At 69.5% G+C, this 57,283-nt stretch carries 49 protein-coding genes (1 of these 49 cut by a window edge); 19 read left to right on the top strand and 30 right to left on the bottom strand.

Translation table 11 applies throughout. The features are described 5' to 3' along the window. The coding region (locus J7I98_RS36035) for a DUF4192 domain-containing protein (protein ID WP_214929279.1) at positions 1-1,168 on the bottom strand (1,168 nt) is incomplete at its 3' end. Between the two features lie 112 nt (positions 1,169-1,280). Between J7I98_RS36035 and J7I98_RS36040 the strand changes: the two genes are divergently transcribed. Further along, the gene (locus tag J7I98_RS36040) at positions 1,281-3,440 is read left to right on the top strand and encodes a RecQ family ATP-dependent DNA helicase (RefSeq protein ID WP_214929280.1); all 2,160 of its coding nucleotides are present in this window, start codon (positions 1,281-1,283) and stop codon (positions 3,438-3,440) included. A gap of 216 nt (positions 3,441-3,656) precedes the next feature. Then, positions 3,657-4,286 carry a hypothetical protein gene (locus J7I98_RS36045; RefSeq protein WP_214929281.1) on the top strand — a complete coding sequence of 210 codons (630 nt, stop codon included), beginning with the start codon at positions 3,657-3,659 and terminating at the stop codon, positions 4,284-4,286. 66 nt (positions 4,287-4,352) lie between these two features. On the opposite strand, the gene J7I98_RS36050 is transcribed toward J7I98_RS36045, so the two are convergent. From J7I98_RS36050 to J7I98_RS36060, 3 genes are all read right to left on the bottom strand, one after another. Further along, a complete protein-coding gene (locus tag J7I98_RS36050; protein WP_214929282.1) occupies positions 4,353-4,985 on the bottom strand; it encodes a hypothetical protein in 633 nt (210 codons plus the stop codon). A gap of 65 nt (positions 4,986-5,050) precedes the next feature. Beyond that, on the bottom strand, positions 5,051-5,761 hold the full coding sequence (locus tag J7I98_RS36055) for a ribonuclease HII (RefSeq protein ID WP_214929283.1): 711 nt from the start codon (positions 5,759-5,761) through the stop codon (positions 5,051-5,053). Between the two features lie 49 nt (positions 5,762-5,810). After that, positions 5,811-6,449, bottom strand: coding sequence for a TetR/AcrR family transcriptional regulator (locus tag J7I98_RS36060; protein WP_214929284.1), 639 nt, complete (start codon positions 6,447-6,449; stop codon positions 5,811-5,813). Positions 6,450-6,570: 121 nt separating this feature from the next. On the opposite strand from J7I98_RS36060, the gene J7I98_RS36065 reads away from it, so the two are divergent. After that, a complete protein-coding gene (locus tag J7I98_RS36065; protein WP_214929285.1) occupies positions 6,571-8,127 on the top strand; it encodes an MFS transporter in 1,557 nt (518 codons plus the stop codon). Between the two features lie 89 nt (positions 8,128-8,216). Here J7I98_RS36065 and J7I98_RS36070 read toward each other — a convergent pair whose 3' ends face one another. The 5 genes from J7I98_RS36070 to J7I98_RS36090 all read right to left on the bottom strand — a co-directional run bounded on the left by J7I98_RS36070 (position 8,217) and on the right by J7I98_RS36090 (position 13,329). Then, a complete protein-coding gene (locus J7I98_RS36070) occupies positions 8,217-9,980 on the bottom strand; it encodes a DUF4173 domain-containing protein (RefSeq protein WP_214929342.1) in 1,764 nt (587 codons plus the stop codon). 96 nt (positions 9,981-10,076) lie between these two features. Further along, positions 10,077-10,985: an ADP-ribosylglycohydrolase family protein gene (locus J7I98_RS36075; RefSeq protein WP_214929286.1), complete on the bottom strand. Its 909-nt coding sequence runs from the start codon at positions 10,983-10,985 to the stop codon at positions 10,077-10,079. 12 nt (positions 10,986-10,997) lie between these two features. Beyond that, a complete protein-coding gene (locus J7I98_RS36080; protein WP_214929287.1) occupies positions 10,998-11,657 on the bottom strand; it encodes a histidine phosphatase family protein in 660 nt (219 codons plus the stop codon). Between the two features lie 168 nt (positions 11,658-11,825). Then, the gene (locus tag J7I98_RS36085) at positions 11,826-12,431 is read right to left on the bottom strand and encodes a YdbC family protein (protein ID WP_214929288.1); all 606 of its coding nucleotides are present in this window, start codon (positions 12,429-12,431) and stop codon (positions 11,826-11,828) included. A gap of 67 nt (positions 12,432-12,498) precedes the next feature. Then, on the bottom strand, positions 12,499-13,329 hold the full coding sequence (locus tag J7I98_RS36090; protein WP_214929289.1) for an arylamine N-acetyltransferase: 831 nt from the start codon (positions 13,327-13,329) through the stop codon (positions 12,499-12,501). Between the two features lie 183 nt (positions 13,330-13,512). Here J7I98_RS36090 and J7I98_RS36095 point away from each other — a divergent pair, with 183 nt between their 5' ends. Next, positions 13,513-14,043 carry a TerD family protein gene (locus tag J7I98_RS36095; RefSeq protein WP_214929290.1) on the top strand — a complete coding sequence of 177 codons (531 nt, stop codon included), beginning with the start codon at positions 13,513-13,515 and terminating at the stop codon, positions 14,041-14,043. A 79-nt stretch (positions 14,044-14,122) separates the two neighbouring features. Here the strand turns inward: J7I98_RS36095 and J7I98_RS36100 are convergent, their stop codons facing one another. Further along, a complete protein-coding gene (locus J7I98_RS36100) occupies positions 14,123-17,014 on the bottom strand; it encodes a vitamin B12-dependent ribonucleotide reductase (protein WP_214929291.1) in 2,892 nt (963 codons plus the stop codon). A 125-nt stretch (positions 17,015-17,139) separates the two neighbouring features. After that, a complete protein-coding gene (gene nrdR, locus J7I98_RS36105) occupies positions 17,140-17,658 on the bottom strand; it encodes a transcriptional regulator NrdR (RefSeq protein ID WP_214929292.1) in 519 nt (172 codons plus the stop codon). Positions 17,659-18,081: 423 nt separating this feature from the next. Here nrdR and lexA point away from each other — a divergent pair, with 423 nt between their 5' ends. After that, the gene (gene lexA / locus J7I98_RS36110; protein WP_214929293.1) at positions 18,082-18,867 is read left to right on the top strand and encodes a transcriptional repressor LexA; all 786 of its coding nucleotides are present in this window, start codon (positions 18,082-18,084) and stop codon (positions 18,865-18,867) included. Positions 18,868-18,950: 83 nt separating this feature from the next. On the opposite strand, the gene J7I98_RS36115 is transcribed toward lexA, so the two are convergent. Genes J7I98_RS36115 through J7I98_RS36135 form a run of 5 tightly spaced genes read right to left on the bottom strand, consistent with a single transcriptional unit; the run spans position 18,951 to position 26,979 of the window. Further along, the gene (locus tag J7I98_RS36115; protein WP_214929294.1) at positions 18,951-20,921 is read right to left on the bottom strand and encodes an ATP-dependent DNA helicase; all 1,971 of its coding nucleotides are present in this window, start codon (positions 20,919-20,921) and stop codon (positions 18,951-18,953) included. 56 nt (positions 20,922-20,977) lie between these two features. Continuing rightward, positions 20,978-22,846 (bottom strand): IucA/IucC family siderophore biosynthesis protein, encoded by a 1,869-nt coding sequence (locus J7I98_RS36120; protein ID WP_214929295.1) that lies wholly within the window; start codon positions 22,844-22,846, stop codon positions 20,978-20,980. A 60-nt stretch (positions 22,847-22,906) separates the two neighbouring features. After that, entirely contained in the window at positions 22,907-23,632 is a 726-nt protein-coding gene (locus tag J7I98_RS36125) for a GNAT family N-acetyltransferase (protein ID WP_214929296.1), read from the bottom strand. 39 nt (positions 23,633-23,671) lie between these two features. Then, a complete protein-coding gene (locus tag J7I98_RS36130) occupies positions 23,672-25,570 on the bottom strand; it encodes an IucA/IucC family siderophore biosynthesis protein (protein WP_214929297.1) in 1,899 nt (632 codons plus the stop codon). Next, positions 25,567-26,979 carry a diaminobutyrate--2-oxoglutarate transaminase family protein gene (locus J7I98_RS36135; protein WP_214929298.1) on the bottom strand — a complete coding sequence of 471 codons (1,413 nt, stop codon included), beginning with the start codon at positions 26,977-26,979 and terminating at the stop codon, positions 25,567-25,569. Before J7I98_RS36135 ends, J7I98_RS36130 begins: the two co-directional genes overlap by 4 nt. 292 nt (positions 26,980-27,271) lie before the next feature. On the opposite strand from J7I98_RS36135, the gene J7I98_RS36140 reads away from it, so the two are divergent. Then, positions 27,272-28,489, top strand: coding sequence for a serine protease (locus J7I98_RS36140; protein ID WP_214929299.1), 1,218 nt, complete (start codon positions 27,272-27,274; stop codon positions 28,487-28,489). Positions 28,490-28,611: 122 nt separating this feature from the next. Next, complete coding sequence (locus tag J7I98_RS36145; protein ID WP_214929300.1) at positions 28,612-29,790, top strand: serine protease; 1,179 nt, start codon at positions 28,612-28,614, stop codon at positions 29,788-29,790. 85 nt (positions 29,791-29,875) lie between these two features. Here the strand turns inward: J7I98_RS36145 and hflX are convergent, their stop codons facing one another. The 6 genes from hflX to miaA all read right to left on the bottom strand — a co-directional run bounded on the left by hflX (position 29,876) and on the right by miaA (position 37,817). Continuing rightward, positions 29,876-31,375, bottom strand: a complete 1,500-nt coding sequence (gene hflX, locus J7I98_RS36150; RefSeq protein ID WP_214929301.1) for a GTPase HflX — start codon at positions 31,373-31,375, stop codon at positions 29,876-29,878. Positions 31,376-31,555: 180 nt separating this feature from the next. Then, positions 31,556-33,016, bottom strand: coding sequence for a M1 family metallopeptidase (locus J7I98_RS36155; RefSeq protein ID WP_214929302.1), 1,461 nt, complete (start codon positions 33,014-33,016; stop codon positions 31,556-31,558). A gap of 76 nt (positions 33,017-33,092) precedes the next feature. Next, on the bottom strand, positions 33,093-35,204 hold the full coding sequence (locus tag J7I98_RS36160) for a bifunctional (p)ppGpp synthetase/guanosine-3',5'-bis(diphosphate) 3'-pyrophosphohydrolase (protein WP_214929303.1): 2,112 nt from the start codon (positions 35,202-35,204) through the stop codon (positions 33,093-33,095). Between the two features lie 170 nt (positions 35,205-35,374). Then, positions 35,375-36,253 carry a diaminopimelate epimerase gene (gene dapF, locus J7I98_RS36165; protein ID WP_214929304.1) on the bottom strand — a complete coding sequence of 293 codons (879 nt, stop codon included), beginning with the start codon at positions 36,251-36,253 and terminating at the stop codon, positions 35,375-35,377. Positions 36,254-36,333: 80 nt separating this feature from the next. After that, positions 36,334-36,771: a hypothetical protein gene (locus J7I98_RS36170; protein ID WP_214929343.1), complete on the bottom strand. Its 438-nt coding sequence runs from the start codon at positions 36,769-36,771 to the stop codon at positions 36,334-36,336. Between the two features lie 107 nt (positions 36,772-36,878). After that, the gene (gene miaA / locus J7I98_RS36175) at positions 36,879-37,817 is read right to left on the bottom strand and encodes a tRNA (adenosine(37)-N6)-dimethylallyltransferase MiaA (RefSeq protein WP_214929305.1); all 939 of its coding nucleotides are present in this window, start codon (positions 37,815-37,817) and stop codon (positions 36,879-36,881) included. A gap of 183 nt (positions 37,818-38,000) precedes the next feature. On the opposite strand from miaA, the gene J7I98_RS36180 reads away from it, so the two are divergent. After that, complete coding sequence (locus J7I98_RS36180; protein WP_214929306.1) at positions 38,001-38,258, top strand: hypothetical protein; 258 nt, start codon at positions 38,001-38,003, stop codon at positions 38,256-38,258. Positions 38,259-38,282: 24 nt separating this feature from the next. Beyond that, entirely contained in the window at positions 38,283-38,534 is a 252-nt protein-coding gene (locus J7I98_RS36185; RefSeq protein WP_214929307.1) for an antitoxin, read from the top strand. A gap of 103 nt (positions 38,535-38,637) precedes the next feature. Here J7I98_RS36185 and J7I98_RS36190 read toward each other — a convergent pair whose 3' ends face one another. Then, on the bottom strand, positions 38,638-39,390 hold the full coding sequence (locus J7I98_RS36190; RefSeq protein WP_214929308.1) for a class III extradiol dioxygenase subunit B-like domain-containing protein: 753 nt from the start codon (positions 39,388-39,390) through the stop codon (positions 38,638-38,640). 202 nt (positions 39,391-39,592) lie between these two features. Further along, complete coding sequence (gene miaB, locus J7I98_RS36195) at positions 39,593-41,080, bottom strand: tRNA (N6-isopentenyl adenosine(37)-C2)-methylthiotransferase MiaB (RefSeq protein WP_214929309.1); 1,488 nt, start codon at positions 41,078-41,080, stop codon at positions 39,593-39,595. A 70-nt stretch (positions 41,081-41,150) separates the two neighbouring features. Between miaB and J7I98_RS36200 the strand changes: the two genes are divergently transcribed. Then, entirely contained in the window at positions 41,151-42,146 is a 996-nt protein-coding gene (locus J7I98_RS36200) for a TAXI family TRAP transporter solute-binding subunit (RefSeq protein ID WP_214929310.1), read from the top strand. On the opposite strand, the gene J7I98_RS36205 is transcribed toward J7I98_RS36200, so the two are convergent. Together J7I98_RS36205 and J7I98_RS36210 are read right to left on the bottom strand one after the other, a co-directional pair. Continuing rightward, positions 42,136-43,554 carry a HAMP domain-containing sensor histidine kinase gene (locus J7I98_RS36205; RefSeq protein ID WP_214929311.1) on the bottom strand — a complete coding sequence of 473 codons (1,419 nt, stop codon included), beginning with the start codon at positions 43,552-43,554 and terminating at the stop codon, positions 42,136-42,138. The genes J7I98_RS36200 and J7I98_RS36205 overlap by 11 nt on opposite strands. Before the next feature lie 6 nt (positions 43,555-43,560). Further along, positions 43,561-44,265 (bottom strand): response regulator transcription factor, encoded by a 705-nt coding sequence (locus tag J7I98_RS36210; protein ID WP_214929312.1) that lies wholly within the window; start codon positions 44,263-44,265, stop codon positions 43,561-43,563. A 260-nt stretch (positions 44,266-44,525) separates the two neighbouring features. Here J7I98_RS36210 and J7I98_RS36215 point away from each other — a divergent pair, with 260 nt between their 5' ends. The 8 genes from J7I98_RS36215 (at position 44,526) to J7I98_RS36245 (ending at position 50,912) form a co-directional block, all read left to right on the top strand. After that, on the top strand, positions 44,526-45,311 hold the full coding sequence (locus tag J7I98_RS36215) for an amino acid ABC transporter ATP-binding protein (protein WP_214929313.1): 786 nt from the start codon (positions 44,526-44,528) through the stop codon (positions 45,309-45,311). Positions 45,312-45,345: 34 nt separating this feature from the next. Beyond that, positions 45,346-46,260 (top strand): glutamate ABC transporter substrate-binding protein, encoded by a 915-nt coding sequence (locus tag J7I98_RS36220; protein WP_214929344.1) that lies wholly within the window; start codon positions 45,346-45,348, stop codon positions 46,258-46,260. Positions 46,261-46,366: 106 nt separating this feature from the next. Then, the gene (locus J7I98_RS36225) at positions 46,367-47,014 is read left to right on the top strand and encodes an amino acid ABC transporter permease (protein ID WP_214929314.1); all 648 of its coding nucleotides are present in this window, start codon (positions 46,367-46,369) and stop codon (positions 47,012-47,014) included. Continuing rightward, positions 47,011-47,976, top strand: a complete 966-nt coding sequence (locus tag J7I98_RS36230; protein WP_214929315.1) for an amino acid ABC transporter permease — start codon at positions 47,011-47,013, stop codon at positions 47,974-47,976. Before J7I98_RS36225 ends, J7I98_RS36230 begins: the two co-directional genes overlap by 4 nt. Positions 47,977-48,119: 143 nt before the next feature. Further along, positions 48,120-49,784, top strand: a complete 1,665-nt coding sequence (locus tag J7I98_RS36235; protein WP_214929316.1) for an FAD-dependent monooxygenase — start codon at positions 48,120-48,122, stop codon at positions 49,782-49,784. A gap of 47 nt (positions 49,785-49,831) precedes the next feature. After that, positions 49,832-49,903, top strand: coding sequence for a putative leader peptide (locus tag J7I98_RS43145; RefSeq protein WP_309544753.1), 72 nt, complete (start codon positions 49,832-49,834; stop codon positions 49,901-49,903). Between the two features lie 104 nt (positions 49,904-50,007). Continuing rightward, positions 50,008-50,526, top strand: coding sequence for a cysteine dioxygenase (locus J7I98_RS36240; protein WP_308378053.1), 519 nt, complete (start codon positions 50,008-50,010; stop codon positions 50,524-50,526). After that, the gene (locus J7I98_RS36245; RefSeq protein ID WP_308378054.1) at positions 50,523-50,912 is read left to right on the top strand and encodes a rhodanese-like domain-containing protein; all 390 of its coding nucleotides are present in this window, start codon (positions 50,523-50,525) and stop codon (positions 50,910-50,912) included. Before J7I98_RS36240 ends, J7I98_RS36245 begins: the two co-directional genes overlap by 4 nt. A 55-nt stretch (positions 50,913-50,967) precedes the next feature. Here J7I98_RS36245 and J7I98_RS36250 read toward each other — a convergent pair whose 3' ends face one another. The 4 genes from J7I98_RS36250 to recA all read right to left on the bottom strand — a co-directional run bounded on the left by J7I98_RS36250 (position 50,968) and on the right by recA (position 55,982). Then, on the bottom strand, positions 50,968-53,565 hold the full coding sequence (locus tag J7I98_RS36250) for an FtsX-like permease family protein (RefSeq protein ID WP_214929319.1): 2,598 nt from the start codon (positions 53,563-53,565) through the stop codon (positions 50,968-50,970). Further along, positions 53,562-54,143, bottom strand: coding sequence for a helix-turn-helix transcriptional regulator (locus J7I98_RS36255; RefSeq protein WP_214929320.1), 582 nt, complete (start codon positions 54,141-54,143; stop codon positions 53,562-53,564). The genes J7I98_RS36250 and J7I98_RS36255 overlap by 4 nt, the downstream gene beginning before the upstream one ends. A gap of 108 nt (positions 54,144-54,251) precedes the next feature. Further along, positions 54,252-54,848: a recombination regulator RecX gene (recX, locus tag J7I98_RS36260; RefSeq protein WP_308378055.1), complete on the bottom strand. Its 597-nt coding sequence runs from the start codon at positions 54,846-54,848 to the stop codon at positions 54,252-54,254. Positions 54,849-54,851: 3 nt separating this feature from the next. Next, the gene (gene recA, locus J7I98_RS36265; protein WP_214929321.1) at positions 54,852-55,982 is read right to left on the bottom strand and encodes a recombinase RecA; all 1,131 of its coding nucleotides are present in this window, start codon (positions 55,980-55,982) and stop codon (positions 54,852-54,854) included. Positions 55,983-56,188: 206 nt separating this feature from the next. Here recA and J7I98_RS36270 point away from each other — a divergent pair, with 206 nt between their 5' ends. Next, positions 56,189-57,283: the 5' portion of a sensor histidine kinase gene (locus tag J7I98_RS36270; protein ID WP_251021685.1), read on the top strand. 69 nt of this gene lie beyond the right edge of the window; 1,095 of the gene's 1,164 nt are visible here — the first part of the coding sequence; it begins with the start codon at positions 56,189-56,191; its stop codon lies off the right edge, out of view.

Consider the following 57,283-nt stretch of genomic DNA (forward strand, 5'->3'; position numbering starts at 1 on the left):
CAATTATCAGACAGGCCTTAGGGCCGGGGCGCTTGCGCTCCGCGCGTTCCTGGCGGAGGCAACGCCGCAGCGCCTCCGGGTCGAGGCCTTCATTGCACGCCTGGTGCAGGAGCTGTGCGAACTGGTAATCGGGGTCGAGCCGAAGGGCGAGGCTGAGGGCGACCCTCGCGCCCGGTTCGTCACCGGTCGACCAGGCGACCCATCCGGCAAGGGTGAGCGGGGCGGCGGCATGAGTGTCGTACGGTCCGGCGCACCGGCGGGCGAGCGCCCGCCACAGCCGCAGCGCGGTCTCCGCGTCGGGGCCCTCCATCCACTCCGCCGCCCGGTCCCTGGTCTCGCGGTCCTGCAGCCCGAGAATGACCGCGGCAGCCTCGTCATGGTCGATGAGGCCGTCGTCCGCGGCATCCGCCTCGGACCAGCGCGTCGTGGCAGGCCGGCTGTCCCCGAGCCGCTTCATGAGCCGCCGCGCCAGGTCGAGCGTCTCGGCTCCGACCTGCTCCCGCTGGGCTCCGCTCAGGATTCTGGGCACCAGGGCGAGACCCGCCGCGTCCAGTGCCCGCACCTGTTCCTGAGCGGCAGGAGACTCCGGCCGGGGCGCCAGCCGGGCCTCCATCTCCCGCAGCGATCCACGGACTTGGATACCGGCGTAGGCGGCGGCCGCGGCCATGACCGAGGTGCCGGGCAGGCCCAGGACGTTGCCCTCGGGCGGACAGCAGCGCGCGTCGGGGCAGCAGTACGACCAGTACCTGCCGTCGGAGATGCACAGCGCTTCGAACACGGGGACGTCGAGCGCGCCGCACGCGGTGCGCAGCCGCTGCGCGAAGGGGCGCAGCCGGTCCATCACCTGCCTGCTCGTCTCGCCCTCGGCCGGGTCCTGGCAGAGGAAGACGACGATGCCTTCAGGACGGTCTCCACGACGCTCGCTCCCCGTCACCAGACACTCGGCAAGCTGGTCGGAGACGGGCGCCCATTCCTTCGGCGAGCCCGGGATACCGAGCCTGAGCCGCCCGCCGAACCGGCCCCGGCGGCCGTGCAGCGCGACCATGACCACGCTGTCTGTCGGGTGGAAGCCCATGAGGTACGGAAGCGCGTCGGCCAGTTCGGCGGGGCCGCGGAGGGTGATCTGGTCGTCGGCGGAGGGGCCTGTGGGTTCGTGGTGCTTGTTCATGGCTCGACGGTCCCGCAGACACCGCCCGCGCCGCCAACCCTGTGGATAACTTTATCCACAGGCCTGAGGCCGCATTCGCACAATGTCCGATGCATCAGGTTGCATGGGGGGCATGACCAACGCAGAGCTCAGGTCCTCGGCCGATTCCGTACTCGCCCGCCTCGTCGGAGACACCACCGGCACCGCCAGGCTGCGCGAGGACCAGTGGCGGGCCATTGAGGCGCTCGTCGCCGACAAGCGCCGGGCCCTGGTCGTGCAGCGCACCGGCTGGGGCAAGTCCGCCGTGTACTTCGTCGCCACTTCCCTGCTGCGTGAGCGCGGCAGCGGCCCCACCGTGATTGTTTCCCCGCTGCTCGCGCTCATGCGCAACCAGGTCGAGGCGGCGGCGCGGGCCGGCATCCGCGCCCGGACCATCAACTCGTCCAACACGGAGGAGTGGGACACGGTCCAGGGCGAGGTCGCGGCGGGCGAGGTGGATGTGCTGCTGGTCAGCCCCGAGCGGCTCAACAACCCCGATTTCCGCGACCAGGTGCTGCCGAAGCTGTCCGCCGCCACCGGCCTGCTGGTGGTGGACGAGGCCCACTGCATCTCCGACTGGGGTCACGACTTCCGGCCCGACTACCGGCGTCTGCGCACCATGCTGGCGGAGCTCCCGCCGGGCGTTCCGGTGCTGGCCACCACGGCAACGGCGAACGCCCGCGTGACCGCCGACGTCGCCGAGCAGCTGGGAACGGGTGCGGACACCGACGCCCTCGTGCTGCGCGGCCCGCTCGACCGGGAGAGCCTGAGCCTGGGCGTGCTCCAACTCCCGGACGCGGCGCACCGGCTGGCCTGGCTGGCCGATCACCTCGGCGAGCTCCCCGGCTCCGGGATCATCTACACCCTCACGGTCGCAGCCGCCGAGGAGGTCACGGCGTACTTGCGGCAGTGCGGCCACACCGTCGCCTCGTACACCGGCAGAACGGAGAACGCAGAGCGGATGCAGGCGGAGGAGGATCTGCTCGCCAACCGGGTCAAGGCTCTGGTGGCCACCTCCGCGCTGGGCATGGGCTTCGACAAGCCGGATCTCGGTTTCGTGGTGCACCTGGGGTCGCCCTCGTCCCCTATCGCCTACTACCAGCAGGTGGGCCGCGCCGGCCGAGGTGTGGAGCATGCCGAAGTGCTGCTTCTGCCGGGCCGCGAGGACGAGGCGATCTGGCAGTACTTCGCCTCGGTCGCCTTCCCGCCCGAGGAGCAGGTACGCCGCACGCTCGACACGCTGGCCCGGTCCGAGCGCCCGCTCTCACTGCCCGCCCTGGAACCGATTGTCGACCTGAGGCGTACGCGCCTGGAGGCGATGCTGAAGGTTCTCGACGTGGACGGAGCGGTGCACAGGGTGAAGGGCGGCTGGACCGCCACGGGGCAGCCGTGGGTATACGACGCCGAGCGCTACGCCTGGGTTGCGCGCCAACGTGCGGCCGAGCAGCAGGCCATGCGGGACTACGCGTCGGCAACGGGGTGCCGGATGGAGTTCCTTCGGCGGCAGTTGGACGACGAGGAGGCAGCGCCGTGCGGCCGCTGTGACAACTGTGCGGGTGCCAGGTTCAGCGACGGGGTGTCCACCGGCGCCCTGGATGCGGCGCGCGGTGAACTCGGCCGGCCCGGTGTGGAGGTCGAGCCGCGCAAGATGTGGCCGACGGGGCTCGTGGCGGTCGGAGTGGACCTCAAGGGCCGCATCTCGCAAGGGGAACAGGCTTCCCCGGGACGGGCCTTGGGCCGGCTTTCGGACATCGGCTGGGGCAACCGGCTCCGCCCGCTGCTCGCGGCGCAGTCTCAGGACGGCCCCGTGCCCGACGATGTGGCGAACGCTGTGGTGAGCGTGCTGGCCGACTGGGCGAAGGGGCCCGGTGGTTGGGCGTCAGGCGAAGCGAACGCCCCTGCCCGTCCGGTCGGAGTGGTCACGATCGCCTCGCACAGCAGACCGGCGCTCATCCAGTCGCTCGGCAGCAGGATCGCGGAGGTCGGCAGGATGCCGCTGCTCGGTTCCGTCGCGTACACCCCCGAGGCGGCGGGCCGGATGCCGAACACCAACAGCGCCCAGCGGGTGAGGGCACTTCACCAGGCGCTGACAGTGCCGCCGGAGCTGGCGGCCGCGCTGGCCGGAGCCGGTGGCCCGGTGCTCCTGGTCGACGACCGCTCGGACACCGGCTGGACGCTCGCGGTGGCGGCCAGGCTGCTGCGCCGAGCCGGAGCACAGGGGGTGTTTCCGCTGGTCCTCGCCGTTCAGACGTGACGGGATGCGTCGTCCCCGGACAGGTTGGGCAGGGATATCCACGTCATACCCGCAGATTCCCGTCAGCTGGGCCAATTGCTCGTTGCCGCATCCTCACGAGGCAGCGAGAATTGAACTGCTCCCCGCACGGCCCCGCCGCGGACCGGATGGGCTGTGCCGCGGTGCGCCCCCAACCGACCCTGCCCGCACTGTGGGCGCGTATGCGAAGGGAGGACCGTGACCTTCGGATTCGCTCCGTCCGCAGCCTCGTTGAGCCCCGCGTCCGCCGACACTGTCAACCGCCTGGGCCGGATGCTCGAACCGTCCGAGTGGGCAGCGGCGGGAATCCCGCTGCTGCGCAATCCGCGTGACGTGGTCAGCGGGCTGCACGCAAGGCACCGGCCGACACCATCGACGGCTGTCGTCGCCGTCCTCGACTCCGAGGAACGGCTCACCGCCAGCGCCTCGTTCACCCGGCGCCCCGTCCCCGCCGACGGCTGGGAGTTCCGCAACGCCCTGCTCGCGCACCTGCGCCGGGTCATCCCGCACGACCTGCGCCGCCGCACGCCCGTACGGACCGCGGTGCTGCTCTACTGCCGTGAAGGCGACGAGCGTTGGACCGAGGAGGACGGGGCATGGATGTGGGGCCTACGGGACGCCTGCACCCTGCACGGGCTGCGCTGCGGGGCGTACATCACGCTGACGAACGGCGGCTGGCAGGTGCTCGGCGAGGGCCGTGGCGGCCGTCGCCCGAGCACCGGATCACGCCCCAGCGACCTCGCTGAAGCCGTGGCCGAGGCCGACCCCTCCCCCTTGCGAACAGGTGGAGGGGCGGCGGACGCACTGCGCCGGGCGGCAGCCCGCTGAGGCGGCCCGCCGACCGGCAGCACCGCGCGCAGGTACACGCACCGCGCTCAGGCAGTGGCGTACGGGTCAGACGCCCGCGCCGAGCACGGCGTTGACCCGGTTCGGGTCTCCGCACACGATCAGCAGCGCGCCTGCGCGTTCCCTGGCGACGGGCAGCGCACGGCTCAGGACGTCGTCGGCCCCGCCGTTGACCGCGACGACCACCACAGGCCGGGCGGCAGCTCGCTCCGCGACAGCGGCGTCCGCGTAGAAGACGTCGTCGCGGGCCTCGTGGTGGGCCCAGTACGCGGCTTCTCCGAAGGACAGCTCGTGGGCGGCCCAGGGGTGCTGTTCGCCGGTGGTGAGCACCAGGACGTCGCCCGGCGCGCGACCGGAGTCGAGCAGCAGGTCGACGGCCTCGCCGGCGGCGTCGAGTGCGCCGTCCGTCGAAGCGGGGATCAGCTGGACCTGCGGCGCGGAACGATTCTCCTGCCGCGCTGCCGGGGCATTGCCGCCGGAAGGCTGCGTCCGCTGCACCGGCGGCGCGGGCCTGGCAGGGCCCCTGGCAGGGCCGGGGACAGGGCGTCCGGGACGCGGTGTGGCCGCGGTACGCGGACCAGGTACGGGACGGGGGGTCGACGCGGGGCGGCCGGTGGCCGGAGTGACGCGGGGACCCTGGGCGCTCTCGTGAATCTGAGGCTCCTCGGGGGAGAGAGGCATGAGTGGGTTTCTATCAAATGCCGCCGCGACGCGCAGCAGCGGGTTGGCACATAAGTGCGATCAGATCAGAAATCGAAGCCGAGTTGGCCCCCGTCTTCCAGAGCGGCGGCCTCCGCCGACAGCCGGATCTTCTTGAGGTGCCGCCACTTGGGCAGCGCATCGAGATACGACCAGGACAGCCGGTGGTACGGGGTGGGACCCCGCTCGGCCAGCGCCGCCTTGTGCACGGGCGAGGGGTAGCCCGCGTTGTCCGCGAAGGCGAAGTCGGCGAACTCCGGGAACTGGGCCTCCAGTCCGGCCATCATCGCGTCCCGCCTCACCTTGGCGATCACCGAGGCGGCCGCGACCGCGATACAGGACTGGTCCCCCTTGATCACCGTACGTACCTTCCAGGGCAGCCCGAGGTAGTCGTGCTTCCCGTCGAGGATCACCGCGTCCGGCTGCACGGGCAGCGCGCCCAGGGCACGTACGGCGGCGAGCCGCAGCGCGGCGGTCATCCCCAGCTTGTCGATCTCCTCGGGCGAGGAGTGCCCCAGGGCGTACGACGTGACCCACCCCTCCAGCACCACGGCCAGCTCGGTGCGGCGCTTGGGGGTGATCAGCTTGGAGTCGGTGAGGCCGTCGGGTGCCCGGCGCAGACCGGTGACGGCTGCGCACACGGTGACGGGTCCGGCCCACGCTCCGCGCCCGACCTCGTCGACACCGGCAATGATCTTGGCGCCGGTGGTGGCGCGTATGGAGCGCTCGACGGCGTGGGTGGGTGGTTCGTACGGCATGGCGCCTGCCAGGTTACGCCGCCGGGCCCCGCCGGCGACACCCCGGGCGTCAGTCGGCGCCCGGAGTCGGCACCGGGCGCAGCAGAGGCACCATGATCCGGTCGACCACCTCAGCGATCTCCTCGTCCGGCCATTCACTTCCGCACACCTTCGAGCGGTACATCATCAGGCCCGGAATCACATCGAACACCAGGTCACTCGTGGCATCGGGGCGTACGTCACCGCGCTCGATCCCGCGGTTCACCACCTCACGGAAGAGCCGGTTCGACGGCTCGATCACCTGGCGGACAATCACCGCGTGGAACCGCTCGGCCACCCTCTTGTCGCATTCGTGAAGCACAGAACGCAGTGCGAATCCGGGCCTGGAATACATCGCTCCGCGCATACGGCAGCAGAGCTCGTAGAGGTCTTCCCGGACGCTGCCCTTGTCCGGCGCATCGGCGAGATCCGGCAGCCCGGCTTTCAGGGCGTCCGCGACGAGGTCTTCCTTGGACGGCCAGCGGCGGTAGACCGCCGCCTTCCCTGTCTGCGCGCCGGCGGCGACACCTTCCATGGTGAGGCCGTTCCAGCCGACCGTACTCAACTGCTCCAGCGCGGAATCGAGGATCGCTCGTTCCAGCACGAGCCCGCGGCGGCGCAGTGAGACCGGCTGCGCCTCAGCGGCGGCAGTCCAGCGCGAAGTAGCCATCTTTTTCTCTCCGTTGGGGACGAGGGCTTCAGTGAACGCTTGCGTTCACTGAGGGGGAATCCCTACCGTTGACATGACAGTGAACGCATCCGTTCACTAACTCACTTGTGGGGGATCCATAGTGACTACCTCTCAGTTAGCTGCACCACACAACTCGGGCGCAGCCCGACGGCAGGGGCGTCCAGGCATCGCCCTTACCGTCATCGCGGCTCTTCAACTCATGGTGGTCCTCGACACCACCATTGTGAATATCGCACTCCCGCACATCCAGACCGCTCTCTCCTTCAGCACGACCGACCTCTCCTGGGTGATCAACGCCTACACCCTCACCTTCGGCGGTCTGTTGCTGCTCGGCGGACGGGCGGGCGACATCCTCGGCCGCAGGCGGGTCTTCGTCTTCGGCGTTCTGCTCTTCACGTTCGCCTCACTGCTGTGCGGCATCGCGCAGGAGCCGTGGCAGATACTTGCGGCGCGTGCGCTCCAAGGTGTGGGCGGCGCCATCGCCTCGCCCACCGCGCTCGCGCTCATCACCACGACGTTCCGCGAAGGCCCCGAGCGCAACCGGGCGTTCGGCATCTTCGCGGCGGTCTCCGCCAGCGGCGCGGCGATCGGACTGCTGGCGGGCGGGATGCTCACCGAGTGGCTCGACTGGCGCTGGGTGTTCTACGTCAACCTGCCGATCGGCATCCTGATAGCCGTCCTCTCCCCCGTGTTCATCAATGAGTCCGAGCGCCACCCCGGCCGTTTCGACCTCACCGGCGCGCTCACCTCGACCGTGGGCATGGCTTCTCTGGTGTACGGGTTCATCCGCGCCGCCGACGACGGCTGGCGGGACGGTCTCACCCTCGGCGCGTTCGGCCTGGCTCTCGTCCTGCTGGTCGCCTTCGTGCTCAACGAACGTCGGGCGCCGGACCCGATCACCCCTCTGCGGATGTTCGCCGACCGCAACAGGTCAGGGACGTACGCGATCATGATGAGCCTCGCCGCGGCGATGTTCGGCATGTTCTTCTTCATCGTCCTCTTCGTGCAGAACGTGCTCGGCTACAGTCCGATCTCTTCCGGGCTCGCGTTCCTGCCGGTCACCCTGATGATCGTGACGGCGGCCGGTCTGTCGTCCCGGCTGCTCCCGGTCCTTGGCCCGAAGCCGTTCCTTGTCTCAGGGGCGGTGTTCACCGGAGCGGGCATGGCCTGGCTGACCGCGATCGATCCGGACAGTTCGTACGTGGGAGGCGTGCTGGGCCCCATGCTGCTCTTCGGCTTCGGCATGGGCCTGGTGTTCGTAACGGCGACACTGACAGCGGTGTCCGGTGTGGCTCAGCACGAATCGGGAGCGGCCTCCAGTCTTCTCAACGCCACACAAATGGTCGGTGGTTCCCTGGGGCTGTCGATTCTCATGACAGTCTTCGGAACGGCCAGCCGCGACGAGGCCGCGCGGCAGATTCCGTCGTTCCTCACGGAGGCGACGCCCGCCCAGCAGGCGGCCTTCGCCAAGTCCCACGAGCTGCCGGCCCCTTGGGGCCACCAGGTGCTCGCCGAGGGCATTTCGACGGCGTTCTGGGCTGGTGTGGGCCTGGTCGGACTCGCCTTGCTCGTCGCGCTGTTCGTCATCCGGGTACGCAAGAGCGACCTGGAGGCGCTCAGCGGGACGGCGGGCGCCGGGGGGCCGGGGGCGGTCTGAGCGGTTCGCCACGGCGAACCGGGCCGGGGAAGGGCGGGGAGGAGGCGCCGCTGCGCCCCCACCCTCCCTGCCCGGTTGGCCCCCTACCGTCAGTACTCGTCGTAGAGCCCGCGCCCGTCGCCGTACATTCCGAGCTTCTGGCACCCGCTGTCGTCCAGCTCCAGGGGGCGCTTTTCGAGGATCTGGCGAGCCCGGGCCGAGCCCAGGCTCGTCGCGTACCAGGGCTCACTCTCGTCGTCGAGCCGTGCCGCGATGCCTATGAGGGCGCAGGAACGCTGGGGCTCGGGCAGCGTGTCCAGTGCCGGCACGGCGTCGGCCGACAGGTCCTGGAAGTAGCCCACGTCGAGCTTCTCGGTCGCCCGGTAGCGCGCCACATTCTGTTCCGCGACGAGCCCGTCCGGCGAGATCAGCCCGAAGGCCAGCACAGCGGCGCCCGCGCTCGCCGCGACCACGCGCGGCAGCCAGCGGGAGCCCAGTACCCCCGCCGCCATGATCAGTACGATCACAAGGCCCAGCCACAGCTCCACAGCCGCCACCGAGATACGCAGCCGTGTCAGGCCGTACGCATCGACGTACAGGTCCATGCGGCGCAGCGCGGACGCGACGACGACCAGCGTGAGTACGCACAGGGTGCCGAGAACCGACCGGACCAGGGTCCGGTCGCGGCCTCCGTCGCGCGGTGCCCAGCGCAGTGCGAGTGCGATCACAAGGAGGGTCAGGAGCGTGGCCCAGAGGAGCTGCCAGAAGCCCTGCCGGGCGTACTCGGAATAGGTAAGTCCGGTCTCGCTCAGCACCTTGTCGTAGCCGCCGAAAAGCACGGCGAGCTGGACGGCGATAAAGGCGGCGAAGAGGAGGTTGAGGACGATCAGCGGAAGTGCCCATTCCACACGGCCCCGGGCGCGTGCGGGACGTATGTCGAGGCGGTCCCAGCGCATCGGCGCGGCGGCGCTGCGGGCCGCGGCAAGGGCACCGAAGAGACCGAGGGCGAACAGGAAAATCCGCCAGGGGCCGTCGGCGACGGAGACGTCGGGAGTGAGGCCACCGAGCAGATCGGCGAAGGCGGCGTCGGCTCCAGCGAAGAGCGCGCCGAAAACGACCAGCAGCACGACGGCGACGGAGACCGTACGCACGACGGGCGCCCAGCGGCCGCGCGACACTTCCGCGCGCTCGCGCAGACCCCGCCAGGCCCAGGCCCCGCCGGTACCGAGCGAGCCGAAGATGCCCAGGGAACCGGCGAAAACGCCCGCCCAGGTCCGGTTGCCGTGAAGCGCGAGGGAGCCGAGCGCGAGCGCGGAGACGACGGCGAGGAAAGTCGGCCAGCCCGCGTCACGCAACGCGGGTACGACCAACAGAGCCAGACCGCCGACGGCCCACACGAGCGTCCACGGCCGCAGGCGACGGCCTGCCGCCTGGGCTGCGAAGTACGCGGCGAGCGCGGCCGGCACGGCCACGACCAGCAGGTTCAGGCCCAGACCCTCACCGAGCAGCAGCGCGCTCAGCAGGGCGGTGGCCAGTACCGCCCAGAGCGTGGCGGGGCGGATGGCGGCCGGCGGGCCGGGCCGTACGTCGGTCAGCCACTTGGGCGGCGCAGGCGGCGGTGGCGGCCACGGCTGGCTGCGCTGCGGCTGCGTCGCCCGCTGGTGCTGCTCCCGGTACGACGGCATGGCTGGCGGCTCGGCAGACGGCAGGGCCGACGGCTGCGGGACGGCGTCCTGCGGCTCGGGGCCCGGTCCTTGGCCGGACTCTGACTCCGTGGGCGGTGTATCGGGCACGGGACCCCCTCCCGACCGGGCACGTGCGCGGCAGGAAGCGGCGTCCGGGGCCCGGTGTCTCGTAGGCGCGCGCCCGTCCATGATCAAGGGGGCGGCGTGGCCGTCAGAGTAGCCCTGGCGTGGCGGCACGGCCCTGCCAGGGCCCGGATGTGGCAGGACCGTGACAGTCGTACCGGGTCAGAGCGTGCGTGAAGGGATCCAGTCCGGCAGCTCTTCGGTCTGCTCCAGCCAGGAGACCGGCGGCGCCCCGGCCTTCCCCGCGCCCACCACTCCGCCGACGATGGCACAGGTCGTGTCGACGTCTCCGCCCACCTGCGCAGTGGTCCAGAACGCCTGCTCGAAGTCGCCGAGCGCCCGAGCGGCCGACCAGAGAGCGAACGGCACGGTGTCGTGCGCGCTCGTGCGCCGTCCGCAGCCCAGAACCGCGGCCACGGTCCCGGCGTCGCCGTAGTCGAGCATGTCGCGGGCACGTCGGAGCCCGGCGCCCACGGCGCTGCGCGGTACGAGCGCGATCACGCCGTCGAGCAGGTCGGGCGCCGGCGGCGGACCCGCCGGATCCGCGGCTAGCGCGGCCGCGGCCGCCACGGCCATGGCGCCGACCACGGCCTCACGGTGCTGATGCGTGACATACGCCGAGATCTCGGCCTGGTGGGTGGCCTGCTCGGGGTCGTCGGCGTACCAGGCGCCCAGCGGCGCGATGCGCATCGCCGCGCCGTTGCCCCAGGAGCCCTGGCCGTTGAAGAGCGCGGCGGCGAGCTCGCGCCAGCCACCGCCCTCCCTGATCAGCCGGAGCATCCGGTTGACGGCAGGGCCGTAGCCGCGGTCGAAGTCGTGGTGCTCGGCGAAGGAGCGGGCGAGGGCGTCCTGGTCGACCCGGCCGTGCTCGACGAGCACCGCCAGGACCGAGCAGGCCATCTCGGTGTCGTCGGTCCACTGCCAGGGGCCGGGAGGCAGTGCGCGCCGCTTGAGCAGCGGATAGTTCGCAGGTACGAAGAATTGGGAGCCCAGGGCGTCTCCCAGGGACAGCCCACGCAGGCTGGCCAGGGCGCGTTCGAAGCGCCGGACGGTGAAGGAGTCAGCGGTCATCGCTCTGCCACTCTATCCGGTGCGGCCGTACGGTTCGGGGGTCCGCCAGCGTTCGAACGGCCGGTCCAGGCTGTAGCGCCCGTTCTCGCCGAGGAGCAGCATCCGTATCTCGGCGTTTCCCGGGTTGGACAGTGACTCGAATTCGGCCACCGACCAGTGAAACCAGCGCATACAGAACAGGCGCATGGTCAGCCCGTGCGTGACGAGCAGTACGTTCGGCGGGTGGTCGGGCGCCTCGAAGCTCCGGTAGAGGCTCTCCAGGAACGCCCCGACCCTGTCGTACACATCGGCCCCGGACTCGCCCTGCGCGAAGCGGTAGAAGAAGTGCCCGTACGCGTCCCGGTACGCCCTCTGCAGCCGTACGTCTTCCCTGTCCTGCCAGTTCCCCCAGTCCTGCTCCCGCAGCCGCGGCTCTTCCCTGACCCGTACCCGGTCCTGGGCGAGCCCCAGTGCAGCGAAGGTCTGGTGCGTACGGCGGTACGGCGAGACGTAGGCACTGACCCGTTCCTCGCCGAAGAGGGCGCGGAGCCGCACCCCCGCTTCCCGGGCCTGGCGGAGCCCGGTCTCGGTGAGCCTCAGCGCGTGGTCGGGCTCCCGTTCGTACACCGTGTCATCGGCATTCCCCTCCGACTCCCCGTGCCGGAGAAGGACGATGCGCCGCGGTCGTGCCATGCCGAAACCCTAGAACGTGAGATCGGATGCGGCTCAGCCGGGCGGCTGTCCCGACTCTCTGTCCAGCGTATGCGGCCGGGGAAAGGACGGCGCAGCAGAGGGCAGTGCGAGACCGCTGTGCCGACGGCGGCACAGTGCGATCACACCGTCCTGTACGGACCCGGGTGATCACACCGTCCAGGACGGATCCAGCTCAACGACCGCGCCCCCGAGTTCCGCGACATCGACCGCTGTCTGCGCGCGGAGCGAGAGCCGCTCCACCCGCTCGGCGCGGTACTTGCCGTGCTCGGCAGCGGACTGCCACATCGACAGCACCAGGAACTCATTGCCCTGCGCCTCACCGAACAACCCGCGCACCATTCCCGGCGACCCGGCCATCGCCGGATTCCAGACCTTCTCCTGCATCAGCGAGAAATGCTCGACCCGGCCCTCATTCACTTTGCAGTGCGCGACCCGCACCACATCCGCGTCCGTGAACCGCGGTTCGAAGCCCGTCTTGATGTCGAACCGGTAGTCGAAGAGACCGACTTTGATGTTCTTGTACGTGCCGGACTGCGCCGCAGCGAGCCGGTCGTGCGAGCGCGCCATGAACGAGTCGTAGAAGGCCCGGCTCTCCCAGAAGGCGAAGACGTGCGCCACACCGGGCCGCTCCCGACTCCAGCCGCCGCCCTGTCCCCGGAACCCCGGTTCCCCCAACAGCCCCGCCCACTTTCGCTGCCCCCGCTCAAAACCTCGACGGTCGATCACTGTGCAGCGAATCCACTTGACCAGCACCGCGCCATCGTACGGCCATCAACGCGGCGCCGGTCACTCTCCGCCGCACATCACCGAAACGACAAGCTCACTGCGATCCGCCTGTAAGGGCGCCCAGTTGCTCCAGAGCCTCCGCGCCCATTTCGATGCCGAAGACGTCCTCCAGCACACGTCCGAGCTCCCCGGAGGGCACCTGCCGCCGACTGCTCGAACCGTCCGTGCGCAGGGTCGTCAGCTGATCGCGTACGAGCGCGTGCCGCTCCCCCGGTCCGGGCAGCTGCGCGACGACCTGTCCGACGAACTTCGACTGAGGATGGGACGAGCTGTAGTGGTTCATGACCGCGAAGTCGGCCGGATAGAGCGTCTGCGGCGCGAATGCGTACAGGTCGATCCACCCCTCGGCCCGCAACGTCCGCAGTACGTGAATGCCCTCCTCCTCGACACGGATGCCAAAGGTCCAGCCGCCCTGCTCGACCGTCGCACCGTCGTGGATCGGCACCGGCTCCACCGGCCCCAGGTACCCGAACCCGGTGTCCACCAGCCACCGTTCGCCATCGACGCTCACCACGAGCATCCCGTGCGTCACTGGGGTGAGGTCGCTCCCCCGCGTACGGTTCCTGGCTCCACGCCCGGCGATCTGGAATCCCAGCCGCTCCAGAACGGCGGCGAACAGCGAGTTCTGCTCGTAGCAGTAGCCGCCGCGCGGCAGCCCCACCAGTTTCGCCTGGACGCTCTTGGGGTCCAGCAACACCGGCCTGCCGAGCGCCACTTCAAGATTCTCGAACGGGATCGACGCCACATGGGCCCGCTGCAGCGCCCGCAGCGTCCCGATCGTCGGCGACAGGTCCCCCTTGTCCCCCTCGTAGCCGATGCGCGCCAAGTACGCGTCGAGGTCTATCTCTTCACCGCTCCACGTCATAATCTCCCACCCCGTTCATCATTCGGACCCGTGCCCCGAGCCCCTGCCCGGCACAATGATCACCCTGACAGACATGATCTCGCATCGAGTTGTCCGTGTCCGGGGCTAGCCTGGCTGCGGGGCACATTCGCAGAACTCGGGCCGGTGGCAGCCGGGTACCGGGTTCCGAGGGAGGGAAGACCGGTGGGCAGTCTCAACAAAGGGGTCAGCAAGGTCGACGTGACGCTCAAGTGGGACCCGAGTCCCATGGGCGCGCCGCCCCACGATCTCGACATAATCGCCGCGACGTACACAGCGGACGATCCGTACGGCGCCCCGGCGTACCTCGTGCATTTCGACAGCCGGTCGCCGGACGGCACCATCACGCTCAAGCGGGAGAGCCGCACCGGCCAGGGCTTCGGCTTCGACGAGGCAATGACCCTGGAGCTGGACCGGCTGGCGCCCGCCTACGCCCGTGTGGTGGTGGGCATAGTCATTCAGCAGGGTGAGGGCAGGAAGACCTTCGGCGAGATCGCCAGCACTGCGATCCGGATCTGCGAGGGCTACACGGTGCTGGCGGAGGACGACTTCGCCGCCATCTCCGATTCCACCGCGGCCACCGTCGCCGAATTCACCCGGGACGCAGCCGGCGGATGGGAATTCCGTGCCGCCGTAAGGGGGTTCGACGCCGACCCGAACTCTTTCGCCGGTTTCATGGGAAACAGCCTCTCCTGACACGAGTACGGAAAGCACGGAGAGACCGCCCGGCAAGGGGCGATCTCTCCGTTTGCCCGATTACTCCGTGTGGCTGGAGTCAGCTGCAGCCGCTGGTCGAGCCGCAGCCCTCACAGATGTAGCAGCTGCCTGCCCGCTGCATCTTCGTGCCGCACGAGAAGCACAGCGGCGCGTCCGCGCTGATGCCGAGCTGCATCTCGACGAGCTCCGCCGAGGTGTGCGCCTGCTTCAGCTCCGGGACGGCCTCCACCTTGGGAGCGGGGACCGACTTCGGCGTCTCGGTCTGGCGCGGAGCGGACTGGGCCAGGCCCTCGACGTCCATGTCGTCGTCCTCCATGGACGGCTCGTACGAGCCGGTGTCCAGGTGACGCTGACGCTCCTCGGCCGAGTGGATGCCGAGTGCCGAACGCGTCTCGAACGGCAGGAAGTCGAGCGCCAGGCGACGGAAGATGTAGTCGACGATCGACTGCGCCATCCGCACGTCCGGGTCGTCCGTCATGCCGGCCGGCTCGAAGCGCATGTTGGTGAACTTCGAGACGTACGTCTCCAGCGGAACGCCGTACTGCAGACCGACCGAGACGGCGATCGAGAAGGCGTCCATCATGCCCGCGAGGGTCGAGCCCTGCTTGGACATCTTCAGGAAGACCTCGCCGAGACCGTCGTCCGGGTAGGAGTTGGCGGTCATGTAGCCCTCGGCGCCACCCACCGTGAAGGAGGTGGTGATCCCCGGACGGCCCTTCGGGAGGCGCTTGCGGACCGGACGGTACTCGACGACTTTCTCGACCGCGGCCCGGATCGTCTCCTCGGCCTTCTCCGTGACCTCCGCCTTGACGTCCTTCTTCTTGGCGGAGAGGGGCTGGCCGACCTTGCAGTTGTCGCGGTAGATCGCGAGCGCCTTGACGCCCATCTTCCACGCCTCGAAGTAGACCTCTTCGACGTCCTCGACGGTGGCCGTCTCCGGCAGGTTCACCGTCTTGGAGAGCGCGCCGGAGATCCACGGCTGGATGGCCGCCATCATGCGGACGTGACCCATCGCGGAGATGGAACGCTCGCCCATCGCGCAGTCGAAGACCTCGTAGTGCTCGGCCTTCAGGCCGGGAGCGTCGATCACATTGCCGTGCTCGGCGATGTGGGCGACGATCGCCTCGATCTGCTCCTCCTGGTAGCCCAGGCGGCGCAGGGCCTGCGGGACGGTGCCATTGACGATCTGCATCGAGCCGCCGCCGACGAGCTTCTTGAACTTGACCAGCGCGAGGTCGGGCTCAAGACCCGTGGTGTCGCAGGACATCGCGAGACCGATGGTGCCGGTGGGCGCGATGACCGAGGCCTGCGAGTTGCGGAAGCCGTTCTTCGCGCCGAGGCGGATGACGTCCTGCCAGGCTTCCGTGGCCGCCGCCCAGACCGGGTTGTCCAGGTCGTCCATGTGGACGGCCACAGTGTTGGCGTCGGCGTGCTGCTTCATGACGCGCTGGTGCGGCTCGGCGTTGCGAGCGTAGCCGTCGTACGGGCCGACGACCGCGGCCAGTTCGGCGGAGCGCTTGTACGACGTGGCCGTCATCAGCGAGGTGATGGCGCCGGCGAGCGCGCGGCCGCCGTCGCTGTCGTACGCGTGGCCGGTCGCCATCAGCAGGGCGCCCAGGTTGGCGTAACCGATGCCCAGCTGACGGTAGGCGCGAGTGTTCTCGCCGATCTTCTGGGTCGGGAAGTCCGCGAAGCAGATGGAGATGTCCATCGCGGTGATGACCAGCTCGACGACCTTGGCGAAGCGCTCGGACTCGAAGGACTGGTTGCCCTTGCCGTCGTCCTTGAGGAACTTCATCAGGTTCAGCGAGGCCAGGTTGCACGAGGTGTTGTCCAGGTGCATGTACTCACTGCACGGGTTCGAGCCGTTGATCCGGCCGGACTCCGGGCAGGTGTGCCAGTGGTTGATCGTGTCGTCGTACTGGATGCCCGGGTCGGCGCACGCCCAGGCCGCCTCGGCCATCTTGCGGAAGAGGGACTTGGCCTCGACCTCTTCGATGACGTCGCCGGTCATCCGGGCGCGCAGCCCGAACTTGCCGCCGGACTCCACGGCCTTCATGAACTCGTCGTTCACGCGCACCGAGTTGTTGGCGTTCTGGTACTGGACGGACGTGATGTCGTCGCCGCCCAGGTCCATGTCGAAGCCCGCGTCGCGCAGGGCGCGGATCTTCTCCTCTTCCTTCACCTTGGTCTCGATGAAGTTCTCGATGTCGGGGTGGTCGACGTCGAGGATGACCATCTTGGCCGCGCGGCGCGTGGCGCCACCCGACTTGATCGTTCCTGCGGACGCGTCGGCGCCGCGCATGAAGGAGACCGGGCCGGAGGCGTTGCCGCCGGAGGAGAGGAGCTCCTTGGAGGAACGGATACGGGAGAGGTTCAGGCCGGCGCCGGAGCCGCCCTTGAAGATCATGCCCTCTTCCTTGTACCAGTCGAGGATCGACTCCATGGAGTCGTCGACGGCCAGGATGAAGCAGGCCGAGACCTGCTGCGGCTGGGGCGTACCGACGTTGAACCAGACCGGCGAGTTGAAGCTGAAGACCTGGTGCAGGAGGGCGTAGGCCAGCTCGTGCTCGAAGATCTCGGCGTCCGCGGGAGAGGCGAAGTAGTTGTAGTCCTCACCGGCCTTCCGGTACGTCTTCACGATCCGGTCGATCAGCTGACGCAGACCGGTCTCGCGCTGCGGAGTACCGACGGCCCCGCGGAAATACTTGCTGGTAACGATGTTGACCGCGTTCACCGACCAGAAGTCGGGGAACTCGACGCCACGCTGCTCGAAATTGACCGAGCCGTCGCGCCAATTGGTCATGACGACGTCACGACGCTCCCAGACCACCTCGTCGTACGGATGCACGCCGGGCGTGGTGTGGATGCGCTCGATACGCAGACCCTTGCTCGCCTTGGTTCCCTTGGTACGGGAACCTCGCGCCGGGCCGCTCGCCGTCTCTGTCATGCCGCCTCCCATATACGTACAAAAACGCTCTGACGTGCCCAGTTCTTCCCGGGGCACGTGGTGTGTCTGATGTTCCGGACGTCCCAAACAGCGGCCGGAACAGGTCTGGTTTTTCCGCCGATCGGTCAGTCGGCGGCAGCGGCGGGCACGGGGACCTCAGGGGTCGCGCCGGGCCCGCAGCCACAGTCACTTGCTGGCGGCCGCTCTTCGCGGAGCTCCGCGATGGCAGCCTCAAAGTCTTCGAGCGAATCGAACGCCCGGTACACGGATGCGAAGCGCAGGTACGCGACAAGATCGAGTTCCTGCAGCGGGCCGAGTATGGCCAGCCCCACGTCGTGGGTGGTCAGCTCGGCGCTTCCGGTGGAGCGCACTGCCTCTTCGACCCGCTGGCCGAGCTTGGCGAGGGCGTCCTCGGTTACCGGCCTGCCCTGGCATGCCTTGCGCACGCCGGAAATGACCTTGGTGCGACTGAAGGGCTCGGTGACTCCGCTGCGCTTGATCACCATCAGTGAGGCGGTCTCCACCGTGGTGAAACGGCGGGAGCAGTCGGGGCACTGACGGCGCCTGCGGATCGACGTTCCGTCGTCGGTGGTGCGACTGTCGACGACGCGACTGTCGGGGTGCCTGCAGAAGGGGCAGTGCATGGTCCCAACCCTCCTTCACAGCACGACTGAATGGCCTCGGCCGACCCCACCGGGGGCCACTCCGAAGCAGCCCCAAGCATAGGGGATCCTGAGGCTCCTGATGGCACTGGGGAACCACATGTGGGCGGCTGCGGTCATGTGACCACTAGATCTTGGGTCTGCGCGCTTTTGACTCTCCGCGCGTGTCGCGACCCTCGCCGCACGGCGACACGCTGATGACACCCCCGCCACCCCTCGGCTCAGCCGCGAAGGTTACCGTAATGGCCCGAATTGCCATTCGGCTCAAAACGGACCCCCATACACCCCACTGCGCGTTCGAGAAAGGCATTCTGCGCTTTTTCACTCGAACGTGTGTTTGGCGCAACCTTTCGAAAGCAACTACCGTTGTCCAACCAGGGAGAGAACATCTCGAGAGGGGCCGACGTGACCACCACCGCTGACAGTGCAACTATCGCTGCCCAGAACCGCTCCCAGAGCCGACTCGAGCCGGTGCATGCAATGAATGAACCAGCTACAAGCCCGGAGGGCCCCAAGCCCTCACGCTCGCTGCCCGGCCGGCCTCCAGGGATCCGGGCGGATAGCTCCGGCCTCACCGATCGGCAGCGCCGTGTCATCGAGGTCATCAGGGACTCTGTGCAACGGCGGGGTTACCCGCCGTCCATGCGCGAGATCGGTCAGGCGGTGGGCCTCTCCAGCACCTCTTCCGTGGCCCATCAGCTGATGGCCCTCGAACGCAAGGGTTTCCTGCGCCGTGACCCGCACCGCCCCCGGGCGTACGAGGTGCGGGGCTCGGACCAGCCGAGCTCACAGCCCACCGACACTGCGGGCAAGCCCGCGGCGTCGTACGTCCCGCTGGTCGGCCGGATCGCGGCCGGCGGCCCGATCCTCGCCGAGGAGTCGGTCGAGGACGTCTTTCCGCTCCCCCGGCAGCTCGTGGGCGACGGCGAACTGTTCGTCCTCAAGGTCGTCGGTGACTCGATGATCGAGGCGGCGATCTGCGACGGCGACTGGGTGACGGTACGCCGCCAGCCGGTCGCGGAGAACGGCGACATCGTGGCCGCGATGCTGGACGGCGAGGCAACGGTGAAGCGGTTCAAGCGCGAGGACGGCCATGTGTGGCTGCTCCCGCACAACGCCGCCTACCAGCCGATCCCCGGCGACGAGGCCACCATCCTCGGCAAGGTGGTGGCGGTGCTGCGGCGGGTGTGACGTGCCGCCGGTCAATGACCGAGCCCCGGGACCTCTGCGCCGGTCCCGGGGCTCCTGCCTGTGCGGCTTGAGAAGGTCGGGCCCTACCGGCCGTCGGCCGTGGCTGCGGCGTCGATGGCGGCCAGTGAGCGGCGTACCTGGTTACGGTCCGTGGTGTACCAGAAGTCGGGCAGCGAAGCCCGCAGGTAGCTGCCGTAACGGGCATTGGCCAGCCTCGGGTCGAGCACTGCGACGACACCGCGGTCGCCCGTGGCCCGTACGAGCCGGCCCGCGCCCTGAGCCATCAGCAGCGCCGCGTGCGTCGCGGCGACGGCCATGAAGCCATTGCCTCCGGCCTCCTCGACCGCCTTCTGGCGGGCGCTCATAAGCGGGTCGTCGGGCCGGGGAAACGGGATCCGGTCCATGACGACAAGCTGGCAGCTCGGCCCCGGAACATCGACGCCCTGCCAGAGGGAGAGCGTGCCGAACAGGCAGGTCTTCGGGTCGGCCGCGAAGGACTTGATCAGCTCGCCCAGGGTCTCCTCGCCCTGGAGCAGGATCGGCATGTCGAGCCTGCCGCGCAGCTCCTCGGCCGCCGCCTGGGCGGCCCGCATGGAGGAGAACAGGCCCAGCGTGCGCCCTCCTGCGGCCTCGACCAGTTCGGCTAGTTCGTCCATCATGTCGCCGCGTGAACCCTCGCGACCGGGCGTGGCCAGCTGTCGAGCGACGTACAGGATTCCCTGCTTGGGGTAGTCGAAGGGGGAGCCGACGTCCAGGCCCTTCCAGACCGGGATGTCCTCCCCTTCGGTGCCCTCCGGAGCGAGACCTAGCGAAGCGCCCACCCCGTTGAAGTCCCCGCCGAGCTTGAGCGTGGCAGAGGTGAGGACGACGGAACGGTCGCTGAACAGCTTCTCGCGCAGCAGACCCGATACAGACAGCGGAGCGACGCGCAGGGAAGCGCCGAAACGGTCGTGACGCTCGTACCAGACGACGTCGTACTCGGAACCGTTGGAGATCCGCTCGGCGACGCTGTGAATGGTCTCGACGGCGGCGAGGGCCTGCTTTCGCACGGCGTCCTCGTCCTGGACGGACTTGTCGCGGGTCGACCCGAGGGCCGAGATGACGTTGCGGGCCGCGTCGCGGAGCGACATGAGGGCGTACCCGAGGTCCTCCGGGATCTCCTCCAGGCGGCCGGGGAGGGCGAGCTCCATCAGCCGCTCGAAGGACTCTGCGGCTGTCTGCAGGGCGTCCGCGGCCTTTTCGTTGACGAGCTTCGCCGCCCGCCGGACGGCGCGGTTGACCTGGCCGGGGGTGAGCTCGCCGGTCGCGACGCCGGTGACCCTGGAGACCAGTTCGTGCGCCTCGTCGACGATCAGCACTTCGTGCTGCGGGAGCACCGGAGCACCCTCGATGGCGTCGATTGCGAGGAGGGCGTGGTTGGTGACGATGACATCGGCGAGCTTGGCCCGCTCCCGGGCCGCCTCGGCGAAGCACTCCGCCCCGTACGCACATTTCGTCGCGCCGAGGCACTCGCGGGAGGAGACGGAGACCTGGCCCCAGGCACGGTCGGAGACGCCGGGGGTGAGGTCGTCGCGGTCGCCCGTCTCGGTCTCGTCCGCCCAGTCCCGCATGCGCAGCAGGTCCTTGCCGAGCTTGCTCGTCGGCGCCGCCGCTTCGAACTGGTCGAACAGGCCGTCCTCCTCTTCCTGCGGCACGCCCTCGTGGAGCCGGTGCAGGCAGAGGTAATTGGAACGCCCCTTGAGCATGGCGAACTGCGGGCGACGGCGCAGCAGCGGATGCAGCGCGTCGACCGTACGCGGAAGATCACGCTCCACGAGCTGACGCTGCAGGGCCAGGGTCGCAGTGGCCACCACGACGCGCTCGCCGTGCGCCAGGGCGGGCACCAGATAGCCGAGAGACTTTCCGGTGCCCGTGCCGGCCTGGACGAGCAGGTGGGCGTTGTCGTCGATGGCTCCGGCCACGGCCTCGGTCATGCTGACCTGGCCGGGCCGCTCCGTGCCGCCGACTGCGGTGACGGCGGCATGGAGGAGCTCGGGGAGAGAGGGCTTCGTCATAGCTCGACCAGCCTACGGGGCCCCACTGACAACGCGGATCACAACCGGGGAGCGCATCAGGAGAGCTGGAGGGGGTTGGGGACCGTACCGTGCACCGCGGCGTGCGGGCGACTGGGGCGGTCTCGGTAGCCGTCGAGGTGCAGCCGGTTGCGGTTGAGGCAGAGGCGCTCGATCCGCGGGGTGAGCAGGTCGAAGATCTCGTAACGGTCCTTGAGCTCCGGGAAGCGTGCCTGGTGCCGCAGAATTTCGGCCCGTACAAGGGACCAGAATTCGCTTTCCGGTACTCCCATTTGCTCCTCGCAGAGGGGGGCGAGATAGCGGAAGACGCCGACGAACAGACCGGAATGGATGAACTGGGTGAGGAAGGCGGGGGGCTCGGTGAGCAGGATCTCCCTTACGTCCTCGGGCATGGAGTCGTGCTCGGGCAGCTTGTGCGCGCTGACGTTGACGTCGTCGACGAAGTCCTTGATCGCGAGGCGCACGGGGACGTCCTTGTCGTCGAAGACAACGATGGCGTTCTCTCCGTGCGGGGAGAAGACGGTCCCGTAGCGGTAGAGGAAGTGCAGCAGCGGGGGCAGCAGAGCGGCGAAGAGATGGCGGAGCCAGACGGCGGGCGGAAGGCCCGAGCGGGAGACGAGTTCCGTGGTGAAGGCACGCCCTTCGGGGTCCGTGTGAAGCAGGGAGGCCAAGGTGCGGGCGCGCTCGTCGGGGGCCAGGCGTCCGGTGAGCGGTTCTCGCCAGATCGCACCCAGTAGTTCCTTGTACTGGTACGGAACCTCGGGAAGGCCGTCGTACAGGGGGTGCTCGACGGTGACGGAGGCGACCTCGCCGAGCAGGATCACTTCGCATTCGTCACGGAGGAAGGGGTCACCGTCGCGCACTGCGTGCACCCACGCGGTGACGGCGGGGGCCGCCAGGGTGCGCTCGGTCGGCAGGCCGCGCCAGACCAGTGTGTTGAGGATGGCGAGTGGCAGCTTGACCGTGTGCCGATCGGGTCGGCTCGTGTTGAGGAACGTACGGATGGACTGTTGCGGCAGCCGCACGTCGCCGTCGGTGGGGAGCGGGACGATCGCGCCCTGTGCGACGGCGGGCGCGAAGAGCGGCAGGATCACCTCGTCCCACTGCCAGGGGTGCACCGGAAGGTAGAGATACCGCTCGGGGGCCAGGCCGCGGGCACGCAGGGCGGCGGCGAACGAGTCGCGGGTGGGGGCGTCGAGCTCGCGCGCGTAGAGGCGCTCGGGCTTGGCAAGTAAGGGAACCCCGCGGTAGGCGGCGAGGTCGGTGCTGACCGCGATCCAGGGCAGCATGGTGGGCGTACGGGCCTCGGGGGCCCAGCGGGATGTGTCGGTGGCGGAGAAGCCCTGGCGGCCCTTGCTGAGGACGAGCCAGGGGTGGCCGGTCTGGTGGCCTTCGAGTTCCGCGTAGTCCAGGTCGGCGAGGCGCGCTGCCGAGAGGGCGGTGTGGTCGAGGCGTGCGTCGGCGGCCAGGGTGGCGGTCAGCTCGCGGATGAGGTGGCCGAGGGTGGCGCCGTCGAGGCCGAGGAGGCGGCGGGCGCGGACGAGGAATCCGAGGGGGTCGCCGAAGGGGTGGGCGATGGCGTCGGCGGAGTGGTCGCGGAGCTCGATCGTGTCTGGGTCTACGTGCCAGCTGCCGTAGGCGGTGCGCCTGGCGCGGAAGGAGAGGGTGCTGTCGTCGTCGAGCGGGAGGGTGTAGTGCTCAGCGGCGGCCGCGCAGTCTTCCGATGCGGGTGCGGCCGGCTCAACGGGTTGTGGGACCGGCTCGATGATCTCCTCGTACGCGAACTCGCCGAGCATCTTGGCGAGGAGGCGGCGTGCGGCCAGGTCCCAGGTGCCCGGGTTCAGCTCGGGCGGGTCGAGCAGCGGCAGCGGGTCCTCGAAGTCATTGGCGGCGGCGGGCTTCTGCACGGGGACTCCTTGGGGTGGAACCCATTCGGGGCGAACGGTGTATGAGAAGTAGCGGGTCGTTCACAGCAGATTACGGAGTGCGCGGTCGCGGACCATGAGTGCGGCTTGCTTGTCGGGGAGGTCGAGTTCCGCGGAGAAGCGGAAGCCGGCCCTGAGGAAGGCGGATACGGAGGGGGTGTTGCGGATGTCCGGTTCGGCGACGACGCGTGCGCAAGTGGGACGACTGTCGAGTACGAGGTCGGCGACGGCTCTGAGGAGGGTGGTGCCGACACCACGGCCGCGGTCCAGGACGCCGCCGAGGAGCAGGTGGATACCAGTGTCGTGGGGGCGGGCCGGATAGTGGCGGGCCAGCGGGTCGAGGTCGGCCCGGTAGATCTCCCAATAGCTCATGGGTACGCCGCCCAGCACGCCCAGGCAGGGTGCGCTGCGCCCGTCGCCGTCCAGCTGGAGGCGCAGATGGGCGGCGGTGACGTCCTCGGGGCCTTCAAGTTCCCAGAACGCGGCGACGGCCGGGTCGTTCATCCACCGGGTGATGAGTGGCAGGTCCCGCCCGATGCGTACGGGCACCAGCTGGAAGACGCCGACCGCGGTCGTGACGGGGCCCCAGTCGGCGGGGGCGTCGAGGAGGTCGTCGCAGTCGAGCCGCGGGCCGGTCTCCGGGCCGTCGTCGCCGAGCAGCGCGACGAGCTCGTCGGGCAGCCGCAGGTCCAGGGTGTCCTCGGCGCCTGATCCGGCGCCAGGAGCGGAGTTCGTTCCGGCGTCGGTGCTCGCATCGGTGGGAGGCACGGCGACGCTCCTCTCAGCAGTTCGGGCGGTCATGTTCCTTCAGTTGCGAAGGGGGTTGGCGATGGTGACGTAGACGGACTGGGTGTCGACCGGGCCGACCAGCTCGTCGAGGCCGTGCAGCCGGGTCAGCAGGTTGGCCTTGCAGCGAAGGGTGGGGGTCTCCAGGAGTTGTGCGGGCAGTGAGGATCCGAGGCCGGTGTTCTTCCCGAGGAACTGGCGGAGTGCGGCGATCAGGACGCGTTCGTCGGCCAGGTGCTGGGCGCCGAACGCCCCGATCAGGCCCAGGATGTTGTTGATGCCGAGGTAGTAGGCGAAGCGTTCGTCGGTGACGGCGTCGGTGACGAAGGTGTCGCTGGTGGCGCCGAGGCCGGGCAGGCGGCGTTCGAGGCCGGCGCGGTGGGACTCGCGGAAGTAGTAGCCCTGGTTGTCGCGGTAGCGGCCGCCCATGGGCCAGCCATCCGTGTCGAGGAGGACCAGGGTGTTCTGCTGATGGGCCTCCAGTGCGATCCCGGCGGTGCCGTCCAGCCAGAGAACCGGACGGACGACGTGGTCGAGGTAGCGCAGGAACCACTCGGCGGCGACGGCTCCGGTGGGCCGGCCGGTGCGGGCCGCGAGACTGGCGACCAGGTCGGCGAGGCGGGAGTGCATGCCGGTGCGACCCGGCCAGGGCCTCGGGGCGGTGAGGGCGGCGATGCAGACGGCGTCGTCGCCGGGGCCGAACGGGTTGTGGCGCACCAGAGCGTCGAGGCCGGGTACCGGTTCGCCGTCCGCCGTATCGACGGCGAGCCAGGCCGGGTCGCGGACGATGTCGAAGCCGGGGTGGGCGGCCTGCCACTGCTCGGCGAGCCCGCCGCGCAGCAGCCGGTGGACCTCGACGCCGCGGTGGAGTTCCTTGCGGAGATTTTCACGACGGGAGTTGGTGATGCGTACGCCGAGCGAGAGCTTGAGCATGACGGGCGAGCCGGGGCGGTGCACGGTGCGGACTGAGGAGGTGGGGTGCCACGGGGCGCCGTGAGGGCCGAGGTCGTGGAGAAGGCCTTCCTCCAGGAGCGCGGCGACTGCCAGGCGGTGGGTGAGCTCGCGGGCCTGCCAGGGGTGCAGGGGCAGTGGCACGGTGTCGTCGGGCAGTTGGAGCCCCTCGGCCAGGCGGACGGTGAGCTGCTCGACCGGGACGGTGCGGCCGCGCTCGGTCCAGGCCGAGTCCTTGGCGAGTACGGACCGGTCGACAGCCATCCAGTGCAGCGGGAAGGAGCCGTACAACTCGGGTGAGTAGAGACGCGCTTCGGACTCCGAGAGTCCTTCACGGCTCTTGGGCGTGGGATGCAGGGGGTGCCCGAGGACGAGGGACTGCTCCGCGCTGAGGAAGAGGTCTGCCTTTTCGGGGGGACCGGGTCGGTGGCGGCGGTCGGCGATGAATTCGGCGGTGCGCCGCACCGAGTCGGCGACCCGGCCGACCAGGTCCGCTCCTTCCCGCGTGCCTCCTTCGCGGCCGAGGAGGGCGGCGACCGTGACGGCGTCGGCGGGGGTTGCGCCGTGCGGCCCGCCTTCGAGAGCCGGCATGCCGAAGCGGTGCCATCCGGTGGCCGACCAGTAGTTGACGGGTACGAGCAGTGCGGTGCCGCTGGCGTCGAGCGGGATGCGCAGGGTCGCGCCTTCGGGCTTGGCGAGGTCGTTCTCCCGGACCCAGCAGCGCAGCAGATTCTCGACGGCTGCCGCGTCCGCCGCGGTGTGCGGGTCGGGGTGCCCGAGGAGGTCCGTTGTGGCGGCCGAGGGTCGTGTGGCGGGACCGGGGGCACGCTCGCCGTGGCCTGCCCCGCCCTGGCGGGGGACGGTGACCTGCTCGACGGCGAGGCAGCCGTGTGTACCGCCCGCCCCCTGGTCGTGGGCGGTGAGACGGCCGTCGGCCTCGGACGCATCGGATGCGGGAGTGGGGTTCACGGGGTCTTCCTTGTGATGGTGTCCGGGGTCAGTGCGGCAGTCCGGCCCGTCGGCCGGTGGCGCAGGGAGCGCTCCGCGGCCGAAAGGGCGTCGGCCAGGCGGTCGATGACCGCCGTGGCCTGTTCATCGGTGAGGGTGAGGGGAGGCAGCAGGCGTACGACGGCGGCGTGGCGCCCGCCGAGTTCGACGATGAGTCCGCGGTCCAGGCACTCCTGCTGGACAGCGGCGGCGAGTGCAGGTGCGGCCGGCGGTACGCCCGTGGACTTGGGCTCCAGCGCATCGGGGTCGACGAGTTCGATACCGATCATCAGTCCCCGGCCGCGTACGTTCCCGATGCAGGGATGGTCGGCGGCCAGGCCCTGCAGCTGGCCGAGCATGCGCGCGCCGAGGAGGGCGGCGCGCTCCGAGAGCCGGTTCTCGCGTACGTACGCCAGCGTAGCGGCGCCGGCCGCCATGGCGAGCTGATTGCCGCGGAACGTACCGGCGTGGGCGCCCGGTTCCCAGGCGTCGAGGTCGGAGCGGTAGACCACCACGGCCAGTGGGAGGCTCCCGCCGATGGCCTTGGACAGGACCATCACGTCGGGCACGATCCCGCTGTGTTCGACCGCCCAGAAGGCGCCGGTCCTGCCGACCCCGGTCTGCACCTCGTCGGCGATCAGCGGGATGGAGCGTTGAGCCGTGATCTCGCGCATCCTCCGCATCCAGGCGTCCGGCGCGGGGATCACGCCGCCCTCCCCCTGTACCGGTTCGAGGATCATCCCGGCCGGGGAGGGCACCCCGCCCTTCGGGTCGTCGAGGAGGTTCTCGGTCCAGCGGGCGGACAGTTCGGCGCCGCGTTCGCCGCCCACTCCGTAGGGGCACCGGTAGTCGTACGGATAGGGCAGGCGCGTCACCCGTACGTCCTGCGCACCGCCCGAGGCGTCGAGCGCGCCCGCCGTCATGCCGTGGTACGCGCCGGTGAAGGACAGCAGTCCGCTGCGCCCGGTGGCGGTGCGTACGAGCTTGAGCGCCGCCTCCACCGCGTCCGTTCCGGCGGGACCACAGAACTGCACCCTTGCGTTGTCGGAGAGTTGGCGCGGCAGTGTCGCGAAGAGCTCGGTAGTGAAGGCGTCCTTGACCGGTGTGGCGAGGTCCAGCACATGCAGCGGCGCCCCGGAATCGATGACCTTCTTGATCGCTTCCAGGACCACCGGATGGTTGTGCCCGAGTGCCAGAGTGCCCGCCCCGGAGAGGCAGTCGAGGTAGCGGCGCCCATCCGCTCCCTCGATCGTCAGGCCCCGCGCGCGCACAGGCACGATGGGCAGCGAGCGCGCGTACGTACGGGCCGCAGATTCGCGCAGCGACTGGCGCCGCAGGATGCCCTCGTGAGCAGCGGGCAGCACCGCAGCGCCAGGTTCAATCACGGCCACGTCTTCTGGTCCTCCCGCGGTGACGGTTCCGTTGCAGTTCGTTGTAAGTCCGTTGCCCTGCCGGGCGAACGCTGAGCCTGTGTCCCCCGTACGTACCAACGACGCCGACGGCTGAGGATCACGGGCAATCAGAAGATCCTTACGTCGGGGGAACCACAGCCCTGCCGCATGCCGTCCCCATCGGCACCGGCATAGTGGGGTCCGGCCTTCGGCCCGGAGCTCTGCCGCCGGACCGGAAGCCGTGTTCAAAGAGTTCGCTGAAAAGTTTTCGAAGTCCCAGGGGGATCACGACATGCGACCCATTCGCCCGACCTTCGCAGCACGTGGTGGGAGGAGTGCGCGTCGCCGAACCTCTCCTGTGCTGGCTGCTGTCGGCCTCACCGCCGCCCTTGCCCTGACCGCCACCGCGTGCGGTCCGAGCGAAGACAACGCGGGCGGCGACCCGACCGCCTCCGTGAGCCAGTCCGCCGACAACAAGATCACCATCCCGGACGACCTGAAGGACCGGCTCAAGGAGCACGGGGTCGACCTGGACAAGTGGAAGAACGGCGCCTGGAAGGACTGGAGCAAGGACGACTGGCTCCGCGAGGCCGAGGACTACATCAACCCGATCATCGAGGACCTGTGGGACAAGGACCGGATGCGGGACGCGGAGCAGCCGGACAAGCCGGTGGACAACGACATTTCCGGTGACGAGGGCGTCACCGACCCGACACCGGCCCCCGTCCAGGCGCAGCCCGTGAAGACCCCCTACCGCGAGAATGCTCCCGAGTCCGGGAAGGTCTTCTTCGACGGCCCCGAGGGATCGATGGTCTGCTCGGCGACCGTCATCAAGGACCCGGCCCACCCCGGCAAGTCCAACATGGTGTGGACCGCCGGGCATTGCGTGCACGCCGGCAAGAAGGGCGGCTGGTACCGCAACATCGCCTTCGTCCCGTCGTACAACGACAACGGGAAGGCGGCCGCGGAGATCGAGGGCGCACCCAAGAACGAGATCACTCCGCACGGTGTGTGGTGGGGCGACTGGGCGCAGACCTCCGATCAGTGGATCGCCCAGGGCGGCCCGACCGGCGGCGAGGGTGCTCCGTACGACTTCGCGGTGCTGCACGTCACCCCGGAGAAGGGCAACGGCAAGTCTCTTGAAGAGACAGTCGGTTCGGCGCTTCCGGTGGAGTTCAACGCCCCGGCCGCCCCGGAGATCAACAGCATGACGGCGACCGGCTACCCGGCCGCCCCGCCCTTCGACGGGCAGAAGAAGTTCCAGTGCGCCGACAAGCCGGGCCGCCTGTCCATCAAGGCCGGTGACCCGACGATGCACCGCATCGGCTGCACCATGACCGGCGGTTCTTCCGGCGGCGGCTGGACGGCTCTGGGCCAGGACGGCAAGCCTGCCCTGGTGTCCAACACATCGATCGGCCCCGTGGAGGCCGGCTGGCTGGCCGGTCCGCGACTCGGCAAGGAAGCCAAGGGGATCTACGACTCGGTCAGCGACAAGTTCGCCAACCGGTAGGAAATCGCCTGCAGGGTGACCGTAGGTCAGGGGCCTTCGGCAGACGCGCCGGAGGCCCTCACCTTGGGCGTCAATATGGCATGTTCAAGACATCATTTGTGCACTACAAGGGGACAATTTCCATGCGATCCATACGTCCGCTGCTGGCCGCAACCGGCATCGCCGCGGCCCTCGCGCTGACGGCCACTGCCTGCGGTCCCGGCGAGGACAAGGCGGCGGACGCCGCCGCCGACAAGCCCGCCGCCTCAATGCCCGCCGGGGGCAACGACGGTGCCATTCCCGCGGACCTGGCCGACAGGCTCAAGGAACAGGGAATCGACGTCGACAAGTGGAAGGACGGCGGCTGGAAGAACTGGGACAAGAAGGAGTGGCTGCGCGAGGCCAAGGACTTCGTCAACCCGGTCATCGAGGGCCTCTGGAAGCCCGAGCGGATGAAGACGGCGAAGGACCCTGCGAAGACGATGGCCGCCGGTGACGCCTCCGGTGGTCAGGGCGTCTCCGACCCGGAGCCCCGCCCCGTGAAGGCCGAGCGGGAAAAGACCCCGTACCACGACCACGCGGCCCCGGTCGGCAAGGTCTTCTTCGACTCCCCCAAGGGCTCGATGGTCTGCTCCGCGACCGTCATCAAGGACCCGAAGAACCCGGGCAAGTCCAACCTCGTGTGGACCGCCGGACACTGCGTCCACGCGGGCCAGGGCGGCGGCTGGTACCGCAACATCGCCTTCGTCCCGTCGTACAACGACCTGGGCAAGTCCCCTGCCGCGCTGGAGAACGCCCAGCAGCACGAGATCTCCCCGTACGGCATCTACTGGGCCGACTGGGTCTCCACCTCCGGTGAGTGGATCAACGACGGCGGTCCGACGGGCGGCGAGGGTGCTCCGTACGACTACGCCGTCATGCATGTGAAGCCGGAGAAGGGCGGCAAGTCCCTCGAGGAGACCGTAGGCAATGCCCTGCCGGTCAACTTCGACGCTCCCGACACCAAGCGGATCAGCGCGATGGGCGCCTGGGGCTACCCGGCCGCGCCCCCGTACGACGGCCTGATCATGCACAAGTGCGTGGACCGTCCGACCCGCCTGTCGATCAGCCCCGCCACGCCCACGATGCACCGCATCGGCTGCAGCATGACCGGTGGCTCCTCCGGCGGCGGCTGGTTCGCCACTCAGCCGGACGGCAAGCTGGCTCTGGTCTCCAACACCTCGATCGGCCCGGTCACTTCGGGCTGGCTCGCGGGTCCGCGCCTGGGCAAGGGAGCCGAGCAGATCTTCACCGCGATGAGCGAGAAGTACGGCAGCAAGTAGCAGCCGCGCAACGCATCGCGCGCCGCACAGCCCGAAGGCCCGCCCCCTCACAACGAGGGGGCGGGCCTTCGGCCTTGCTCAGTTCTCAGCCGGCCACCGGCACATACGGCGCCAGCTCTGCCGCCAGCTCCTCGTGCACGCGCACCTTGACCAGTGTGCCCTCCGGGGTGTGCTCCTCGGAGATCATCTCGCCTTCGGCGTGCGCCCGCGAGACAAGACCGCCGCGCGTGTACGGCACGAGTGCCTCGATCTCGACCTCGGGCCTGGGCAGTTCGGAGTCGATCAGGGCCAGCAGCTCCGCCATGCCCGCGCCCGTACGGGCCGACACCGCGATCGCGTGCCGCTCGATGCGCAGCAGTCGCTGCAGTACGAGCGGATCTGCCGCGTCCGCCTTGTTGATCACCACGATCTCGGGCACGTCCGTCGCGCCGACATCACGGATCACTTCCCGTACGGCCGCCAGCTGCTCGTCCGGCGCCGGGTGCGAACCGTCCACCACGTGCAGGATGAGGTCGGAGTCGCCGACCTCCTCCATCGTGGAGCGGAACGCCTCGACGAGGTGGTGCGGCAGGTGCCGTACGAACCCGACGGTGTCCGCGAGCGTGTAGATCCGCCCGCTAGGTGTCTCCGCACGGCGCACGGTCGGGTCGAGGGTGGCGAACAGCGCGTTCTCCACCAGCACGCCCGCGCCCGTAAGCCGGTTGAGCAGGGACGACTTGCCCGCGTTCGTGTATCCGGCGATCGCGACCGAGGGCACCTTGTTGCGCTTGCGCTCCTGCCGCTTGATGTCGCGGCCCGTCTTCATCTCCGCGATCTCCCGGCGCATCTTCGCCATCTTCTCGCGGATCCGCCGACGGTCCGTCTCGATCTTGGTCTCACCGGGACCACGGGTTGCCATGCCGCCACCGCCGCCGGAACCGGCGCCACCCATCTGACGGGACAGCGACTGACCCCAGCCGCGCAGTCGCGGCAGCATGTACTGCATCTGCGCGAGCGCGACCTGTGCCTTGCCCTCTCGGGACTTGGCGTGCTGGGCGAAGATGTCCAGGATCAGTGCGGTGCGGTCGACCACCTTGACCTTGACGACGTCTTCGAGATGAATGAGCTGGCCGGGGCTGAGCTCACCGTCGCAGACGACGGTGTCGGCCCCGGTTTCGAGGACGATGTCGCGCAGCTCCTGTGCCTTGCCCGAGCCGATGTACGTGGCCGGGTCCGGCTTGTCACGACGCTGGATCACACCGTCGAGCACCAGGGCACCCGCCGTCTCGGCGAGCGCGGCCAGCTCCGCGAGGGAGTTGTCCGCGTCCTGCACGGTCCCCGAGGTCCAGACGCCGACCAGCACCACACGCTCCAGGCGCAGCTGCCGGTACTCGACCTCTGTGACGTCCTCGAGCTCGGTGGAGAGGCCGGCCACGCGTCGCAGCGCGGCGCGCTCCGAGCGCTCGTACTGCTCGCCGTCCCGCTCCCCGTCGATCTCGTGGCTCCAGGCGACGTCCTCTTCCATCAGGGCATCGGCCCGAAGGCTCTCGGTCAGGTTCTCCGTGAAGCTCTGCGCGTCCTTGGAAGGGGAAGAAGAGGAGGTCATTGGATCCTTACGTCGATAGGGTCAATAGAAAAGTCCGTTACAGCAGTCACAACGCGTGACGAGCCCGGAAGATTCCCGAAGAGTTCCGAGGTCTCCCGCACCACCGTCCCGGCCGCGCTGCCGACCCGTTGATAGTGGCACGGTGCGCCCCGGGCCGTCACTCCGGTTTTCCGTGCGGCGTCAGCCCTTCGCGGGCGCCGGCCCGCTCCGCCATTCCGGGTGACCCGGCATCGGCGGCGTCTTCTCTCCGTACAGCCACTTCTGGAAGAACCCGGACAGGTCCCGCCCGGCGAGCCGGGAGGCCAGCCCCATGAAGTCGCGCGTTGTCGCGGTGGCGTCACTGTGGTCACGGACCCACTGCCGCTCCAGCTGCCCGAAGGCGTCCTCCCCGATCTCCTGGCGCAGTGCGTAGAGCACCAAGGCGCTGCCGTCGTAGACGACCGGCCGGAAGAGGCTGATCTTCTGGCCGGGGGCGGGGGGCTTGGGTGCGGCGGGCGGGCCGGCGTCCGCCCGCCACCCGTCCGACTGCATGTACGCGCTGCGCATCCTCGCCTCCAGTGACCGCCCCGCGTGCTCCTGGGAGTACAGGGTCTCGTACCAGGAGGCGTGTCCTTCGCTGAGCCACAGGTCGGACCAGGTGCGCGGCGAGACGCTGTTGCCGAACCACTGGTGCGCCAGCTCGTGCACCATGATCGATTCGACGTACCAGGCCGGGAACCCGCGACGGGTGAACAGTGACCGTTCGAAGAGCGACAGCGTCTGTGTCTCCAGCTCGAAGCCGGTCTCCGCGTCGGCCACGAGCAGGCCGTACGTCTCGAAGGGATAGCGGCCGACCTGCCGCTCCATCCACTCCACCTGTCCCGGTGTCTTCTTCAGCCACGGTTCGAGCAGCTCGCGGTCCGCCGTCGGCACCACATCCCGTACGGGCAGCCCGTGCGGCCCGTTCCTGTGCACCACGGTCGAGCGGCCGAGAGAGACCTGGGCGAGTTCGGTGGCCATGGGGTGGCCGGTCCGGTACGCCCAGGTGGTACGGCCGGACGCGTTTACTGGCTCCCCTGCCGGCAGGCCGTTGGCCACTGCCGTGATGCCCTTGGGGGCGGTGACACGGAAGGTGAAGTACGCCTTGTCGGCAGGGTGGTCATTGCACGGAAAGACGCGGTGGGCGGCGTCGGCCTGGTTGGCCATGGCCAGACCGTCGCGGGTGCGCACCCAGCCGCTGTCCTCGCCCCTCTTGGCGGCCGGGTCGCTGGTGTGCTTCACCGTGATCGACAGGGGCCCGGACCGCCGCACCGGTTCGGCGGGTGTGACGACCAGGTCCTCACCCGTGGAGGTGAAGTCTGCGCGGTCTCCGTTCACCTCGACCGACGTGACTGTGCCGCGCGCGAAGTCGAGGTTGACCCGGTCGAGGCGTTCCTTGGCAAGGGCATCGATTTTCGTGACGGCGTCCAGCGGCTTGCTGTTGCTGCCGCCGTACGTGAAGGCAATGTCGTACGAGAGGACGTCGTAGCCGGGGTTTCCCAGGTGCGGGAAGAGCGGATCGCCGATGCCGAGCGGCACAGGCGGGGGCAGAGTCGCGGCGATGAGGGCGGCCGATGCGCCGGTCAGCAGGGCGCCACGCAGGCGCCGGGATGTAAGTAGCATGAATTACCGCTACCAACATGCGCCGCACCGAACGCGAGGCGTTCATCGCACCCACCCGAAAGAGCGGTGCGTTCGATCAAGCCGTCGCGGGATGCTGAGCGCGGCTCACGTCGTACACACCGGGCACCTCTCGCATCGCGCGCATAAGCCCCGGGAGGCCTCCCGCGTCCGGGAGTTGGAGTGTGTATGTGTGCCTGACGCGCTGCTCGCTCGGCGGTTCGACGGTGGCCGAGACGACGGCCGCACCGGCCGTGGCGATGGCCTCGGTCAGATCGGCGAGGAGCCGGGGCCGTCCGAACGACTCGGCGACCAGGGTGACCCGGCAGTCGCCCGTGGCCAGCCAGCGCACCCCGACGCGCTCCCGCCCCCGGGCCTCCATCCGGCCCACCGCCGGGCACTCCTCCCGGTGCACCGTGACGACGCCGCCGCGCACGGCGAAGCCGGTGACGGCGTCGGGTGGTACGGGCGTACAGCAGCCCGCGAGCCGTACGGTCGCGTCCGGCAGGTCCACGACGGCGTTCTCGACAGCCGGGCGCCCCGAATGGGCGACGGGCGGCGCAGGCGCGGCGGTTCCTCCCGCGGTCCGGGGCTCCGTCGGCTGCCCGCCGGAGGTGCGGACTTCGCTCTCCGGGTGGGTGGCGAGCCAGCCGGTGATGGGGATCCGCGCGGCGGGCGTACGGGCGTGGTCGAGCCAGTCGGGCGAGGGACCTGAGCCGCTGTCGTGGGCGAGCAGCAGCTGCACCGTGTCACCGTCGCTGAGGACGGTGCTGAGCGTCGCCAGGCGGCCGTTGACGCGCGCGCCGATGCAGCCGTGCGCCGCCTCGCCGTACTGCGCGTACGCCGCGTCCACACAGCTCGCACCGGCCGGCAGCCCCAGCGTGCCGCCGTCCGAGCGGAACACGGTGATCTCCCCGTCCTGCGCCAGGTCCGCCCGCAGCGATGTCCAGAAGGTGTCCGGGTCGGGTGTGGACTCCTGCCACTCCAGCAGCCGGGAGAGCCAGCCCGGACGGGTGGGGTCGGCGCGCTCGCCCTCGACGGCGGGCTCGGGGCCCTCGGTCGGCGCGTACGGATTGCCGAGGGCTACGACGCCCGCCTCCGCCACCTTGTGCATCTGGTGCGTACGGATGAGGATTTCGGCGACCTGGCCGTCCGGGCTCGCGACCGCTGTGTGCAGCGACTGGTAGAGGTTGAATTTGGGCGTCGCGATGAAGTCCTTGAATTCGGAGATCACCGGTGTGAAGCAGGTGTGCAGTTCGCCGAGTACGCCGTAGCAGTCGGCGTCCTCTCCGACGAGGACCAGCAGGCGGCCGAAGTCCGTGCCGCGCAGTTCACCGCGTTTGAGCCTGACGCGGTGCACGGAGACGAAGTGCCGTGGCCTGACGAGCACTTCGGCCGCCAGGTCAGCGTCCCGCAGTACGTCTCTGACCTCCTCCGCGATGACGCCCAGGGGGTCCCCCTCGGTGGTGTCGGCGGCGATGAGGGCGCGGGTGTTCTCGTACTCCTCGGGGTGGAGGATCGCGAAGACGAGGTCTTCCAGCTCGGTCTTGAGGGCCTGTACGCCGAGGCGCTCGGCAAGGGGGATCAGGACGTCGCGGGTGACCTTGGCGATGCGGGCCTGCTTCTCGGGGCGCATGACGCCGAGAGTGCGCATGTTGTGCAGGCGGTCGGCGAGTTTGATGGACATGACCCGGACGTCGTTGCCGGTCGCCACGAGCATCTTGCGGAAGGTCTCGGGCTCGGCGGCAGCGCCGTAGTCGACCTTTTCGAGTTTCGTCACGCCGTCGACGAGGAAGCAGACCTCTTCGCCGAATTGTGTCCGCACTTGATCGAGCGTCACATCGGTGTCTTCGACGGTGTCGTGGAGGAGTGCCGCGGTCAGTGTGGTGGTCTCGGCGCCGAGTTCGGCGAGGATCAGCGTCACGGCAAGCGGGTGCGTGATGTACGGCTCGCCGCTCTTGCGCATCTGTCCCCGGTGCGAGGACTCCGCCAGTACGTACGCCCTGCGCAGGATGGTGAGATCGGCGTCGGGGTGGTGGGCGCGGTGGGCTTCCGCGACATGGCCGATGGCGTCGGGCAGCCGGTCCCGCGATGTGGGCCCGAGGGCGACACGGCCGAGCCTGCGGATGTCGATCCTGGCGCGAGCGCGCCTGCGGCTGGGGGCACCAGGATTGGTGGCCTCTGCACTCATGGGGCACCTCCGGGCAGCGTCGACCGGAGGCGGACGGGTGGACCCGCGTCCCCAGCCGGTGCTTGATGCTACCGAGCCCACCACGCGCTGCAGTCCCGCTCTCGCTCAGCGTGAACCGGATCACCCATTCGAGCGAAGCTCTATGCGACACCCGTTTCCTGAGCTGTTTCCTACCGGGCGGTGGCGAGCCAGTCGGGGTCGATCGTGCCGTGGGCCACGATCACGGCCGGGCCGGTCATCTCGATGGCTCCGTCGGGGTGCTCGGTGATCACCAGGCGCCCGCCGGGGACGTCCACGGTGTACGCCACGGGGGTGCCGGTGGCGGAGGGGTCGGCTCCGTCCCGGCGGGCCGCCGCGACGGCGACGGCGCAGGTGCCCGTACCGCAGGATCGGGTTTCGCCGGAGCCGCGCTCGTGCACGCGCATCGCGACGTGGCGGGGGCCGCGGTCGACGACGAACTCGACGTTGACACCCTCCGGATAGGCCGAGGCGGGGGTGAAGGACGGTGCGGTGAACAGGTCGCCCGCGTGCTCCAGGTCGTCGACGAAGGCAACAGCGTGCGGATTGCCCATGTTCACGTTGAGGGCGGGCCACTCGCGGGCCCCGACGGAGACCGTGACGTCGCCTTCCGGGAGCACGGCCCGGCCCATGGAAACGGTGATCTCGCCGCCCGCGTCCGGCTTGGCGATGTGGACCCGCTTGATGCCGCCCCTGGTCGCGACCGCCAGGTCGCCCTCGCCGGCGAGGCCTGCGCGCTGCAGGTAGCGGGCGAAGACGCGGACGCCGTTGCCGCACATCTCGGCGATCGAGCCGTCGGCGTTGCGGTAGTCCATGAACCACTCCGCCGCGTCGGCCATCGACTGCGCCTCGGGGTGCGCGGCGGACCGTACGACATGCAGCAGACCGTCGCCGCCGATGCCGGCCCTGCGGTCGCAGAGTCTCGCGACGAGAGACGCGGGCAGGTCGACGGTGTTGTCCGGGTCCGGGACGATCACGAAGTCGTTCTCGGTCCCGTGGCCCTTGAGGAAAGCGATCGGCGAAGTGCTCACGGCGTCAATCGTACGGGGCGGGTACGACAGCCGGTCGGCCGGTGAGGCCGTCAGCGGGGCAGCCGGTGCGTGGCAGCCGGTCAGCGGAGCCGGGCCACGCGCCAGACGGCCAGCGCGACAAGCCCCGCGCCCACGGCGACGTACAGCGCGATCATCCGCCAGTCGGAGCGCTTGCCCGAGTCCTTGGACGGCAGGCCCGGCCAGGTGTGTCCGACGCGGCGGGCGGCCATCATGCCCCAGCCCGCGGCACAGCAGCTGATCAGCAGTCCCAGCATGGCGACGACCGCTCCGCCGTCGCCGAATTCGAAGGCGAGCGGGAAGGCGAACATCAGGGAGCCCATCGCGGCGAGTCCCACGATCGGCGCGAGCTGCCAGATCCGCAGACGTCGCTGCGGTCGCAGTTCGACCTCGACCTCGGCACCCGGATCGGTCCCGGCCGCCACGTCCTGCTCGTCCGGCCCGTCGGGGCTCAACCGGTCCGGATCTTCCTGTGCTCTGTCACGAGGGCCGGCTTCCATCGCCACGCGCCCTCCCAACTTGGACTCCACTGGTCGATCGAAGCTTGATGATGGCACGGGCCCAGGCACCCTGATGACGGGCGGAGCGTCCCGATGCCATCACGTGATCAGGCTGTAACCGCTCGTTCGACCAACGCCAGCGCCCGATGCGGGAGTTCTGAGCGGTCCTCGGCCGCGCCGCTCAGCCAGTGCACACGGGGGTCCCGGCGGAACCAGGAGTCCTGACGGCGCGCGAATCGCTTGGTGGCGCGCACGGTCTCGGCGCGCGCCTCCTCCTCGGTGCACTCACCCGCCAGAGCGGCCAGCACCTGCTGATACCCGAGTGCGCGCGCCGCGGTACGCCCCTCCCGCAGCCCCTGCGCCTCCAGCGTCCGCACCTCGTCCACGAGCCCCGCCTCCCACATGCGGTCGACCCGAACGGTGATGCGCTCGTCGAGTTCGGGGCGGGCCACGTCGACGCCGATCTGGAAGGTGTCGTACACCGGGTCGGGTCCGGGAAGATTGGCCGTAAATGGCTTACCGGTGATTTCGATCACTTCGAGTGCGCGGACGATACGGCGGCCGTTGCTCGGCAGGATGGCGCGGCCGGCGTCGGGGTCGGCAACGGCGAGCCGGGCGTGCAGCACGCCGGGGCCGCGCAGCGTCAGCTCGTCCTCCAGGCGGGCCCGTACGGCGGGGTCGGTGCCGGGGAATTCGAGGGCGTCGATGGCCCCTCGTACGTACAGCCCCGAGCCGCCGACAAGGACGGGCGTACGGCCTTCGGCGAGCAGCCGGTCGATCTCCGCGCGGGCGAGCCTCTGGTACTCCGCGACGCTCGCCGCCTCGGTGACGTCCCAGATGTCGAGGAGGTGGTGCGGGATGCCGCCGCGCTCTTCGGGCGTCAGCTTGGCGGTGCCGATATCCATCCCCCGGTAGAGCTGCATGGAGTCGGCGTTGACGACCTCTCCGCCGAAATGCTGGGCAAGGGCGACGCCCAGATCGGACTTTCCGGCTGCCGTGGGGCCGACAACGGCGATGACCCGCGGTGCGGGAGCTGCAGTTCTCACTGCCCCAGTCTCGCAAACCCCGGGGCCCCTCCCCGAACGAGCGACGTGACGGCACGCGTCCGGGTTCGTTGCCTGTTGCGAGGTTCCGACCGCCGGTTTACGGACCGGTGCCCCCGGGCGACGCAATGAGCCGCTCCGGACAGGCGCGGACTTCGCCCACACGAGTAAGGTAATGGAGTAGATATGGGCGTTTTTTCAAGGTTTCGCCGCAAGTCCAAGGACGCCGCTGAGGCGTCAACCGAGGAGGCACAGGCCGCCACGCTGACGGCCGAATCCGCCGAGGAAGCGGAAGTGGAAGGACCGGAAGCCGCAGAAGCAGCCGAAAAGGCCGCCGAGGATTCCGATGACGCTTCCGCTGCCGCCGACGGTGTGGAGATTCCGAAGCAGCAGTCTGCGGAGGAAGCGGCAGACAGCGAGGCCGGAGAGAGCGCCCGTAAGTAGTCCTCCGAAGAGCGAAGGTGTTCCATGGGCTTCCTGGATTCGTTGAAGGCCAAGCTTGCCCCTGCGAAGGACAAGGTCTCGAACCTCGCCCAGCAACACGAGGGCAAGATTGAACACGGCCTGGACAAGGCCGCCAAGGCGGTCGACAGCAAGACCAAGGGCAAGTACAGCAGTCGGATCGAGTCCGGTACGGACAAGGCCAAGCACGCCCTGGACCGCATCGCGCACAAGGGCGACGGCAGCGGCACCCCACCGCCGCCGCCTCCTGCCCCGTAAATGCAGCAACGGCAACGGCGGACGGCTGTGGAGCAACGTCGCTCCACAGCCGTCCGCCGTTGCTCGTGTGCCGCGCTGCTGCCCTATGGCCAGACGCCGGTCCCTACGACCAGACGGCGACGAAATACCCGACCCCGTACGGGGCGTCCTCGTATAGCAGCTGTCCGGCCAGCCCGGCGCCTTCCGCGGCGCCCGCCAGGACCTGCCAGGGTCCAAGGCCCGCGACCTTGAGCTCGTACGACAGCTGCTCGTCCAACGCCATAAGGGCAGCCGTGTCGGCAGCGCCCAGCGCGCGGGCCACTTCCGCGTCGAAGCCGGCGGCCCTCTCGTCCAGATAACCGGGCGCCTTGACCGTCCGGCAGGCGGTGCCGTCGCCCATCACAAGGAGGGCGACCCGGTCGGCACGACCTGCAAGTTCCCGGCCGGCCTCCGCACGCCGGTCGCGCGCCAGGGGCTCTCCGACGCCCAGCCCCTCGACAGGAACGTCGAACCGTTCCGTACGGGCGAGCAGCCAGGCGCCCACTGCGAGCGACTGCGGAAGCTCGCGCTCCGTGGCACTCCCCGGGGCACTCTCCCCGGCGCTCTGACGCGTGCGCTCCGGAGCCGCCGTACCGAGGCGTACAGCGAGGTCCACACCAAGGCCCTTGAAGCTGCCTGCAGCGCCCTGCGGGTACGCCCCCGTGCCGTCCTGTCCAGCGGGCCCGACCACGACGAGCAGGTCCGGACGGGACGCTGCCAGCACCCCCAGGGCGTCGGCGCAGGCGGTCCGTGCGGCGTCGAGTTCCGGTGCGGCGCCGGCGGCCACCTGGGGAACGAGGAGCGGCGGACAGGGGCATACGGCGGCGGCGACAAGCATGCCCGGCAGCCTAACGCCCGCCGGTCCGTACGCCCGTCAGTCCGTGGCGCCGGAGTCCCACTCCAGCTCACAGGCCATGAAGCGGTACGGGAACGACTGGCCCGAGGCCCCGTCGCCGATCAGCACCCAGCCGTCCACCGTGCGGTATATCGGGGTCCGCTTCGGCTGCAGTCCCCCCCCCGTGGTGTGGTTGTCGCGACGGTCAGTCGCAGCCGCAGCCACCCGTGGCCGCGGGCTGCGGCGCCGGTGCGCCGATCGACGGCAGGCCCAGCATGACGCCGACCGGCTTGGTGGCGGCGGCCGCGTTGCGCTTCTCCCAGGCGTCGCCGGCGCGGGTGCGGCGTATGGCCTTCGACGGGCCTTCGGCCAGCAGGTGGTGCGGCGCGGCGTAGGTGATCTCGACCGTCACCACATCGCCGGGGCGCACGTCCTCGTCCGGCTTCGTGAAGTGAACGAGACGGTTGTCGGGGGCGCGGCCCGAGAGGCGGTGCGTGGCACCGTCCTTGCGGCCCTCGCCCTCGGCGACCATGACGTCCAGGGTCCGGCCGACCTGCTTCTTGTTCTCCTCCCAGGAGATCTCCTCCTGGAGGGTGACCAGACGCATGTAGCGCTCCTGGACGACTTCCTTGGGGATCTGGTCCTCCATGGTGGCCGCCGGAGTCCCGGGGCGCTTGGAGTATTGGAAGGTGAAGGCCTGCGCGAAGCGCGCCTCGCGGACCACGTGCATCGTCTGCTGGAAGTCCTCCTCGGTCTCGCCGGGGAAGCCCACGATGATGTCGGTGGAGATGGCGGCGTGCGGCATCGCGGCACGCACCTTGTCGATGATGCCGAGGAAGCGGTCCTGCCGGTACGAGCGGCGCATCGCCTTGAGCACCGTGTCCGAGCCGGACTGGAGCGGCATGTGCAGCTGCGGCATGACATTCGGCGTCTCGGCCATCGCCGCGATCACGTCGTCCGTGAAGTCGCGGGGGTGCGGCGAGGTGAAGCGGACGCGCTCCAGGCCTTCGATCTTCCCGCAGGCGCGCAGCAGCTTGCTGAAGGCCTCGCGGTCGCCGATGTCGGACCCGTACGCGTTGACGTTCTGGCCGAGCAGGGTGATCTCGGAGACGCCCTCGGCGACCAGTGCCTCGATTTCGGCGAGGATGTCGCCGGTCCTGCGGTCCTTCTCCTTGCCGCGCAGGGCGGGGACGATGCAGAAAGTGCAGGTGTTGTTGCAGCCGACAGAGATGGACACCCAGGCGGCGTACGCGCTCTCGCGCCGCGTCGGCAGCGTGGAGGGGAAGGCCTCCAGCGACTCGGCGATCTCGACCTGCGCCTCTTCCTGGATACGGGCGCGCTCCAGCAGCACCGGCAGCTTGCCGATGTTGTGCGTACCGAAAACCACGTCGACCCAGGGGGCCTTCTTGACGATGGTGTCGCGGTCCTTCTGGGCGAGGCAGCCGCCGACGGCGATCTGCATGCCGGGCCGCTTCGTCTTCATCGGGGCGAGCCGGCCGAGGTTGCCGTACAGCTTGTTGTCGGCGTTCTCCCGCACCGCGCAGGTGTTGAAGACGACGACATCGGCGTCACCGTCGGCGCCCTCGGGCGCCCGTACATATCCCGCGCCCTCCAGGAGGCCTGACAGCCGCTCGGAGTCGTGGACGTTCATCTGGCACCCGTAAGTGCGCACCTCGTATGTCTTCTCGCTCATCTCGCTCACCAGGGTACGGGGCCCGGCACCCCCTGGTCTCCGAGGGGAGTGAACTGGCAGGATCGCGCGCATGCCTCAAGCCCTCCCCCGTATCAGCCGCCGACGCGCCCTCCAGGGCTCGGTCGCCGCAATCGTGCTGTCCGGGCTGCTGATGTGGTGGCTCGTGCCGATGGGAGAGTCATCGCCGCGCGGAAAGATCATCTTCAGCACGGGCGTGACGACCGGGGTCTACCAGCGCTACGGCGAGCTGCTCGACAAGGCCGTGGCAGGCGATCTGCCCGGCGTGAGCATGCGGCTGCGCTCCAGCCAGGGCTCGCGCGAGAACCTCGCTCGCGTGGCGAACGGTGAGGCCGATTTCACCATCGCCACCACGGACGCCGTCGCGCAGTACAAGCAGGACGGCCTGCAGAGCGCGGACCGGTTGCGCGGCTGTGCTCGGCTGTACGACGACTATGTGCAGCTCGTCGTGCCCAAGAGCTCCAAGGTGCGGTCCGCCGCCGGTCTGCGCGCCAAGCGGGTGGCCGTGGGCCAGGCCGGTTCCGGCGTACGGCTGGTGTCGAACCGGCTGCTCACGGCTGCCGGACTGGATCCCGAGAAGGACATCACCCCCGTGTCGGTCGGTATCGACACCATGCCGGGGCTGCTGGAGAGGAAGGAGATCGACGCCTTCTTCTGGTCGGGTGGCCTGCCCACCACCGCTGTCAGGGAGCTGTCCGAGCGCTTCGCGATCCGGCTCGTACCGCTGGGCGGCCTGATAGACGAGCTGCATGCGGCGGGCGGTACGGCACGCCACTACCGGTCGGCTGTGATGCCCGCCGACGCCTATGTCAAGGCGCAGGACGGGGAGGCTGTGCCGACGGTGGCGGTCGCCAATCTGCTGGTGACCACGGACCGTACGGACGAGGAGCTCACCGAGGAGATCACCCGCACCGTCATAAAGAACCGGGACCGCATCGGCAATGAGGTGCACGCGGCGCAGCTGGTGGACCTTCGGACCGCCATCTATACGGACCCCCTGTCGCTGCACGAAGGGGCGCAGCGCTACTACCAGTCGGTCAAGCCGTAAGGGCAGTCGGTCGAGGCGTGGGGGACGTGCGCGGGACCGTCACAGTGACGCGCAGGCCGTGGGGCTCGTTCGGGGCGTACGACATGGTGCCGCCGACCGCGAGGAGCAGGGCCCGCGAGATGGAGAGGCCGAGGCCCGACCCCTTGACGTTCTGGTGACGGGTACTGCGCCAGAAGCGGTCGCCGACGCGCTCCAGTTCGTCCTCGGTCAGGCCGGGACCGCCGTCGGCGACGGTGATGGTGCAGGTCTCGCCGTTCGACGCGACCGCGACGGTGACCTCCTCGCCCTGCGGCGTGAACTTCAGGGCGTTGTCGATCACCGCGTCCAGGGCGCTGGAGAGCGCGACGAGGTCGCCCCACGCGGTGACGGCCGCCGGGCCCTCGCGCGTGAGGCGTACGCCCTTGTCGTCCGCGAGGGGGCGCCAGGCGGCGACCCGTTCACAGGCCAGCTCGCCGATGTCGATGAGCTGGAGGTGGGCGGGGGCATGCTCGGCCAGCGCCAGGTCCAGAAGGCTGTCGAGGACCTGGGCGAGGCGCATGCCCTCCGTACGGACGGAGGCGATCTCCTCGTTCCCCTCGGGGAGTTCGAGGGAGAGGAGCTCGATACGCAGGAGCAGGGCGGCCAGTGGGTTGCGCAGTTGGTGGGAGGCGTCGGCGACGAAGGCACGCTGCTGCTCCAGCACATCCTCGACGTTGTCCGCCATCTCGTTGAACGACCGGGCCAGGCGTCGGAGTTCCGGTGGACCGCTGCCGGCTGCCACCCGTGAGTTCATCAGTCCGGTCGCGATGTCGTGGGTGGCCGCGTCCAGGACGCGTACGGGCCTGAGCACCCAGCCGGTCAGCCGGAACGCGGCGCCGACCGCGACCAGCATCGCCGCGAACTCGCCCGCGGCGATCACCAGCCAGCCACGCATGATCCGCTCGCGCATCTGCCCGGTCGGCGAATCGGTGACCACGACCGCGACCACATCGCCGTCCCGTACGACCGGTGAGGCGACTATCAGGCGTCCGTCCTGCCAGGGCCAGACCTGTGCGGGATCGTGGCTGCGGCGCTTGTAGAGAGCCTCCTGGAAGGCGTCGCCCCCCTCGCCGCCCGTCGGGACGGTCCAGCTCACGGGGGCACTGGCCATGGCATGGCGGTCGCGGTAGAAGACGCCCGCGTTGATCCCGTACACCTCGCTGTAGCTGGCGAGTTCGGTCTCCAGCGTCCTGCGGCGCTCGTCCTGGCTGCTCTTCTTGCGTTCGGTGACGAACTGGGCGAGCGCTGCGAAGCGCGCGGTGTCGTCGATCCGGTCGACGACCACCCGCTGCTGCTGGGCCGCGGCCACGCTCACCGCGAGCGGGAAGCCCAGCGCGAGGAGTATCCCCGCGAGGAGGACGATGAGCAGGGGGAGAAGGCGGGTGCGCACGTGCCGTTACGGGCCTTGCACCGCGGCCGGGGCGACGAGCCGGTAGCCGACGCCGCGCACCGTCTCGATGAGCGCGGGCATCCGCAGCTTGGAGCGCAGGGAGGCCACGTGGACCTCCAGCGTGCGTCCCGTGCCTTCCCAACTCGTGCGCCACACCTCGCTGATGATCTGTTCCCGGCGGAAGACGACGCCGGGACGCTGGGCGAGGAGAGCAAGCAGGTCGAATTCCTTGCGGGTCAGCTGGACCTCGCTGCCGGCGACGCTGACGCGGCGCGTGGGCAGTTCGATGTGTACGGACCCGAGCCGCAGGGCAGGGTCGGCGGCGGGCGCCGGTGCGTCGCCCGTCGTCTTGCGGCGGCTGACCGCGTGGATACGGGCGAGCAGTTCACCGGTGTCGTACGGCTTGACGACGTAGTCGTCGGCGCCGAGGTTGAGGCCGTGAATGCGGGAGCGCACGTCCGCCCGCGCGGTGACCATGATCACGGGGGTGTCGGTGCGCTTACGGATCTTGCCGCACACCTCGTAGCCGTCCTGGTCGGGCAGCCCGAGATCGAGCAGTACGACACCGAACGGTTCCTTCTCGGCAGGCAGCAGTGCCTGGAGCGCCTCCTCGCCGCTGCGGGCGTGGACGACCTGGAAGCCGTGTCTGGCGAGGATGGCGGAGAGGGCCGCGGCGACGTGGTTGTCGTCCTCGACGAGCAGCAGTCTCATGGGCCCCCCTCCGGTGGAATTGATGAACTGTTCGTGAATGCTCTCAGTGCATCCACGCCGATCCGTCACGGTCCAGTCAAGGCCCTTCCCGTTACGGGCATGTTCCGTTATGGAGCCGTATCCCCGCCGGGAGTCCTGTTCACGCGGAGTGTCCGGTTGCAGCCGGATCGTTATGCTCAATTTCCGCTCAGATGTAATGACGCTGGTCGTAACGGCTGACTAGGGTCCTCCCCAACCGAGGAGGACGGAGCAAGAAGCCGATGAGCGGAGTTTCAGTGACCAAGGCCGCCGAGGACGCTGCCCCCGCAGCCGACGACCTGGTCGTGCTGAGCAACGTCAACAAGCACTTCGGCGCGCTGCATGTGCTCCAGGACATCGATCTGACCATCGCCAGTGGCGAGGTCGTGGTCGTCATCGGACCCTCCGGGTCCGGAAAGTCCACGCTGTGCCGCACCATCAACCGCCTGGAGACGATCGACTCCGGCGCGATCTCGATCGACGGGAAGCCGCTGCCCCAGGAGGGCAAGGAGCTCGCCCGGCTGCGTGCCGACGTCGGCATGGTCTTCCAGTCGTTCAATCTCTTCGCACACAAGACGGTGCTGGAGAACGTCACGCTGGGCCAGATAAAGGTCCGCAAGACGGACAAGAAGGCGGCCGAGGAGAAGGCGCGCGCCCTGCTCGACCGGGTGGGTGTCGGCTCGCAGGCGGACAAGTACCCGGCACAGCTCTCGGGTGGCCAGCAGCAACGTGTGGCGATCGCACGGGCGTTGGCCATGGATCCCAAGGTCATGCTCTTCGACGAGCCCACTTCGGCGCTCGACCCGGAGATGATCAACGAGGTGCTGGAAGCCATGCAGCAGCTGGCGCGCGACGGAATGACGATGGTGGTCGTCACCCACGAGATGGGCTTCGCACGCTCGGCCGCCAACCGTGTCGTCTTCATGGCGGACGGCAAGATCGTCGAAGAAGCCACACCGGACCAGTTCTTCAGCAACCCGCGCAGCGACCGGGCCAAGGACTTCCTGTCGAAGATCCTTCACCACTGACGACCAACGACCTACGACAAAAGGGATGTTCACGATGAAGCTCCGCAAGACGGCCGCTGTTGCCATTGCTGTGCTCGCGCTGACCGCGACCGCCTGTGGCGGCGAGTCCGGTACGGCCGGTGACAAGCCGAAGGACCCGACCGGCGGCAAGGACGCCCCCAAGCTGCCGACGTACACGGTCGCCAAGGACGTCAAGCTCGACTCGCCGACCCTGAAGAAGGCCCAGAAGGCCGGCAAGATCACCTTCGGCGCGAAGAACGACCAGCCGTACCTCGGCTTCGAGGACACCAACGGCAAGCGCTCCGGCTTCGACATCGAGATCGCCAAGATGGTCGCCGCCGACCTCGGCTTCTCGGCCGACCAGATCAGCTTCAAGACGGTCGACTCCGGTGTCCGTGAGACGACCATCTCGAAGGGTGACGTCGACCTCTACGTCGGTACGTACACGATCAACGACGAGCGCAAGAAGCAGGTCGGCTTCGCCGGTCCGTACTTCATGGCGGGCGCCGACCTCCTGGTCCGCAAGGACGAGAAGACGATCACCGGACCCGACTCCCTCAAGGGCAAGAAGGTCTGCTCGATCGTCGGCTCCACTCCGCTCCAGGAGATCAAGAAGCCGAAGTACGGCGCGAAGGCCACCGAGCTGTCGAAGTACTCCGAGTGCGTGCAGCAGCTCATCAACAACGAGGTCGACGCCGTCACGACCGACGACGCGATCCTCAAGGGCTACGCCGCCCAGCGTCCGACGAAGCTCAAGGTGGTCGGCAAGCCGTTCACCAAGGAGCCGTACGGCATCGGCATGAGCAAGGACGACAAGGTGCTGCGCGAGGCGGTCTCCAAGGCCCTCGAGGCGCACATCAAGAACGGCGACTACAAGAAGGCGTACGACGCGACGCTCGGCCTGTCCGGCTCCGCGTTCACCGAGCCGCCGGCGCTCGAGCGCTACTGATACCGCCGACTTCGGTGGTGACCTACCGGGCCCCGTACGCGCTTGAGGGGAGCGTACGGGGCGCGGTGTCCCCTGCCCGTCCGCTGCCGCCCACGAGGACTTCCCCGTGAATGTATTGCTCGACCACTTGCCGGAGTTCCGTGACGGTTTCATAGGAACCGTGCTGCTGACCGCCGCCAGTGCGCTGCTCGCGATGGTGCTCGGCGTCGTGATGGCCGGCTTCCGCGTCTCTCCCGTACCGCCCCTGCGATTCTTCGGCACCGCCTGGGTCACGCTCTTCCGCAACACCCCGCTGACGCTGCTGTTCCTCGTCGCCTGGTTCGTGGTGCCCGCCGTCTTCGGCTCCGGCATGAACCCGTGGACGAAGGCTCTGCTGGCGCTCGGCTTCTACACCTCCGCGTTCGTCTGCGAGGCCGTCAGGTCCGGTGTCAGTACGGTGCCGCTCGGCCAGGCCGAGGCCGCCCGCTCGCTGGGCATGACCTTCTTCCAGACGCTGCGCATGATCGTCCTGCCGCAGGCAACCCGCACCGTGATCCCGCCGCTGAGCAGCATCTTCATCGCCCTCACCAAGAACTCGGCGATCGCGGGCGCCTTCAGCGTCACCGAGCTCTTCGGTGTCCAGAAGCTGCTGAGCGACAAGGGCTTCGCCATCGCCCCCATCTTCCTCTGGGTAGCCCTCGGCTACCTGGTCGTCACCTTCACCATCAGCGGTCTCTTCCGGCTGCTCGAGCGGCGCCTGGAGGTCGCACGATGAGTTCGAGCGTCCTGTACGACGCCCCGGGTCCCAACGCCCGGGTACGCAACCGCATCTACACCGTGGTCGGCTCCCTGCTGGTTCTGGGGCTGATCGGGTTCGCGGTCTTCCGTCTCGCGGACCGGGGTTACTTCGCCTCCGAGATGTGGGCCATCTTCAACAACGCCGGCGTGCGGGCGAACATCCGCGACGGCATCCTCTCGACTCTGCAGGTCTTCGTGGTGGCGGCGGTCCTGTCGCTGGTGCTCGGTGTCCTGCTGGCCGTGGCGCGGCTGTCAGACCACCGGGCAGTGAGCGCGGTGGCCACCGGGTTCATCGAGCTGTTCCGGGCCGTCCCGCTGCTGATCACGATCTACGCGCTGTGGGTCCTGTTCCTCACGTACAAGGACAGCCTCGGCTTCATCGGTGAGAGCTCGGCGTACTGGGCGCTGGTCATCGGTCTGACGGTCTACAACGCGTGTGTCCAGGCCGAGGTGCTCAGGGCCGGTGTCAACGCCGTGCCCAAGGGGCAGGTCGAGGCGGCGTACGCGCTGGGTCTGCGCAAGTCGCAGGTCATGACGATGCTGCTGATCCCGCAGGCCGTACGGTCGATGCTGCCGACGATCATCAGCCAGCTGGTCGTGACCCTCAAGGACACCTCGCTCGGCTACATCATCACGTACGCGGAGCTGCTGTACGCGGCGCGGACGATGGCCAACAACATCATCGTCAACGACGACAATCCTTACGTCCCTGTCGTCATCGTCGTCGGCGCAATCTATGTCGCGATGTGCATGGCGCTGTCCTCGCTCGCTACCTGGATCGAGAAGCGTGGCCGCCGTGCCAAGACCGGCATCATGCCGGCCGCGGCCGCCGAACCGCTGGAGGCTCCCGGAGTGCTTGACGCCGGTGGCGGTCCGCTCGGACCACATGTGGAGGGCGGGTCCGAAGGGACCGACGGGCCTGTCGGCAAGAAGAACTGACGAAATGTGAGGCAGCGGCCACCGCGCCGCTGCCTCTGTCACTTGACGCACGCACCCGCAGTGGGTTGCATACGTTCTGTGATCGTGCACCGGGTTCCACCTGCCACTTCCCAGATGTCCGTACGGACAGGAGGGGACGCGCCGTGGACCCGGTGATTGTCGTTGGTGCCGGTCCCGTCGGACTGGCACTTTCCCTTGCCCTCGCCGCCCAGGGTGTCCCCTCTGTGGTGCTCGACGAGGGGCCGGGCAAGAACGAGCCTCGTACGGCCCGTACGGCCGTCCTGCGGCCGGACACCGCGGACCTGGTCGAGCGGCTCGGCTGCACCACTGTCCGTGACGGTGGGGCGCGCTGGGCCGGATGGCGGTCCATGCGGCGCAATCAGGACGTCAGGCGGGTGGAATTTGGCGAGGGCGGCGAGCCCTCACCCCTGCATCTCCCACAGCACGACCTGACGCGCGGGCTGCGCGCCGCTGCCGCGATGCAGGAGCTCGTGCAGATCGTGCCGCAAGGCCGCCTCGACACCATCGAGCAGGACGACAGCGGCATCACCGCGCACACCCGCGAACCCGGGGCCACCTGGTGGCGCGGCAGTTTCCTGGTCGGGTGCGACGGGGCGAGGTCGACGGTGCGCAAGCTCCTCGACATCCGTTTCCCCGGGCGTACGGCGGTGGAACGGCATGCCGTAGCCGCGCTGCGTACGGAACTGCCCTGGCCCGACGAAGCGTTGCTGCACCGGCTGCCGCCGTGGCGCACGGGCGGCCAGGAAGTCACCGCCCGTCCCCTGCCGGACGGTGTGTGGCGGCTGGACTGGCTGCTGCCCGCCCGTGGCGAACTCGTCACGCCCGAAGCCCTGGTGACGCGGGTACGGGACACGCTGGGCGGCTGGTGCGGCGAGACACCCCCGTACGACCTGATCGACACCGGCGTGTACACGCTCCACCACCGGCTGGCCCGCCGCTGGCGTGTGGGCCGGGCGTTCCTCGCCGGGGAGGCAGCCCATCTGCTCGGCGCGCTCGGTACGCAGGGGCTCGACGAGGGGCTGCGGGACATCGACAACCTGGCCTGGAAGCTGGCGCAGGCCTGGCACCTGGGGGCGTCGGAAACGCTGCTCGACAGTTACCAGGCGGAGCGGCGCACATCGGTAGCCTCGCGCCTGCGCGCCGCCGACCAGGCGCTGCCGATCCTGCGGCGGAGCGGTGGCCTGCGTACGTACCTGCCGGGTACGGCGCGAGGGCACGACTCCCTGCTCACGGACGGGCACCTGGGGCGCGGCGCTCTGGGTGCGCCCCCCGAGTACACGCGCTCCCCTCTGGCACCCCCGCACGCCGAGGCGCAGACGCTGGTCGGCACGCCCCTGGGGGCTCCCGTAGCGGACGTACGGGCGACGGCTCCCGACGGCACTACGGTGCGACTGCGGGACCGGCTGGGGCGCGGGCGGCTGCTGGTGACGCTGGTCGCGCCGGGCACGGGCGTATGGGACCGGCGGCACTGGATGACGGCGGGGGTCATGCCCCGGCTGGCCGCGGCGGTGACGGCGCTGCCTGTACGGGCGGAGCTGCTGGTGACCGAGAGCTACCCGGGGGCGTCGGCGCACACGGTGCTGCTCGTACGGCCCGACGGGCATCTGGTCGCGGCGTTCCACGGGGTGCGGCCCGCCGAGCTGTACGCGGCGGCGGACGCGACGCGCGGGGGCTCACCGGCGCCGTCGGCACAGGCTCCGCCGCGCTCGGGGCTTCCCGAGCAGTCGGCGCCCTCCGACCAAATGGACCGGACCGACCGGACCGACCGGACTGCGGACATCAATTGACCGTCACAGGCGTGCATGGTGTACTCCGGAGCGTGACCGACACCAATGTGCGCCTGTGGCGGAGGGTCCATATGGACCTCGTCCGCTATGCGGGCTGCGTGTGTCGTCCGTCCTGCTGATTCGCCTTCTCTCCCCGCGCTGTGCCGTGCCGTTTTCCGGCCGCGCGTTCCTGCGAACTGCCTCAGGACGGTCCCCTGTGTCTTCTCCCGTACGTACATCTGCCGTGCCCGAACCCGCGGCCCGAAGTGCGGCACCCTCCGCCGCAGAACTGCTCGAATTCGTGCGCCGTACCGCCGCGGACGCCGCACTCGTGGCCTCCCTTCCACTCGATCCCCAGGGGCGCACATGGTCGCGTCTCGAAGGCCCGGGTGGGAGCGAGGCCTGGCTGATCGGCTGGCCACCCGGCACAGGCACCGGCTGGCACGACCACGGCGGCTCGCAGGGTGCGTTCGCCACCGCGGCCGGCTCACTGCGCGAGGAGTCCCTCGCGGCGCGCATCCCGACGGAGGGCTGGAAAACGCTTGAACTGGCCGACGGGGTGGACCGGGAACGGCTGCTGACCGCCGGCCGGGGACGGGCCTTCGGCGCCCACCATGTGCACCAGGTGCTGAACAAGTCGACGGACGAGCACGCCGTCTCGGTGCACGCGTACTACCCGCCGCTGCCGATGATGCGGCGCTACAGCCGTACGGGCGCCGTACTCCGCTTGGAGCACGTCGAGCGTCCGGAGGAGTGGCAGTGAGCGGCGAATCTGTGGGCATTGACGAGCTCCTGGAACGGGTCCGCGAAGGCCTCGACCGCATCGGGCCGCAGGAGGCCTACGACGCGGCCGAGGCCGGAGCCCTGCTGGTGGACATCCGGTACGCCGCGCTGCGCGAGCGGGACGGGCTGATTCCGGGCGCGCTGGTCGTCGAGCGCAATGAGCTGGAGTGGCGCCTCGATCCGCAGGGCAGCCACCGGGCTCCGGAAGCCACCAGCCATGATCTGCAGGTCGTGGTGATCTGCAACGAGGGCTACGCATCGAGCCTCGCGGCCGCGTCACTGCGGCAGTTGGGCCTGCACCGGGCGACGGACCTCGACGGCGGTTTCCAGGCCTGGCGCGCGGCGGGACTGCCGGTGGCTCCATAGGAGATGCGGTAAGGGGTGCCCTCCCTGAAAGGGCACCCCTTACCGCCCTGCGTGGTCACTGCTTGGAAGTGGCCACGTCCACCGGGCGGGTCCTGAGCGCTGCCCGGCCGGGCAGCGCAGTCGCCACCAGGGCGAGCAGTCCGGCCCCGCCGACGACGGTGGCGTACACCAGAGGCCGCACAGCCGGTGCCGCGCTGCCCGTCATGCCGACACTGAACGCGGTGAGTACGGCGAGCGCGATACCGGTGCCGAGGACGGCCCCGATGAGCAGGACCGACAAGGCCTCGATGCGCAGCATGCGCAGGACCTGACGGCGGGTGGCACCGGCCAGCCTGAGCATCGCGATTTCCCTGATGCGCTCGGAGACCGACATGGCGAGGGTGTTGACGACGGCAATGGCGGTGAAGGCCAGGACGAGCCCCATGGCGAGGTAATTGACCTCGGCGTTGGTGCGTTGCTGCTCTTGCTGGAGCTCGTCGACACTCTCCGGGCTCAGGACAGAGACGCCCGGGAACTTCTGTACGGCTTTGGCGAGCTCCTTCTGTGCAGCCCCGAGGTCGGCGGTCTTGTCGGCGGCGACGAGTACGGCAGCCGCGAGGGGGCTGTCGACATGCCGGGCGACCAAGCCGTGGGGCAGGGTCAGGTCTCCGAATCCGAGACCTCGCGCGTACACGGCGGCGACGGTGAGGGTGGCAGGGGTGCCGTCGCCGAGCGTGAGTTCGAGCGTGCTGCCGGGCTTCAGTTTGAGCTGGTCGGCGGCGAGTTCGCTGACGGCGGCACTGCCGTTGCCGAAGTGGGCGAGCGAGCCGCTGGTGACGTCCGGGTCCCAGGTGCGGGTGAGGCCGGCGGGCGTGACGCCCTGGGCGGAGTACTTGTCCAGGCCGACTCGGACCGTGGTTCTGACGATCTCTGTGGCTGTCGTGACGCCGTCGGTCCGGCGGACCAGCTCGGTGGCGGCCGCCGGAACGCCCGGGCCCTGGGAGGTCATCACCCAGGTGGCTCGGGTGCCCTCACGGCTCTGTGCGCGGGCAGCGTCGCCGAGCGTCGGCTGGACAAAGAGGACTGTGCAGGTCATGCCGATGAGGAGGGCGAGCGGGGTGACGGCCGCGGCCATCCGAGTGGCATTGCCGCGCACATTGGCAGTGGCGAGCCGGCCTCCCGAGCCGACCAGGCTGAGCGGTCCGGCGAGCAGTGCGCCTGCTGCCCGTACGAGCACGGGACCCAGCAGCGAGATCGCGACGGCCAGCACCACAACGGTCAGGAACGTCACGGGAGTCGACGCGGGTTCGGTGCGCAGCATGCTCAGGACCGCGACCAGGATGATGCCGCCGGCGAGCAGCGCGAGCCCGGCGAGAATGCGGGCCCAGGGGGTCCTGGTGCCGTCGACCACGGCTTCGGCCATGGCTTCCGCCGGTCGGATGCGGCTGATCCGGCGGCCGGAGATCCGGGCGGCGGCCCAGGCACCGAGCAGCGTCGCGCCGACGGCGGCGAACGTCGGGAAGATGCTGACCGCGCGTTCCAGGGTCGCCGGGACCGCGCCCATCTCGACAAACCGGCCGTGCAGCCAGGCGCCGAGCGGCAGGCCTGCGAGCGATCCGACGATGCCGGCGGTCGCACCGACGAGGAGGGCCTCGCGGCCAAGCAGGCGGCGGATCTGGCGGGGTGTGGCCGCGATGGCACGGAGCAGGGCGAGTTCGCGGTGACGCTGCTGGATGGAGAGCGCGAAGGTGCCGACGACGACCAGGATGGCGACGAGGAGCGACGTACCGCCGATCGCGCCGCCCATGCTGACGAGCTTGATACGGGCTTCGGCGGCGTCGAGGAATTCCACGGGGCCGCGGTCGTCGCCGACGGAGACCTGGGCCTTCGTACCGGCGAGTGCTGTGGCGATTGCCTTCTTCAACTGGGTTGTGTCGGTGTCCTTTTCCGGTACAACACCGATGGTGGTGACCTGGCCCGGGCGGTCGGCCAGCCGCTCGGCTTCCTTGGTGGAGAAGAAGAGGGAAGTCTGGCGGAGCAGGTCGCCGCGGTCGGCGACGGAGTCCGGTGAGTGTTTGGGGGCCGCGATGCCGGTGATCCGGTACGTACGGGGGGACTTGGTGGACTGGACGGTGAGCCGGTCGCCGGGCGCGAGGTGGGCGCGGGCGGCGAGTTCACGGTCGACAACGAGGTCGGCGGGGGCCTTGGGGGCATGGCCGCGGGTGAGGGTGAACGGGGTCAGGGCGGCGGAGGCCCAGGCGTGGCCGTAGTACGCCCTGTCGTCGGCGGCAGGAAGGAAACGGCCATCGGGGGCTACGGGGTAGGCGGGGAAGGTGAGTTCAGGCACGGCGGCACGTACGCCCGGGACGCTTCTGACGCGCTGGACGGTCTTCTCTGGCAGCCACGCCCGCTCGGCCATGGGCTTCGCTTTGCGCTTGGTCTTGGTCTTTCCGTTGCCTTTGTGCTTGACGGTGGTCTTGTGAACGTTCTGGTCCGCGGAGACGACGAGGGGGGTGGCGGCGTAGCGCTCGGTGGCGATCTTGCCTCGAAGGCCGCTTTCCAGGAGGGTGCCGCAGGCTGTGATGAGGGCCGCTGCGCACATCAGGGCAACTAACGCTCCGAGGAATCCGCCCTTGCGGGCCCGGATGGTCTGCAGGGCATAGCTCAGCATCATGACGCGTCCTCGGGTGCAGGGAAGGCGAGCAGGCGGGTGAGTACGGTGCGCGCCTCGGGCGGAGTCTCGGCGTCGGGGCGCTTGTAGCGGTTGAGGAGAGCGATGTACTCCTCGAAGAACTCCCGGAACTCGGGGAGCGTGAGCCGGATGGAGCCCCTCGAATAGGGGAAGCCGTCGGCCCACTCTCCGAGATCCGCGTCCGCGCTCTCCCGCTGGACCTGCTCGAAGAGTGCGAGGTCGGCGGCGTACGCATGGTGGTTGAACTCGTCCATGACGAGGCGCATTTCGGCGGTCTGGCGAGTGCGGCGGGGGAAGCGGCGGTCACCGGGGACGGCTCGCCACCACCGTTCGCGGCGGGCGCTTTCGCCCTCGGTCTCCTCGACGAACCCGTATCGGGCGAGCTCGCGGAGGTGGTAGCTGGTAGCGCCGGTGTTCAGTCCGAGGGCGCGGGCGAGGACCGCCGAGGTGGCAGGGCCGTAGAGGGAGAGGTGCTGGAATATCTGCTGGCGTCGCGGCTGTGCCAGCGCCTTGAGGGCGGCGATGTCCGCGATCTCGGTGCCGCCGGGTTCCTGTGCCATGCGCACACAATCTCCTGTGCACAAGGTGCTGTGCACTGGAGCGGACCTGCGTCTTCGACCGGGGGTTAGCCCCACCCTGGGCCGACCCCCGGCCAGTCGCCGCACGCGCTAGAGCGGGTCGTAGCCCAAGTCGTCCGTTTCCTCGCCCTCTTCCTCCAGGGCCCGTCTGACCACCCGCAGAGCCAGACCCTCGGGATAGCCCTTGCGGGCCAGCATGCTGGCCAGGCGGCGCACTCTGCGGTCGCGCTCCAGGCCGCGGGTGGAGCGCAGTTTGCGGGCTACGAGCTCCCGGGCTCTCTCTTCCTCCTGGTCGGAGTCGAGCTGCCCGACCGCATCGTCGATCAGGGCCGAGTCCACGCCCTTGGTTCGCAATTCCCGCGCAAGCGCCCGCCGGGCCAGACCGCGGCCGTGGTGGCGGGACTCCACCCAGGCATCCGCGAAAGCCGCGTCGTTGATGAGCCCGACCTCTTCGAAGCGGGACAGCACTTCGTCCGACACGTCGTCCGGGATGCCCCGCTTCTGGAGGGCGTCCGCGAGCTGTTTGCGGGTGCGCGCGGTCCCGGTGAGCAGGCGCAGGCAGATCGCCCGCGCCTGCTCAGCCGGATCCTGAGGCGGCAACCCCTTCCCGGCCCTCGACGGGGCGGGGCTGCCGCTGTCCTCTGCGTCCGCGCTTTCGCTTCCCGGCCAGTCCGTTCTCCGGGTCACGATCTAGCTCTTGGCTGCCGCGGCCTTGGCCGTCTTGGCCTTGCTCGCCGGGGCCGGTACGGACTTCGCCTCGTCGGCCGGGGCCGTGACGCTGACCGCCGCGTCCGCGCCGGGCTCGGCTCCGGGGGCCACCGGCTTGACGCCGACGCCCAGCTTTTCCTTGATCTTCTTCTCGATCTCGTCGGCGAGATCGGGGTTGTCCTTCAGGAAGTTACGGGCGTTCTCCTTGCCCTGGCCCAGCTGGTCGCCCTCGTACGTGTACCAGGCACCGGCCTTGCGGACGAAGCCGTGCTCCACGCCCATGTCGATCAGGCCACCCTCGCGGCTGATGCCTTGGCCGTAGAGGATGTCGAACTCGGCCTGCTTGAACGGCGGCGCGACCTTGTTCTTGACGACCTTGACGCGGGTGCGGTTGCCGACCGCGTCCGTGCCGTCCTTGAGGGTCTCGATACGGCGGATGTCGAGCCGCACGGAGGCGTAGAACTTCAGCGCCCGGCCACCGGTCGTGGTCTCCGGGGAGCCGAACATCACACCGATCTTCTCGCGGAGCTGGTTGATGAAGATCGCTGTGGTCTGGGACTGGTGCAGCGCGCCAGTGATCTTGCGCAGCGCCTGACTCATCAGCCGGGCCTGGAGGCCGACGTGCGAGTCGCCCATCTCACCCTCAATCTCCGCGCGCGGCACCAGGGCCGCGACGGAGTCAATGACGATGAGGTCGATGGCGCCCGAGCGGACCAGCATGTCCACGATCTCGAGGGCCTGCTCGCCGGTGTCCGGCTGGGAGAGGATCAGATTGTCCGTGTCGACGCCGAGCGCCTTGGCGTACTCGGGGTCGAGCGCGTGCTCGGCGTCCACGAAGGCGACAGTGCCGCCGGCCTTCTGCGCGTTGGCCACGGCGTGCAGCGTCAGTGTCGTCTTACCGGAGGATTCCGGTCCGTACACCTCCACCACACGACCGCGCGGCAGTCCACCGACGCCGAGCGCGATGTCCAGAGCGGTCGACCCGGTGGAGATGACCTCGATGGGGTCGTTCGGCCGGTCGCCGAGGCGCATCACGGCGCCCTTGCCGAATTGCCGTTCAATTTGTGCGAGCGCGGCGTCGAGCGCCTTCTCGCGGTCGGTGCCTGCTGCCATGGGTTCCACCCGATTTGCTTGAGTCGATCGCTTCACGTCAATGACGCTAACCCCTGCCACTGACAATGCGTCCCGGCGTCCGTCTGGCCTGTGGAAAACCCTTGGGGTTTCAGGGCCGGAACCCCATGAGAATGGATGTTCGATTTTGGTGTCAAGCGCACCACGCCCACCGGTCCAGGCCTCCCCTCCCGCCTATCCTTCGGGGCATGGCCCTCCCCCAGCGCACCGTGACCTTCGCCGTCGGGGCCGGTGTCGCCCTGGTCACAGTCGTCGGAACCCTGGTCCGCGACCGGGACGCGTACGAGTCGCCCGGCCGGCTCCTGCTCGGCTGGGCACTCATCGCCGTCGGATGCTCCGCCCTCGTGTGGCGCCGCCGGTGGCCGGTACCCGTCGCGGTTGTCACCCTGCTGTGCTGCGCGGCGTACTTCCCGGTCAGCACCGTCGACCTGCCGGTGCTGCTCCTGGCCTACGCCTACGCCCTCTACACCGTCGCCGCCCAGGGGCATCTCGCCTCGGCCATCACTCTGGCCGTCGTCACCATGCTGTCCACCGTCTACGTCGAGCAGGTGGTGACCTCCGGCGAGCGGCACGTGGACGACGCGGCGATCTTCCTGATGGCCGGCTGGTTCGTCGGCGTGATCGCGATCGGCCAGGCACACCGCACCCACCAGGCGTACCTCCGTGAGGTCGAGCAGCGGGTCCGTGCCGCCGAGCGCGAGAAGGACGTACGCGCACGCCAGTCGGCGACGGAGGAGCGGCTGCGCATCGCTCGCGAGCTGCACGACGTACTCGGGCACAACATCTCGCTGATCAACGTCCAGGCGGGCGCGGCCCTGCACCGCCATTCCAAGCGGCCGCGCGGCCCCGAGGAGCTGGTGCCCGCTCTGGAGGCGATCCGCGACAGCAGCAAGGACGCACTGCGCGAACTGCGTGCCACCCTCGGCGTACTGCGCCAGGTCGACGGCGAGGACGGTGCCCCGGTCACCCCGACCGCGGGCATCGAGCGGCTCGACGAGCTCACGGCACGCGCGCGGGCGGCCGGACTCGACATCCGTACGACCGTAGAGGGCGCGGCACAGGAGCTGCCTCCGCAGGTCTCGCTCGCTGCCTACCGCATCGTGCAGGAGTCCCTGACGAACGTCGCCCGGCACGCACAGGCCCGCACGGCTGTCGTCACTGTGCGGTGTGACGGCGACAATGTCGTGGTGCGTATCGAGGACGACGGCCGGGGCTCGGCGCCCGGCGCGGAGGGCAGCGGAATCAACGGAATGGCAGAGCGGGCACGGGCACTTGGGGGCGAG

The sequence above is a fragment of the Streptomyces sp. ISL-98 genome (assembly GCF_018614055.1).
In the GTDB taxonomy this organism is placed as follows: domain Bacteria; phylum Actinomycetota; class Actinomycetes; order Streptomycetales; family Streptomycetaceae; genus Streptomyces; species Streptomyces spiramyceticus.

What these genes read in the sequence shown, in the direction of transcription:
- J7I98_RS36185 (WP_214929307.1), top strand. Translation starts at nt 38,283, where the DNA reads ATGGGCTTCCTGGATTCGTTGAAGGCCAAGCTTGCCCCTGCGAAGGAC.
- J7I98_RS36140 (WP_214929299.1), top strand. Translation starts at nt 27,272, where the DNA reads ATGCGACCCATTCGCCCGACCTTCGCAGCACGTGGTGGGAGGAGTGCG.
- J7I98_RS36160 (WP_214929303.1), bottom strand. Translation starts at nt 35,204, where the DNA reads ATGAGTGCAGAGGCCACCAATCCTGGTGCCCCCAGCCGCAGGCGCGCT.
- hflX (WP_214929301.1), bottom strand. Translation starts at nt 31,375, where the DNA reads ATGACCTCCTCTTCTTCCCCTTCCAAGGACGCGCAGAGCTTCACGGAG.
- J7I98_RS36180 (WP_214929306.1), top strand. Translation starts at nt 38,001, where the DNA reads ATGGGCGTTTTTTCAAGGTTTCGCCGCAAGTCCAAGGACGCCGCTGAG.
- J7I98_RS36145 (WP_214929300.1), top strand. Translation starts at nt 28,612, where the DNA reads ATGCGATCCATACGTCCGCTGCTGGCCGCAACCGGCATCGCCGCGGCC.
- J7I98_RS36055 (WP_214929283.1), bottom strand. Translation starts at nt 5,761, where the DNA reads ATGCCGTACGAACCACCCACCCACGCCGTCGAGCGCTCCATACGCGCC.
- J7I98_RS36170 (WP_214929343.1), bottom strand. Translation starts at nt 36,771, where the DNA reads ATGGAAGCCGGCCCTCGTGACAGAGCACAGGAAGATCCGGACCGGTTG.
- J7I98_RS36100 (WP_214929291.1), bottom strand. Translation starts at nt 17,014, where the DNA reads ATGACAGAGACGGCGAGCGGCCCGGCGCGAGGTTCCCGTACCAAGGGA.
- J7I98_RS36155 (WP_214929302.1), bottom strand. Translation starts at nt 33,016, where the DNA reads ATGCTACTTACATCCCGGCGCCTGCGTGGCGCCCTGCTGACCGGCGCA.
- J7I98_RS36255 (WP_214929320.1), bottom strand. Translation starts at nt 54,143, where the DNA reads ATGGCACAGGAACCCGGCGGCACCGAGATCGCGGACATCGCCGCCCTC.
- J7I98_RS36220 (WP_214929344.1), top strand. Translation starts at nt 45,346, where the DNA reads ATGAAGCTCCGCAAGACGGCCGCTGTTGCCATTGCTGTGCTCGCGCTG.
- J7I98_RS36230 (WP_214929315.1), top strand. Translation starts at nt 47,011, where the DNA reads ATGAGTTCGAGCGTCCTGTACGACGCCCCGGGTCCCAACGCCCGGGTA.
- J7I98_RS36210 (WP_214929312.1), bottom strand. Translation starts at nt 44,265, where the DNA reads ATGAGACTGCTGCTCGTCGAGGACGACAACCACGTCGCCGCGGCCCTC.
- J7I98_RS36040 (WP_214929280.1), top strand. Translation starts at nt 1,281, where the DNA reads ATGACCAACGCAGAGCTCAGGTCCTCGGCCGATTCCGTACTCGCCCGC.
- J7I98_RS36060 (WP_214929284.1), bottom strand. Translation starts at nt 6,449, where the DNA reads ATGGCTACTTCGCGCTGGACTGCCGCCGCTGAGGCGCAGCCGGTCTCA.
- J7I98_RS36250 (WP_214929319.1), bottom strand. Translation starts at nt 53,565, where the DNA reads ATGATGCTGAGCTATGCCCTGCAGACCATCCGGGCCCGCAAGGGCGGA.
- J7I98_RS36200 (WP_214929310.1), top strand. Translation starts at nt 41,151, where the DNA reads ATGCCTCAAGCCCTCCCCCGTATCAGCCGCCGACGCGCCCTCCAGGGC.
- J7I98_RS36070 (WP_214929342.1), bottom strand. Translation starts at nt 9,980, where the DNA reads ATGGACGGGCGCGCGCCTACGAGACACCGGGCCCCGGACGCCGCTTCC.
- J7I98_RS36215 (WP_214929313.1), top strand. Translation starts at nt 44,526, where the DNA reads ATGAGCGGAGTTTCAGTGACCAAGGCCGCCGAGGACGCTGCCCCCGCA.
- J7I98_RS36090 (WP_214929289.1), bottom strand. Translation starts at nt 13,329, where the DNA reads ATGACGTGGAGCGGTGAAGAGATAGACCTCGACGCGTACTTGGCGCGC.
- J7I98_RS36075 (WP_214929286.1), bottom strand. Translation starts at nt 10,985, where the DNA reads ATGACCGCTGACTCCTTCACCGTCCGGCGCTTCGAACGCGCCCTGGCC.
- recA (WP_214929321.1), bottom strand. Translation starts at nt 55,982, where the DNA reads ATGGCAGCAGGCACCGACCGCGAGAAGGCGCTCGACGCCGCGCTCGCA.
- J7I98_RS36190 (WP_214929308.1), bottom strand. Translation starts at nt 39,390, where the DNA reads ATGCTTGTCGCCGCCGCCGTATGCCCCTGTCCGCCGCTCCTCGTTCCC.
- J7I98_RS36080 (WP_214929287.1), bottom strand. Translation starts at nt 11,657, where the DNA reads ATGGCACGACCGCGGCGCATCGTCCTTCTCCGGCACGGGGAGTCGGAG.
- nrdR (WP_214929292.1), bottom strand. Translation starts at nt 17,658, where the DNA reads ATGCACTGCCCCTTCTGCAGGCACCCCGACAGTCGCGTCGTCGACAGT.
- J7I98_RS36115 (WP_214929294.1), bottom strand. Translation starts at nt 20,921, where the DNA reads ATGACGAAGCCCTCTCTCCCCGAGCTCCTCCATGCCGCCGTCACCGCA.
- J7I98_RS36050 (WP_214929282.1), bottom strand. Translation starts at nt 4,985, where the DNA reads ATGCCTCTCTCCCCCGAGGAGCCTCAGATTCACGAGAGCGCCCAGGGT.
- miaB (WP_214929309.1), bottom strand. Translation starts at nt 41,080, where the DNA reads ATGAGCGAGAAGACATACGAGGTGCGCACTTACGGGTGCCAGATGAAC.